The 52,500-nt window shown below is 34.9% G+C and carries 47 protein-coding genes and 2 tRNA genes; 24 read left to right on the forward strand and 25 right to left on the reverse strand.

The features are described from left to right. Positions 1-83 precede the first annotated feature (83 nt). From ACH2AZ_RS11550 to ACH2AZ_RS11560, 3 genes are all read left to right on the forward strand, one after another. On the forward strand, positions 84-794 hold the full coding sequence (locus ACH2AZ_RS11550) for a hypothetical protein (protein ID WP_394907966.1): 711 nt from the start codon (positions 84-86) through the stop codon (positions 792-794). Positions 795-1,654: 860 nt separating this feature from the next. Then, positions 1,655-2,284, forward strand: a complete 630-nt coding sequence (locus tag ACH2AZ_RS11555; RefSeq protein WP_394907967.1) for a hypothetical protein — start codon at positions 1,655-1,657, stop codon at positions 2,282-2,284. 1,050 nt (positions 2,285-3,334) lie between these two features. Continuing rightward, entirely contained in the window at positions 3,335-3,958 is a 624-nt protein-coding gene (locus ACH2AZ_RS11560; RefSeq protein WP_394907968.1) for a hypothetical protein, read from the forward strand. A 477-nt stretch (positions 3,959-4,435) separates the two neighbouring features. Here the strand turns inward: ACH2AZ_RS11560 and ACH2AZ_RS11565 are convergent, their stop codons facing one another. Then, the gene (locus ACH2AZ_RS11565; RefSeq protein WP_394907969.1) at positions 4,436-5,536 is read right to left on the reverse strand and encodes a transporter substrate-binding domain-containing protein; all 1,101 of its coding nucleotides are present in this window, start codon (positions 5,534-5,536) and stop codon (positions 4,436-4,438) included. 246 nt (positions 5,537-5,782) lie between these two features. Here ACH2AZ_RS11565 and ACH2AZ_RS11570 point away from each other — a divergent pair, with 246 nt between their 5' ends. The 3 genes from ACH2AZ_RS11570 to ACH2AZ_RS11580 all read left to right on the forward strand — a co-directional run bounded on the left by ACH2AZ_RS11570 (position 5,783) and on the right by ACH2AZ_RS11580 (position 11,965). After that, positions 5,783-6,535 (forward strand): NYN domain-containing protein, encoded by a 753-nt coding sequence (locus ACH2AZ_RS11570; RefSeq protein WP_394907970.1) that lies wholly within the window; start codon positions 5,783-5,785, stop codon positions 6,533-6,535. Positions 6,536-7,163: 628 nt separating this feature from the next. After that, the gene (locus tag ACH2AZ_RS11575) at positions 7,164-8,081 is read left to right on the forward strand and encodes a T9SS type A sorting domain-containing protein (RefSeq protein ID WP_394907971.1); all 918 of its coding nucleotides are present in this window, start codon (positions 7,164-7,166) and stop codon (positions 8,079-8,081) included. A 194-nt stretch (positions 8,082-8,275) separates the two neighbouring features. Beyond that, entirely contained in the window at positions 8,276-11,965 is a 3,690-nt protein-coding gene (locus ACH2AZ_RS11580) for a T9SS type A sorting domain-containing protein (protein WP_394907972.1), read from the forward strand. Between the two features lie 67 nt (positions 11,966-12,032). On the opposite strand, the gene ACH2AZ_RS11585 is transcribed toward ACH2AZ_RS11580, so the two are convergent. The 13 genes from ACH2AZ_RS11585 to purB all read right to left on the reverse strand — a co-directional run bounded on the left by ACH2AZ_RS11585 (position 12,033) and on the right by purB (position 28,018). After that, a complete protein-coding gene (locus ACH2AZ_RS11585; RefSeq protein WP_394907973.1) occupies positions 12,033-12,467 on the reverse strand; it encodes a YciI family protein in 435 nt (144 codons plus the stop codon). A 196-nt stretch (positions 12,468-12,663) separates the two neighbouring features. Then, complete coding sequence (scpA, locus tag ACH2AZ_RS11590; RefSeq protein WP_394907974.1) at positions 12,664-14,790, reverse strand: methylmalonyl-CoA mutase; 2,127 nt, start codon at positions 14,788-14,790, stop codon at positions 12,664-12,666. Positions 14,791-14,806: 16 nt separating this feature from the next. After that, positions 14,807-16,189, reverse strand: a complete 1,383-nt coding sequence (locus ACH2AZ_RS11595) for a methylmalonyl-CoA mutase subunit beta (RefSeq protein ID WP_394907975.1) — start codon at positions 16,187-16,189, stop codon at positions 14,807-14,809. Next, positions 16,176-16,499 carry a septum formation initiator family protein gene (locus tag ACH2AZ_RS11600; RefSeq protein WP_394907976.1) on the reverse strand — a complete coding sequence of 108 codons (324 nt, stop codon included), beginning with the start codon at positions 16,497-16,499 and terminating at the stop codon, positions 16,176-16,178. The genes ACH2AZ_RS11595 and ACH2AZ_RS11600 overlap by 14 nt, the downstream gene beginning before the upstream one ends. Before the next feature lie 91 nt (positions 16,500-16,590). Beyond that, positions 16,591-17,199 carry a uridine kinase gene (gene udk / locus ACH2AZ_RS11605; protein ID WP_147862768.1) on the reverse strand — a complete coding sequence of 203 codons (609 nt, stop codon included), beginning with the start codon at positions 17,197-17,199 and terminating at the stop codon, positions 16,591-16,593. A 53-nt stretch (positions 17,200-17,252) separates the two neighbouring features. Beyond that, entirely contained in the window at positions 17,253-17,393 is a 141-nt protein-coding gene (locus ACH2AZ_RS11610; protein ID WP_187240811.1) for a hypothetical protein, read from the reverse strand. An 11-nt stretch (positions 17,394-17,404) separates the two neighbouring features. Next, positions 17,405-18,565, reverse strand: coding sequence for an efflux RND transporter periplasmic adaptor subunit (locus tag ACH2AZ_RS11615; protein ID WP_394907977.1), 1,161 nt, complete (start codon positions 18,563-18,565; stop codon positions 17,405-17,407). 2 nt (positions 18,566-18,567) lie between these two features. Continuing rightward, the gene (locus ACH2AZ_RS11620; RefSeq protein ID WP_394907978.1) at positions 18,568-22,896 is read right to left on the reverse strand and encodes a CusA/CzcA family heavy metal efflux RND transporter; all 4,329 of its coding nucleotides are present in this window, start codon (positions 22,894-22,896) and stop codon (positions 18,568-18,570) included. Between the two features lie 73 nt (positions 22,897-22,969). Continuing rightward, positions 22,970-23,323 (reverse strand): DUF6660 family protein, encoded by a 354-nt coding sequence (locus ACH2AZ_RS11625; protein ID WP_394907979.1) that lies wholly within the window; start codon positions 23,321-23,323, stop codon positions 22,970-22,972. 39 nt (positions 23,324-23,362) lie between these two features. Then, on the reverse strand, positions 23,363-23,974 hold the full coding sequence (locus ACH2AZ_RS11630; protein WP_394907980.1) for an HD domain-containing protein: 612 nt from the start codon (positions 23,972-23,974) through the stop codon (positions 23,363-23,365). 74 nt (positions 23,975-24,048) lie between these two features. Next, on the reverse strand, positions 24,049-25,254 hold the full coding sequence (locus ACH2AZ_RS11635; protein ID WP_394907981.1) for a hypothetical protein: 1,206 nt from the start codon (positions 25,252-25,254) through the stop codon (positions 24,049-24,051). An 811-nt stretch (positions 25,255-26,065) separates the two neighbouring features. Further along, positions 26,066-26,596 (reverse strand): hypothetical protein, encoded by a 531-nt coding sequence (locus tag ACH2AZ_RS11640; RefSeq protein ID WP_394907982.1) that lies wholly within the window; start codon positions 26,594-26,596, stop codon positions 26,066-26,068. A gap of 87 nt (positions 26,597-26,683) precedes the next feature. After that, positions 26,684-28,018: an adenylosuccinate lyase gene (gene purB, locus ACH2AZ_RS11645; protein WP_379045303.1), complete on the reverse strand. Its 1,335-nt coding sequence runs from the start codon at positions 28,016-28,018 to the stop codon at positions 26,684-26,686. 248 nt (positions 28,019-28,266) lie between these two features. On the opposite strand from purB, the gene ACH2AZ_RS11650 reads away from it, so the two are divergent. Continuing rightward, positions 28,267-29,187 carry a DMT family transporter gene (locus ACH2AZ_RS11650; RefSeq protein WP_394907983.1) on the forward strand — a complete coding sequence of 307 codons (921 nt, stop codon included), beginning with the start codon at positions 28,267-28,269 and terminating at the stop codon, positions 29,185-29,187. Here ACH2AZ_RS11650 and ACH2AZ_RS11655 read toward each other — a convergent pair. After that, positions 29,184-29,870: an NAD-dependent deacylase gene (locus ACH2AZ_RS11655; protein ID WP_394907984.1), complete on the reverse strand. Its 687-nt coding sequence runs from the start codon at positions 29,868-29,870 to the stop codon at positions 29,184-29,186. The two genes, ACH2AZ_RS11650 and ACH2AZ_RS11655, sit on opposite strands and share 4 nt — an antisense overlap. Before the next feature lie 200 nt (positions 29,871-30,070). Here ACH2AZ_RS11655 and ACH2AZ_RS11660 point away from each other — a divergent pair, with 200 nt between their 5' ends. Next, complete coding sequence (locus ACH2AZ_RS11660) at positions 30,071-31,639, forward strand: hypothetical protein (RefSeq protein ID WP_394907985.1); 1,569 nt, start codon at positions 30,071-30,073, stop codon at positions 31,637-31,639. Between the two features lie 53 nt (positions 31,640-31,692). Here ACH2AZ_RS11660 and ACH2AZ_RS11665 read toward each other — a convergent pair whose 3' ends face one another. Further along, positions 31,693-32,472, reverse strand: coding sequence for an anti-sigma factor domain-containing protein (locus ACH2AZ_RS11665; protein ID WP_394907986.1), 780 nt, complete (start codon positions 32,470-32,472; stop codon positions 31,693-31,695). Further along, positions 32,469-33,002 (reverse strand): RNA polymerase sigma factor, encoded by a 534-nt coding sequence (locus ACH2AZ_RS11670; RefSeq protein ID WP_394907987.1) that lies wholly within the window; start codon positions 33,000-33,002, stop codon positions 32,469-32,471. The genes ACH2AZ_RS11665 and ACH2AZ_RS11670 overlap by 4 nt, the downstream gene beginning before the upstream one ends. A gap of 69 nt (positions 33,003-33,071) precedes the next feature. Between ACH2AZ_RS11670 and ACH2AZ_RS11675 the strand changes: the two genes are divergently transcribed. Then, positions 33,072-33,737, forward strand: coding sequence for a TrmH family RNA methyltransferase (locus ACH2AZ_RS11675; protein WP_394907988.1), 666 nt, complete (start codon positions 33,072-33,074; stop codon positions 33,735-33,737). On the opposite strand, the gene ACH2AZ_RS11680 is transcribed toward ACH2AZ_RS11675, so the two are convergent. Then, entirely contained in the window at positions 33,738-34,517 is a 780-nt protein-coding gene (locus ACH2AZ_RS11680) for a carboxypeptidase-like regulatory domain-containing protein (protein ID WP_394907989.1), read from the reverse strand. It abuts the gene before it with no gap. 27 nt (positions 34,518-34,544) lie between these two features. Continuing rightward, complete coding sequence (locus ACH2AZ_RS11685) at positions 34,545-36,317, reverse strand: DEAD/DEAH box helicase (RefSeq protein ID WP_394907990.1); 1,773 nt, start codon at positions 36,315-36,317, stop codon at positions 34,545-34,547. A gap of 238 nt (positions 36,318-36,555) precedes the next feature. Here ACH2AZ_RS11685 and ACH2AZ_RS11690 point away from each other — a divergent pair, with 238 nt between their 5' ends. From ACH2AZ_RS11690 to pgi, 5 genes are all read left to right on the forward strand, one after another. Then, positions 36,556-38,427, forward strand: a complete 1,872-nt coding sequence (locus ACH2AZ_RS11690; protein WP_394907991.1) for a CocE/NonD family hydrolase — start codon at positions 36,556-36,558, stop codon at positions 38,425-38,427. Positions 38,428-38,513: 86 nt separating this feature from the next. Then, on the forward strand, positions 38,514-39,500 hold the full coding sequence (gene pfkA, locus ACH2AZ_RS11695; protein WP_394907992.1) for a 6-phosphofructokinase: 987 nt from the start codon (positions 38,514-38,516) through the stop codon (positions 39,498-39,500). A gap of 24 nt (positions 39,501-39,524) precedes the next feature. Next, the gene (gene gap / locus ACH2AZ_RS11700) at positions 39,525-40,529 is read left to right on the forward strand and encodes a type I glyceraldehyde-3-phosphate dehydrogenase (RefSeq protein ID WP_394907993.1); all 1,005 of its coding nucleotides are present in this window, start codon (positions 39,525-39,527) and stop codon (positions 40,527-40,529) included. Next, entirely contained in the window at positions 40,526-41,377 is an 852-nt protein-coding gene (locus ACH2AZ_RS11705; protein ID WP_394907994.1) for an N-acetylglucosamine kinase, read from the forward strand. The genes gap and ACH2AZ_RS11705 overlap by 4 nt, the downstream gene beginning before the upstream one ends. Beyond that, on the forward strand, positions 41,377-42,981 hold the full coding sequence (gene pgi / locus ACH2AZ_RS11710; RefSeq protein WP_394907995.1) for a glucose-6-phosphate isomerase: 1,605 nt from the start codon (positions 41,377-41,379) through the stop codon (positions 42,979-42,981). The genes ACH2AZ_RS11705 and pgi overlap by 1 nt, the downstream gene beginning before the upstream one ends. A gap of 4 nt (positions 42,982-42,985) precedes the next feature. Here the strand turns inward: pgi and ACH2AZ_RS11715 are convergent, their stop codons facing one another. The 5 genes from ACH2AZ_RS11715 to ACH2AZ_RS11735 form a co-directional block, all read right to left on the reverse strand. Next, positions 42,986-43,213, reverse strand: a complete 228-nt coding sequence (locus ACH2AZ_RS11715) for a hypothetical protein (RefSeq protein WP_379045262.1) — start codon at positions 43,211-43,213, stop codon at positions 42,986-42,988. A 29-nt stretch (positions 43,214-43,242) separates the two neighbouring features. Continuing rightward, positions 43,243-43,698, reverse strand: coding sequence for a hemerythrin domain-containing protein (locus ACH2AZ_RS11720; RefSeq protein WP_394907996.1), 456 nt, complete (start codon positions 43,696-43,698; stop codon positions 43,243-43,245). Between the two features lie 2 nt (positions 43,699-43,700). After that, entirely contained in the window at positions 43,701-44,054 is a 354-nt protein-coding gene (locus ACH2AZ_RS11725) for a DUF488 domain-containing protein (protein ID WP_394907997.1), read from the reverse strand. Between the two features lie 223 nt (positions 44,055-44,277). Continuing rightward, positions 44,278-44,565 (reverse strand): hypothetical protein, encoded by a 288-nt coding sequence (locus ACH2AZ_RS11730; protein ID WP_379045253.1) that lies wholly within the window; start codon positions 44,563-44,565, stop codon positions 44,278-44,280. A gap of 68 nt (positions 44,566-44,633) precedes the next feature. After that, a complete protein-coding gene (locus tag ACH2AZ_RS11735) occupies positions 44,634-45,230 on the reverse strand; it encodes a Crp/Fnr family transcriptional regulator (protein ID WP_394907998.1) in 597 nt (198 codons plus the stop codon). Between the two features lie 305 nt (positions 45,231-45,535). On the opposite strand from ACH2AZ_RS11735, the gene ACH2AZ_RS11740 reads away from it, so the two are divergent. Beyond that, positions 45,536-45,618, forward strand: a tRNA-Ser gene (locus ACH2AZ_RS11740). A 61-nt stretch (positions 45,619-45,679) separates the two neighbouring features. After that, a tRNA-Pro gene (locus ACH2AZ_RS11745) sits at positions 45,680-45,754 on the forward strand. A gap of 95 nt (positions 45,755-45,849) precedes the next feature. Here ACH2AZ_RS11745 and ACH2AZ_RS11750 read toward each other — a convergent pair. After that, positions 45,850-46,182, reverse strand: coding sequence for a hypothetical protein (locus ACH2AZ_RS11750; RefSeq protein WP_394907999.1), 333 nt, complete (start codon positions 46,180-46,182; stop codon positions 45,850-45,852). Positions 46,183-46,298: 116 nt separating this feature from the next. Here ACH2AZ_RS11750 and ACH2AZ_RS11755 point away from each other — a divergent pair, with 116 nt between their 5' ends. The 8 genes from ACH2AZ_RS11755 to ACH2AZ_RS11790 all read left to right on the forward strand — a co-directional run bounded on the left by ACH2AZ_RS11755 (position 46,299) and on the right by ACH2AZ_RS11790 (position 52,226). Continuing rightward, positions 46,299-47,519 (forward strand): site-specific integrase, encoded by a 1,221-nt coding sequence (locus ACH2AZ_RS11755; protein ID WP_394908000.1) that lies wholly within the window; start codon positions 46,299-46,301, stop codon positions 47,517-47,519. Positions 47,520-47,595: 76 nt separating this feature from the next. Next, complete coding sequence (locus ACH2AZ_RS11760) at positions 47,596-48,408, forward strand: RteC domain-containing protein (protein ID WP_394908001.1); 813 nt, start codon at positions 47,596-47,598, stop codon at positions 48,406-48,408. Positions 48,409-48,529: 121 nt separating this feature from the next. Continuing rightward, positions 48,530-48,796, forward strand: a complete 267-nt coding sequence (locus tag ACH2AZ_RS11765; protein ID WP_394908002.1) for a helix-turn-helix domain-containing protein — start codon at positions 48,530-48,532, stop codon at positions 48,794-48,796. 4 nt (positions 48,797-48,800) lie between these two features. Further along, positions 48,801-49,466 carry a hypothetical protein gene (locus tag ACH2AZ_RS11770; RefSeq protein ID WP_394908003.1) on the forward strand — a complete coding sequence of 222 codons (666 nt, stop codon included), beginning with the start codon at positions 48,801-48,803 and terminating at the stop codon, positions 49,464-49,466. Beyond that, positions 49,453-50,145, forward strand: a complete 693-nt coding sequence (locus tag ACH2AZ_RS11775) for an ATPase (RefSeq protein WP_394908004.1) — start codon at positions 49,453-49,455, stop codon at positions 50,143-50,145. Before ACH2AZ_RS11770 ends, ACH2AZ_RS11775 begins: the two co-directional genes overlap by 14 nt. Before the next feature lie 29 nt (positions 50,146-50,174). Continuing rightward, positions 50,175-50,849 (forward strand): hypothetical protein, encoded by a 675-nt coding sequence (locus ACH2AZ_RS11780; protein ID WP_394908005.1) that lies wholly within the window; start codon positions 50,175-50,177, stop codon positions 50,847-50,849. Positions 50,850-51,100: 251 nt separating this feature from the next. Further along, complete coding sequence (locus tag ACH2AZ_RS11785) at positions 51,101-51,592, forward strand: hypothetical protein (RefSeq protein ID WP_394908006.1); 492 nt, start codon at positions 51,101-51,103, stop codon at positions 51,590-51,592. 187 nt (positions 51,593-51,779) lie between these two features. After that, positions 51,780-52,226 carry a hypothetical protein gene (locus ACH2AZ_RS11790; RefSeq protein WP_394908007.1) on the forward strand — a complete coding sequence of 149 codons (447 nt, stop codon included), beginning with the start codon at positions 51,780-51,782 and terminating at the stop codon, positions 52,224-52,226. Positions 52,227-52,500: the final 274 nt, after the last annotated feature.

Consider the following 52,500-nt stretch of genomic DNA (forward strand, 5'->3'; position numbering starts at 1 on the left):
ATAAATTTCATAAAAATCAGAAAAATAGTATTTTTAAGAGCATTAATTGGTAGTTTTGAGACTGACTGCCGTTGGCAAACATTATGAAAAAAATCCTGTTAATACTAATATTTCTTTACAGTAATTCAACAATTTGTCAAAATACAATTGAATTAATCGCATATAACTGCATTAAGGATAGAGAATCGGACAGAGATATTTCAGAAATTAAATTTGAAATACTGACTAATCACAAAGTTATTAGTCAGACTACAAAATCTAAATTTGATTTATTTAGGCTACAAACTTCTGCAAACGAAGTCAAAATTGAATATAATAATATTTATAATCAGAAAAAAGACACAACATTTTTGATTACCCCTAAAACTCGAAAACTATTTTTATGTGTCGAAAAAATGAAAGATTATGAAATTAAGACCTTTATTGAAAAAAGTCTTGAGGAAAATAAAAATTGGAAATTAAAATTGTCTGGAGGCAGCTGCTTTGTATATACAGATACAGAGATTAAAATTATTCCTAATAAAAATGATGCTATCCTAAAATATAAGTATACTGAAGAACGAAATGGAAAAAAAATCAAAGAAAAAAAAGTGATTAAACTTGATAAAAATGACCTTGATAATTTAATAATGTTCGAAAAGAAATTAAGATTACTAAATTCAGCAATGAGAAGATGTGCACCTGGAACTTACTACTATTTATCTCTAGGAAATGAAACAATTGAAATAAAAGATGAAACTTGTGTCGGAATTTTTGAAGGATATATATCCAAAATAATTGAAAGAAATAATTAATGGCAATAACTAAGCGTTCCCCAATGAAAAATCGGGGCAAGCTGTGTGGCCGGTACAGCCTGTCCCGACTTCTTTTTTCGGGAGCCTAACATGAACGCCGTGTTGACTAACCCGGCTGTTTGTCGGTTGGTATTATGGGGATTAATCTATTGCTGTGCTGCTCTTTTAGAGATGATTAGCCACATGTCTTTTCTTAGCGGTAGACTTAGGATACCCATAAAGCTTATAAATTGCACCTTTTTGCGTATTGATTGGTTTATTGCTATCACTTTATGCGGTTTTTCTTGATTTTGGGGTGTAGCATTCTATTACGTCTTGAAGGATCGTTTTTTATTATCATTTAATTTTGTTTTTTGAGGCGTTCAATCCAATATTCTGGTGGCCCACGTGCGGTAAAAACGTAGAGGGTCACTAGTTTCCCTTTTTTACATAAAGGGCTAAAGTACTCCAAGTGAAAGACTCATCCATCATTCCGATAGAGGTTTTCAATACTGTAACCCTAAATACACCCAATTTGCTGAAAAAAATAATATTGTTATGAGTATGACCGAACAGTATGATCCCTTTGAAACGCAGTTGCAATGCGAATTAACAAAACCCTTAAATATGAATATGGACTAAAACAAACGATTAAAAACACCGAATTAGCGCAGAATATGACTGCATAAGCAGTGTATATTTACAATAACCTAAGAACACATTTTAGCCTGGATTTAAGAAAGCCAGCTGAAGTCCACAAAAATCCAACGATCAAATACAGATCATATCGATAAAATAATGTAAATTTAACAGAACTTACTATCTAAAAGTAGTAGTTAATCAGCCAAAAAAAACTAAAAAAACTAAATTATTTCAGGAAAATGCAAAAAATTCTACTCCTTTTTCTTATTGGATTATTTTTTTATTCTTGTTCTTCCACCAAGAATAGAAAAGTTAAAACTAAATACTTTGACGAAAACTATACTGAAATTAGCAAGTCTGAGTTTGAACGAATACGGAAAACCAATAGGTTATTAGATATTCCAGGTGATTCTGCTCATCATAAGAAACTAACTTTGAGAGAAAGGCATGGGAAAATAAACAATAGAACATTGTTGGAATCAACACTTGAAAAAGCAATAAACAGAGAATTGGATTCCGAAAAACCATTGGTAATCATGTACTATCCCGGTAAAGATCCTTGCAATTCAAGTGGAAATAAATCAAAAAATGATAGCCGTATAAATTGGCGCAAAGTCTTTGAACATGCTATCTATGAAGTAGGTCAAACTAAACCCATATATATTTATAAGGATCATAGTGGTTTACAAAAAGGTTATGATTCAATTTATCATAAAGATCCAAACGGTATTATTGAAAGGTTATTTTTTAAACATCATTATCCTTGCAGTAGCTTTGTGGTGATTTCAAAGGATGGCGATTTTATTAGTTATTTTGGCGAACATTCGAGTGGTTATGTAATTACGGCAACCAAGCTTATGAATAAATAGGTTTTACAACAAGTATTGTGGTAAAAAACAATTAAAACTTATTAGTTTTAAACTATATTACTCCTGTTAGAATCTTCATATACTAGTTTTGATTTTACAATAGCAAAAACCTGTTTGAGGCACCTATAGCTCACAGCAGTCTAAGCTGGTTTTTTACACTTCCCTTTTGCTAGTATACGTTTATAAATGTTTAGGTAAGCCTTATTATATTAATATGCATTATAACTGCCATAAATAGTAATTTACAGAGTTTTTGATTTCTTACATAGCTTAATTTACTAGGTTTATTTTAATTGCTTTCACTCTTACGAATCACATTAGTTAATCTTGCATAATTATACAATTCACTTCCGCTTGTAAATTGCTCAAACCCATGCATTAGAAGTACTAAAATCAGGGCGATTTTCGATTTAATTCTTGGTGAGGTTTACCTAAGGGTCATCAATTCATGAGGTATTATTTAAATCAATATTAAAAGTTTATCTCTCAAGTCCTTTGTTTGTTTTATTCTACGTTTGACAGAACTTACGACTGCTTTACTGAGACGGTCTAAAACAGCTTCATCTTGCATTTTAATTTTTCACTTTTTGAAGCCTGAAAAAGTGTTTCTATACTAGTTGTATTTCCCATCTGATTTTGTAAGGTCAAAAACCAAATGACCGATGTCTATTCTAAAATATTTAATATTTTTATGCATAAGAAAATGTTTTTTGACGGTACAATTTACCCGAAGTTATGCGATTAAAAATAGAAGGCTAAAAGCCAAGTATAACTGTAATATGTCTGTGAAAAAAGAGGAGAGGGTACCGAAGTTTCACGATTGTCTTTCACAAAATAAACTTTTTCTTCTATTTGTTTTATCTTTTTATTTATCTTAATTTAATGATTTTATTAAAACCTTTACTTTAACGTGTATATCTCCCTGACTGATAGAGTTTATTAACTTATCTTGAAACGTCTAGACTCGCGGATTTTCTATCTGGTATTTTTCTGCTAAATTAGGTGCTAAACACGCAAATATTCATAAGCAAAACCCATAAAAAAAGAACTATGAAACTGTATTACTTAATCATCATATGCATACTATCTAGCCTTAAGCTTTTATCACAGGAGAAGAAAGTTGTTTATCTTAATGAATTTAATCAAGAAATAAGTGAAAATGAGTTTAAAGAGGGGAGATCCGCTAAGGGGATTCTCGATTTATATTTTGAAAATGATTCCTTAGTGAAAGGTTTATTAGTAAGAAAGAAATCAATAGGGAAACTGAACGAAAACAAATTTAATAAGCTAAAAAAGTCTTTATCTATAGAGAATAAAATAAATGATGGGTTAATTGTAATCATATATTACCCTGGGAAAGACAGATGCAATGATGTCAAAAATTATTCTACTTGGAATATTTTTGATAAAGATTATTTAAAAAGACTCAAAAGAATTAGCAATGTTAGTCATCATTGGATTTACAAAAATGACGAAAACTTAAACTTTTATTACCAAAACAAAATAGGATGGAAAAAAGATAAAAATCAACTCATCGAAAAAATGTTTTTTAAATATCATTATCCTTGTGCTAGTTGTGTGGTTTTAGATCCTGAAGGAAATTTTATTACTTATTACAGCGAATTCGGAAAACAAACCGTTTGGAAAATGGCTAAGGAACTCAAAAGAATTTAATGAATTTCTCCCTTTAAGGATTAAGCGTTTGCGGAGGGGTGCTATACAACAGGAATATGATAATAGCTCATTCAATTTTATGCTTGTTTTTTCTATAATGGGTCTAAAATGTTGCTGGGGGAGAGGCTTTTTGAAATGATGAATTAACAGACAATTATAATTTTAGCGCAACAAAAATTACCAGAATTTTATTGGTTTAAATTAGGGGCATTGCACACTTTATGCAATTTATCAACAAGTATGACTTCTAAAGCCTGCTGTCAGTTACAATTGCTTAGCGTTTAAGGTAGTTTCTCACAATATAGCTTTGAATAAAATTAATAAGCATCTTTAAATTAATATCGATAATGTAAAAAGGACTATAAACGCTTATAATTGAGTCTGAAAAACACGTCGTTTTCCAATTATATGAATCTCTAAATTTTAAGTTGTTTTTTTTAATAATTGTTCAAAATCCTATTTAAAAAAGACCAAAACTTAGTCGTCCTTACCAAGGTATCGGTCAACTATCTCTTGTATTTCCTGTTCTTCAGCTAGCTCGAGTAGCTTCAAGTTTATAGTACTTAGTCTATTGGTATATTCTGGGAAAGCAAAACCATATCCTTGTTTATAATATTCGGCTTTAGCTACATAAATCTCTTCCTCGGGGTGGTTGACTTGATAATAAAGTAGCTGTGGGCGGTCGTAAACTACGGCATCTACTTTTTTGTCTTTGAGCAGTTGCATAGCTTCAGGTAAACTACTTACTTGTGTAACTTTAGCCTTGTGTTCTTTTATAAATGCTATTGCGGGTGAACCGGTAATTGTGGCCGTATTTTTTCCTGAAATTTCTTCAATTTTATCGATTGTAGAGGTACCTAATCCACTTAAAGTTAATGTGCTTGCGATACCCGCAATCATTGATCCAGCAAAAATTAATGTAATGACCATCCATATACCAGCAATGACTCTCCCTTTTAAAGTAATAGGCGCCATATCGCCATAACCGGTAGTACTCATAGTTACAATAGCAAGCCACATACCGTTTCCGATTCCTTTTACAGGATCTTTAGGAAATTGATCTGGTGATTCGTGACGCTCTGCTAACCATAGTAACGTACCTACTACCGCTAATATGAGTAAAAATCCGCTTACAGCTAAAAGAAGCTCTATGCTAAAAAAAGGCTTGATTCGCTGCCAAAGCCCGTTTTCGTCTTTTCGAGAAGCAATACCTAAACTAGATTGATAAAAAGGTTGTGTAAATTTGTAACCCTTTACTCGTTTTGAGGTAATACTTACAGGGCCGATAAGCATATCTATTTGGTTGCTATTTAGCTGCTGGAGTCCTTTTTCTATAGACGAAAAACTCTTTAATTCGTAATCCCATTCTTGTTTGTTCGCAATTCGATCCCAAATTTCTAAAGCAATTCCATCTTGGTCTTCATTATTAAAAACAAAAGGCTGACTCCCCGCAATTCCTACGCGAAGAGAATTGGGGGTTTGATTGGTATCTATTTCCTTTATTTGTGCAGACACGCTAAGTGTTGCCAGTAATAAAAGTAAGATGCTTAAAAAGTAATTTTCAAGTATTTTTTTCATAAATAAAATTTACAATTAACAAAGTTAGAATAAATTTAAGATTTAAAGGTTAAATCCTAAGGCGCAGTATTTCTTGATTTTTTAGGAAGTATAATGCTAATTGCGAATAAAATTTTGTACAAATCATTGTTCCTTTAAAATTAACTAAAACGCAAAAGTTGGTTTTGGATTTACCTCCAAAAACTGTAACTTTCAGCTTGTAACGCCAGCGGTAGCGCATGACGTTTTATAAATGTAAAAAAACTTATGAGTCAAAATATAAACTTAGCCGTATTAATAGATGGTGATAATATTCCTTCTTCTCCCGTAAAAGAAATGATGGAAGAAATTGCTAAATACGGCAACCCTACAATCAAACGGATTTATGGTGATTGGACGCGCCCAGGGTTGAATCGTTGGAAAAGTTTGTTGCTAGAAAATGCCATTACCCCCATACAACAATATGGGTATACCACGGGTAAAAATGCAACCGACTCGGCTATGATAATCGATGCGATGGATATTTTATATAGTGAGAAGGTGGATGGGTTTTGTTTGGTTTCTAGCGATAGCGATTTTACCCGTTTGGCTACTCGTTTAAGGGAGGCAGGAATGCAAGTGATAGGAATAGGAGAAAAAAAGACGCCCAATCCGTTTATTGTGGCTTGTGATAAGTTCATTTATATCGAAATTCTTAAAAATCAAAGTCAAAATAAGTCGGCCGATAAGGGCGAATCGGAAGAAAATGTAGATAAAATAACCGAAAAGGAAATCAGTTTAATTAGATCTACTATAAACGATTTGTCTGACGATGATGGTTGGGCTTTTTTGGGTGACGTAGGCGGATTAATCCAGAAAAAAAGACCAAACTTTGATTCCCGAAATTATGGCTTTGAAAAACTGACTCCTTTAATAAAAGCCACTCAGCAATTTGAAATAGAACAACGTGAAACGTCAAAAAGCAGACACAAATTAATTTACGTTAAAAATAAAATACACAAAAGGAAAAACAGCCGGTAAATTACAATTATTTATTACAGATAATAGCGTGATTAAAGTGCAATAAGTTTTTAACTACTGCCTTCTCTTAAATGTTAATCGCTTGAAAAACCAACTTTACTTTCTGTTTGACCTATTCTTCGAAGGTTTTAGCTGAGGTTTTGATTCTCATCAAATCTAAAACCAGTTTTTGGACATAACAATTTTTGAAAATTTCTACACTTATCCAGAGTTTAACTTTTAAATTTGTGCGGCATATTTTAGTTAAAAGCACAAAAAGCGTGTTCAACACTTTCTAAATTGAAAGACATATTTGACCCATCGAATCTGCCCTGATGAGAATAAATCTATAAAATTTTATTGTTACCGTGTGTTTGTAATGAGATGCTACAAATCCAATTTACCTTAAAGAGGTATTTCAATTCCTTTTAAGTTCATATTTTAAATTTCCATTTTTTTACCCATAACCATGAAAAACCTCTTAAAAAAATAGGTTTCAGAATAAATTCTAAAAAAATATAATAAGAAACACAAAATTAAATTTTGGTTAGGCTAGTGTTTGTAGGGGTTTTCAGATGTTAATTAAACTTTTATTAACTTTTTAGTCCAATATTAAGTTCTATTTTCGTCGGTTCTTAAAATAATAGATATGAAAAAAAATTACTTAAGTGTGTTACTATTCGTAGCAACGTTAAACTTGTTTGCTCAGCAAACAAACATTTCTTTTGAAACCGCAGAAGGATTTCAATTGGGGAACTTACATGGTCAAAATGCCTGGGAAGTTTCTGAGGGCAGCAACGGGGTTTTGCAAAGCCAGATAATTTCTGACGAACAAGCAAGCCAAGGGAGTTATTCTTTTAAAAATGCCTATGATTCAGGTTTTAACTCGCAATGGCTACCTATTTTTGGTGCGGCGAAGACCTTTAATAGCCCTAAATCATTTCAAGATTTTACATTTTCTTATGATATCTTCATCACCGATACTTTAGGCTCAGATTTTGAATTCACCCTTTACGGAATTGATGCGAATGATACCTTTGTACCTGTGGCAGGAATAGGTATGGAAAATCGTGGAATGGTGTATATTATAATCGATGAAAATTATTCTTCAGATTATACTTCTGCTAGCTGGGTTCCTCAAAGCTGGGTAAATGTTCGTATAGAAGTAAGTGCTTCTGCAGTAAAGTACTATTTAGATAATACTTTAATTTACACCGCCAATAATTTTTCTCAATTAGATATTGAAGGTTTTAATATGTTGCATAATAATTATGGAGAGGATGCTTACTACGATAATATGACCTATTATAATGGAAGTCTTTCTGTAGATCAAATAGAGTTAGTCGAGGTAAAACTATATCCAAATCCTGCGGTGAACGAATTAAAAATTCAAACGCCCAAAGGTATAGCGATTAGAACGCTTGAAATTTTTGATTTATCAGGTAAACAAATCCTACATTCAAACGAATCAATAGAGGTAGATATTTCAAGCCTTTCTCAGGGAACTTATTTTGTAAAAATCAATACCAATAGAGGTTCTATCAGTAAAAAAATCATTAAAAAATAAACACTTAACACCAATACACCTCAAATTGTTTTTATGATTTGGGGTTTTTTATATCACTTAGTTAGTTTACTATTCGTTTAAATTTTTAGGTTTTATAATTGAATAGATTAATGTTTTGTAGCGTTTTGTTCAAATTGAATTAACATTTAAGCAAAATAATTTGTATATTTTTAGTTTCTTAAATATTTCATATTATGTTTGCTTCATTCAGTGGTTATCCGACCTATTTTTCTATTGTTTTCTTTTTTATTTTAACATTTTCGGTAAAAGCCCAAAATCAGATTTATCTGCAAGATTTTGAAACCAATGCGGGGTATAGCACCAGTATCCCCGAGTTTACAGATAATAGTGAAGATTATTTTATCCGCACTGACGGTACAAATATAAACCCGAGCTATTTAGGTAAGTTAGGTAATTTTTTTTTTGCCGCGCAAGATATTGATGGAGAGGGAGCTTCGGCTCAACAAAGCTTAATGCTTTCAAATATCAATATCGCCTACTATACCAATTTAGAATTTCGAGTTTACTTGGCAGAAGAGGATGCTACTGACGGCGATGAAGATTGGGACTCGTCTGATTATGTGCATATATCTTATGAGGTTGATAATAGCGGTAGCTATACTCCTTTACTGCATATAGAGTCTAGAGGGGGTAGTACAAATACAGAACCAGCCATAGATACCAATTTCGATGGGGTAGGAGATGGCATTGCGTTGAGTCCTAGTTTTCAACAATTTGTGGAAAGTATTCCTACCACAGGACAATCCTTAAACTTAAAAATTGAATTCAATTTAGACAGTGGAGATGAAGATATCGCTATAGATCATATAGAAATATACGGTACCCCCACTATTAATGGTGATGCCACTACAGAAATTTACTCCCCCATAAGTCAGGTAACAGGAACTAATATCGATGCTTTAGACGCTACACTTTCTGGTAATGCAGAGGAGGTTTTCGGATTTATTATAGAAGATCAAGGCAGTGGCGATAATTTACCTACTTATGTAAATCAATTGCGCTTTGTGCCCGCTGCTGGCAATACGGCTTTGTGGGAAGACCATCTAGCAGATTTTACTTTGATCGATGAGAATTTAAACTCCTATGCTATTAATCAAATCAATGTTAGCAATCAAGAAATCATTTTAGAATTTAATCCGCCTATTAGCATAGGTGATGGTGCGTCTTTAGAATTTTTGATGGGTGTTTACTTGAAAGAACATAACATAGTAGACGGAGCCGATCTTCAATTTAAGATTCCAGCGACAAATCACGGATTTGCAGCCGCAAACAATGGTTCTACTTTTTCAGATTCACTATTGCTGGGAGACATTACGAGTAATGTTTTTAGTATTGAGGTCCATGCCAGCGAATTACGCTTTATGCAACAGCCTAGTGATGTTTTTGTAAATCAAGTTATGAGTCCACCTGTGCAGGTCATTGCTACCGATGCCAACGGAAATATAGACACCGATTATAACCTCAGTGTTAACCTCACCTCAACAGGTAGTTTAGCAGGTAGTCCTGTTACCGAAACCGCGGTAAATGGGATGGTATCATTTGCCAATATATCGCATACTCAAAGTGGTACAGGATTACAATTAAGCGTTGACGATGGTATGTTTCCCGTGCAAAATAGCTTGAGCTTTTTTGTATTTACTGCTGCGGTTGCTCCTACTCCTGGAACGGTCTACATAACCGAAATAAGCGATGCGAATAATTATCAAAATGAATTTATCGAGATTTTTAATGCCTCAGACCAAATTGTTGAAATGAAGGATGTAAAATTGGTAATGGACAATAACGACGTTTGGCGAATTGGCGACTTGGTGGCAGGATCTAATGCTGATACGTACATTCATCCAAATGGTTTTTTGCTAATTTCACGCGGAGCCACACAAGGAGCCTTTGAACTGGAATTTGGGGTAATCAATACCAATACTCAGTTTATTGCTGGTAGTCAAATTATGTATTTTGGAACAGGTACAGCAAGAAGGTGGCGAATGTTTATTGGCGGTACAGTGAATACCGCAGATGGCACCTTATTAGATGATACGCAAAACAACGTTGCAGTAGAAGATAGGCGAAATTACCAAAATATACTTACCAACGAATTTATTGACACCGATAGTGCACAAGCAAATCCTGGCGAGTTAGACTACTTGTTGTTCATGAACGATGAGTGGGTAAATCAATTGAGGCCAGATGTTACCACTACTAAAGATATACTTATTGGTGATGATTGGATGAGTAAAAATGATTTTAGTGGTAAGAACCTATTTATTGCTCCAAATAAAAAACTAATCAATCACCATTATTTACAATTGAGCGGTAACAAAATGCAAATAGACGGTGAATTAATTTTTGGAAGCAAAAGCCCCGCCCAAATGGGTACTTTAGGACCCATTCCAAATACTATGAATATACAGGGAGAAGTTGAGGTAGAAAGAATTATCCCTCCAAAGAGAGCGTACAGATTGTTAAGTAGTTCGGTAACCAGCGCTAGAACTATTCACGAACAATGGCAAGAAGGGGCAAACAACACAGATTATTCCAATTTTTTAAATCCTAATCCAGGTTACGGCACACATATTACGGGTTCAACTACTGGTCAAAACGGTTTTGATGCCACGCCTTCGGGTAACCCTTCTTTATGGCGCTTTGATAATGCGAACCAACAGTGGTTTGCTGTTAGCAGCACTTTGAATACTTCTTTGCAAGCAGGAACTCCTTATCGTTTAATGGTACGTGGTAGTCGAGACATAAATGTGACCCAAAACGCAAGTCAGCCAGACACCACGCGCCTGCGTATGCGTGGTAATTTGACTCAAGCTGGCAATTTTGAAGTGCCTAGCAGTGAGTTAAACGCAACACCGGGGGCGTTTAATTTTGTCGGTAATCCTTATCAAGCACAAGTTGACTTAAATCAGGTTCTTTCGCGATCTGTAGACATTAATCCGAACCAATATTATATTTGGGATCCTAATAAAAATGTACGGGGTGGTTTTGTTGTGGTAGATTTACCTTCGGGTACCAATTCAGACGGCTCAGAAGCAAATGCTATTATTCAGGTAAATCAAGCATTTTTTGTGCGTACCGGAGGAGCAAATCCTAAAATAATTTTTAATCAAACAGATAAAGTAAAGCAAAGTTTCACACAGGTTTTTAGATCGAATAAGCCGCAAGATTTGGCTTTAATCGGTCAATTGTATGCCAATGAGGCTTCTAATATGCACTTAACCGATAGTTTTATTATACGCTTTGATGCTGCTTACACCAACCAAGTGAATGATGCAGATGCTGCTAAAATGGGGAATCTAGATGAGAATATTGCAATAATCAATCAAAACGATTACTTAAGTATAGAACGAAGGGAAATGCCAGTAATAGGTGACACTTTAGACCTCTTTGTAAATAATTACCGATTTAATAATTACCGACTTAATTTTGATCTACCAGCATTTGCTGGTGTTAGTGTATTTTTATTAGATCGATACCTAAACCAAGAGACTCCTCTTACGAAAGGGGCAAATCAAGTAGATTTCACGATCGATGAGAATATACCGCAGAGTATTGCTGCCAATCGGTTTGCTTTGTTGTTCAAGCAAAAAAACTTAGCTAACCCGATATTGAAAAAGTCTAGTTGGCTTGTTTACCCTAATCCCTTTACGGATTATTTTCAGGTCAAGGCCGAATCTCTTATCGGTAAAAACCTAAGGATTTCGATTTATAATCAATTGGGTATGCGAATTAAGGAATTAAAACATGATTCTTTTAGCGGAGAAGAATCAATTCATGCTTTGAAAGGTTTACCAAACGGATTTTATTATATTCAGCTTCAAGCTGATGATATTATATTTACTCAGAAACTTATAAAGAAATGATGAGCGAACAATAAAGCAAAAAACAATCCCGAATATGCTGAGTGTATTTGGGATTGTTTTTTAAATACTAAGGCTTCTTCTTCCAAATTTTATCAGATACGGGTAAGTAAGCTGGCAAGGCGGCAGAACCGTACCACGGATAAACCTCATAAGCCAAAAAATTATTTTTAATTGCTTGATCAGTAGCTAAGATGGCTTCTAGTTTTTCTTGACTTTCTACCCCTTGAAAAATGAAAATACCGCGATAATTCTTTTGATTGGTTCCTAATGGGCCAGCTACCACCAACTTGCCGTTTTCAACTAATCGTTTAATATTATCTAAATGACCGCGCATACTTTTGGCCAATAATTCTTGGTTTTGACTTTTATTTTTACCGGTTTTTAAAATTACCAAGAAGTATGACCTCATTCCATAATCATCGGCTTCATACTTTTGGGCTAAAGAATCATCAAAATTGGGATTGGCAATTTTTTCTTGTGCAATAGAGTGGAGGCAGCACATTAAAAATACAGTTAAAACAAGCGTCTTAGTAGTTTTTATAGGCGTTGATTTGAAAAAAATAATTAAAATTAGAAATGCTATGGCCTTGCGTTAGGGATTGTCGTGAAAATACTTTGAGGTGTCTTTACACCTCAAAGATTGTAACAAAAGCCCGACCCTTTAGGGTAACGCCCTAAAAAGGATGACCAAACTAATTTTACTCTTCATCGATAAGAATTTCTAGTATCTGAATAGCTGCATCGCTAATTTTTGTTCCAGGTCCAAAAACGGCAACGGCACCAGCATTGAATAAATATTCATAATCGGCAGAAGGGATCACCCCACCAACAATAACCATAATATCTTCTCGTCCCAAGACCTTTAACTCTTCGATAACTTGAGGAACCAGAGTTTTATGTCCGGCCGCCAAAGACGACACACCCAAAACGTGCACATCATTTTCTACGGCTTGCTTTGCTGCTTCTTGCGGGGTTTGAAAAAGAGGACCGATGTCTACATCAAATCCTACATCGGCGTATCCTGTGGCTACTACTTTTGCGCCTCGGTCATGCCCATCTTGCCCCATTTTGGCGATCATAATTCTAGGTCTTCTACCTTCAAGTGTAGCGAATTGATTGGCCATTTCTCTCGCTTTCTTAAAGCTCTCGTCGTCTTTTATTTCTTTGCTGTACACGCCGCTAAATGATTTTATTTGTGCTTTATGTCTTCCGTAAATTTTTTCGAGTGCTAGACTAATTTCGCCAATGCTAGCTCTGTTTCTTGCTGCATCTACCGCTAGGGCCAGTAAATTTTCTTTGCCCGTTTTTGCGGCTTGAGTTAATTTTTCTAAACTCTCTTGTACTTTATTTTCATTACGATTTTCGCGTAATGATTCTAGGCGTTTGATTTGTTGTTTACGCACACTTTGGTTGTCTACCTCGAGGGTTACAATTGGGTCTTCTTGTTCTAGTCGGTATTGATTGGTGCCTACAATAATATCTTGCCCGCTATCAATTCTAGCCTGTTTACGTGCAGCAGCCTCTTCAATACGCATTTTAGGAATACCTTTTTCAATGGCTTTGGTCATTCCTCCCAATTCTTCTACTTCTTGAATGAGTTCCCAAGCTTTATGGGCGATGTCATTTGTTAGGCTTTCTACATAATAGCTTCCTGCCCAAGGATCTACTGTTTTGGTGATTTGAGTTTCTTCTTGTAGATATAATTGTGTGTTACGGGCGATGCGTGCCGAAAAATCGGTTGGTAGCGCAATGGCTTCGTCTAGTGCATTGGTATGCAAACTTTGAGTACCGCCAAAGGCTGCTGCGGCAGCTTCAATACAGGTTCTCGCCACATTATTAAAGGGGTCTTGCTCAGTAAGCGACCATCCGCTAGTTTGGCAGTGTGTACGTAGAGACAGCGATTTTGGATTTTTAGGGTTAAATTGTTTTACAAGTTTTGCCCATAGCATTCTAGCTGCTCTCATTTTGGCTATTTCCATAAAATGGTTCATACCTATCGCCCAGAAAAAGGATAAACGCGGAGCAAAACTATCAATATCCATTCCTGCTTCTAATCCTTTACGGATATATTCAAGACCATCGGCTAGGGTATAAGCCAACTCGATATCACAAGTAGCACCTGCTTCTTGCATGTGGTAACCAGATATACTAATACTGTTAAAACGAGGCATATTTTGCGAGGTGTATTCGAAAATATCGGCAATGATTTTCATTGAAGGACTAGGTGGATATATATAGGTATTACGCACCATAAATTCTTTTAAAATATCATTTTGAATGGTACCTGCTAATTGCTCAGGTGCTACGCCTTGTTCTTCTGCAGCGACAATATAGAAAGCCATGATAGGCAGTACGGCACCATTCATGGTCATTGAAACCGACATTTTATCTAATGGAATCTGGTCGAAGAGTATTTTCATGTCTTCGACCGAATCAATGGCAACACCAGCTTTTCCTACATCTCCAACCACGCGGTCGTGATCGGAGTCATAGCCTCGGTGAGTGGGTAAATCGAAGGCAACCGATAGTCCTTTTTGACCAGCCGCTAGGTTACGTCTATAAAAGGCGTTACTTTCTTCGGCAGTTGAAAATCCTGCGTATTGTCTAATGGTCCACGGCCTTTTTACATACATCGTACTGTAAGGACCTCTTAGATAAGGCGGTATTCCTGCTGCATAGTTGAGGTGCTTAAAACTGGCAATATCTTGTGGACTGTATACTTTTTTAATTTTTATTTTTTCGGCTGTGAGAAAAGTTTCGGTTGTATTTGGGGTTTTTACCGATTGCTTTTTAATTTGAATATGTTGTAAATCTTTTCTTTTCATAATCTTGATGGCTGCTTTATTCGTTAGTTAAACGCTCATTTTCTATTCCTTCGGCAAGGCGTTTTTGAATAATCGGTTTGATTAAGGTTTTGCGAGGAAATTTCTCTAGAAAAGGTGTTTTTTCAAGTTCATTCTTCATTTTATCATCAAGATTCAAATACTTGTTTGTTCCCACTAGTATTTTTTCTTTTTGTTCAAAAGATTTTAATTCTTCTTGTGCAACCTCTTCTATTTTACGTTGTATAGTTCCATCCGTTAAAGCAGTTATAAAACCACCAGCTTGTTCTATAGATTTAAAAATACTTAACGCTTTTTCGGATATTTGCTGGGTTAGGCTTTCTAAGTAATAACTTCCATCTGCAGGATTACTCACTTTATCAAAATAACTTTCATTTTTTAAAACCAGCAACTGGTTACGAGCAATACGTCGGCCAAAATTGTTATCGTGGTGAAAAACGGAGTCATAGGCCGTATTTGCTACCCAATTTGCACCACCTAAGATAGCACTCATGCCTTCTGTTGTGGTGCGCAACATATTTACATTATAATCATATAAAGTTTTATTTCTTAAACTAGGGAATGCTAAGATTTCTATGTCTTGCGGTATTTCGTAGGCTTCGGCAATCTCGCTGTATATGATTCGTAAAGCCTTTAATTTGGCGATTTCTGCAAAATAATTTCCACCTATGCTTACATGGAATAGGGGTTTAAAATTTTTCGATTTTTCTGGAAAATGAACACTTAAATGATTTAAGTATTCATTTACGTGAGCCATCGCATAAGCAACCTGTTGTATATGATTGGCCCCGGCATTTTCATAGATTTCTGTACGAATACTTAAGAATATGGGGAAAGTACCTTGCGCCTTAATCAACCAGTTAAAATCTTCAAAATCTTTTCTTAGGTTTTGATGCCAATTTCCTGTGCTAGCTAAATGACCGATACAGTCTATCCCTATAGAAAACTGGTGATTCTTGCCGGATAGGAACTCTATTAAAGTATTAATTTCTTCTTCCTTTTGATATTCAAAATCTAGATAAACCGGAATGTTTTTAGAGTAAAGAGCCTCGACAAAAGCGATAGGGTTAGGGCTATTTTGTTTAAACTTGAGCCAAAGTGCTTGTGTTCCCTTTTCTAGAACTTCAAGAACATCATCTATATTTGTATTTGCACTAATTTCGAAAGACTCTGTAATTAACCAATTTTTTGGAGATTTTGGCATATAGCCAATTTCAGTCTCTTCTTGGTGATAAAATGGTTTTATATCAATTCCGTTTCTATCTTGAAAAATTAAGTTGTTATAATCTTCCCCTTTAAGATCGGCTTGTATTTTTGTTTTCCACTCTTTTGCAGAAACCGAGTTAAAATCCGCTAAAAGCGTTGTATTATTCTTGCTCATTTTTTGTTTTATATTCTATGATATACACCTCTTCATTTTCTTTTTTCATAAAATAAGTTTCGCGTGCGAAACGCTCTAACTCCTCTGGCTTAGCGAGTTTCCTTAAAATGCTGGTGTCTTTTTTAATTTCTTCTACATAAAAAGCCTTGTTCTCTTCTAATTCGTGAATTTCTTGATTTAGTTCCTGATGAACCAACCAAGAATTGCTGTCTAAAAAAAGCATCCAGATCCCGAATAGCAAAAGCAGGAGCACATATTTATTACTCAAGAATTTAAACCAAGGATTTTGAAATAAGGCTTTTAATCGCATAGTACGAAGATACAAAATATTCGATTGCTGAGTTAGGGTAATGATTTTGAAAAAAAATCCTTACCAACAGAATTGAGTAAGGGTTTTGAGACTAAGCTAATTTTTCTTTTATAATAGTTTGCACTATATCTACCGCCACTGTATTGTAGCGGTTGTAGGGTATAATTATATCGGCAAATTCTTTTGTAGGTTCAATGAATTGTTGGTGCATGGGTTTTAAGGTGGTTTGGTACCTGTTTAAAACCTCGTCAAGATCCCTGCCTCTTTCATTCATGTCTCGCTTCAAACGTCTTATGAGTCGCTCATCGCTATCAGCGTGCACATAAATTTTAATATCACACATTTTGCGTAACTTCGGGTTGGTTAGAATTAAGATTCCTTCTACAATCATCACCTTTTTAGGGTGGGTTAAAATGGTTTCTCCTGTGCGGTTATGCTCTTTGAAACTGTAAATAGGTTGATTTATTGCTTCTCCCTTTTTTAAAGCTTTTAGGTGGTTAACCAATAAATCAAAATCGATTGATTGTGGATGGTCAAAATTGATTTGTGTACGTTCTTCATAACTGAGTTCACTGGTGTCTCTATAGTAAGAGTCTTGTGAGATTACAGCCACCTCTTCGTGTTTCAATTCATCTACAATGGTGTTTACTACTGTCGTTTTACCACCGCCAGTACCACCAGCAATTCCAATTATTAGCATTTAATTAATTTTTAGGCAAAATTAAGAAATAATTATGCTTTTTATAAAGCCGCTTACTCATTATCTTGGTCTAATTCTCTTTTTTTATCTGATTTTTTAGGTGACATTTTGATAATAAGCCAAATAAAGCCAACGATAAAATGTAAAACTATAATGGCTGCTACCCAAAATGTAAAAGTGTCTGAATTTCTCATGTGAATGGATATTAATGACTGTGATCGGCTTCTCCTTTTTTAGATTCAGCCAAAATATAATAAGCGTTGTTCATAGCATAAAGCGTTTTTTCTGGCTGCTCATCTAAAAATTTTACAGCCGTATGGCTGCCATCGTTAGTTTGAGGAATTACCGATATAGGCTCAAAGCTATAATTTTCTTTATTAGGGTTTACCGCAAAAACAAAAGCATTTGTACCCTCTTTTACAATGGCTTCATTGGGAAAAGCCCACTGCATTGTTTCTTCTAAGTAAATACGGCCTTCTAAATACATTCCCGGAATGAATTTAAAGTCATCTTCTTTAATTTCGGCATGAACGTGAATAGCATTGGCTTCTTTTTCAAGAGATTTTGAGGTGGCAAAGATAATCGCTTCGAATTCTTTTTCACTTGACCCGATTCTAAATTTGATTTTCTGGTTTTCTTCTACCAAATGAGCTTGGTCTTCATAAACCAAAAAATCGGCGTGAACGTGATGGTCATTAAGAATAGTAATTAGAGTAGTTTGAGGAGCTACAAACTGCCCTATATTGACTTTTACCTTTTGTATATATCCATCAAGTGGACTTTTAATGGCTACTTTATTTTGAATTGTTCCTTGTTGCAAGCTGGTCACCGAAATATTTAGCAGTTTTAATTTTTCTTCCAAGCCTTTTATTAGACCGTTTTTAGCTCTAAAATCGGCTTCAGCTTTTTGAAAGTTCATTCCCGATCCTACACCGGCTTCGTATAATTTTTTTTGCCGTTCATACTCTTTTTTCAAGTAAATCAGGTCGTTAAAGTTTTCTAAATAGGTAGTTTGCAATTCGATAATGTCGGGATGTTGCAGATAGGCTATGATTTCATTGGCTTTTACTTGTTGCCCTTCAATGACCAAAATATTTTGAACATTTGCTCCTATGGGGCTGTTTACCCTTGCTTCATTTTGTGGTGGAACTTCTAAAGTGCCGTTTACCGTGATGGTTTGCCCCATATTGCGCTTTTGCAAGCGCTCTAATTTAAGATCTAATACTTCTGCCTGTTTTTTACTAAGTAAAATATCATCGTGGTGCTCGGCACCGGTTGCAATTTCGTTTTTTTCTTGATTAGGTTTATCTTGTTTCTGGCAAGCGGTAAAGCCAAACAACAATAAAGATAATAGTATATATTTCATGATTAATTAGGATTGTAATAATTAAGATTGTGAACTGCCATTAAATAAGCTTGTAAGCTTTGCAATGCATCTAGTTCGGTTTCAACTGCTTGATTAACCAATTGTGTGAATTCAATATAGTTAATGGCACCTTCTTTAAACGCAAAGAGCGCTCCTTTTTTCTGTTTTTTAATTAAGTTTAAACCGGTGTTTTGATAACTTTCCCAGTTGCTTTTTGCTTGCAGATAGTTGCTATAAGCCATTTTAAACTTAAGGTCTAGTTCTCGTTTTTTAAAGTCGAGGTTGTTTTTTTGTTTTTGATAGGCAAGTTTAGCCTGGTTTATTCGGCTTTTTAAGGTCCCATCTACAATAGGAATATTTAGACCAATTTGATAGGCTGCAAAACCTTTTTGATTATTTACTTCTTGAAAAACATATTCTAGGTTAAAGCTAGGCAGGCGTTTACTTTTTTCTTTTTGCCAAACTGCTTGGGCCAAGGCTTCGTTTTTTTGACTGAGAATAAATTCTGGATGTTCTTTTTCCTCAAAGTTTTTAGTTGACCAGTTATCTATAGTGTTTAGATGATCGGCTACATCATAAATTGTATTGGTAAATAAAAATAGATTTAAGCCTAAAAGCTTAGTCTCTGCATCACTTTTCGCTTGGCGTAAGGCTATATTTTTTTGCAAGATTAGGTTTTTTGCTGCATCCCTTTGCATGGTGGATATTGCTTCAACTTCATATTGCATATTTATAGCACGTTCAAATTCTTGGTAGATACTGTCAAGAGCTAAATATACTTCAAGCGTTTTTTTGGCAATTAAAGCTTCTGTCCATTTAATGCTTACGGTCTTTTTTAGATTTTCATAAGAAAGCTTTTTTAAACCTTCTGCCTGTTCTAGTTTTGCCCTAGCCCAAGCTGTTTTACTGCCTATACCTAAAAGTTCAATGTTGTTTTGACTAATACCAATAAGATTATACACTCCGCGACCATCTTTAAGTTCTTCGGCACCGGTGAAAATTTGCGTATTCCCCCAATTATAAGCTTCTGATTTTGCTTGTAAACTCTGTTCTACCGTAAGTAAATCATTTTTAATTTGTGGGAAATTGGTTGTTGCCGTATCAATTGCGGCTTTTAGGCTTAACGCTGGTAGATTTTCAATGCTTTGCGCTTGTGTATGGATGCTTACCAATAGCAATGTAATGGTAGCCAATGCCCATTTTTTATTGGTATTCTTATGTTTTCTTGTTTCAATCCATTGATACAAAATAGGTAAAATAAATAGGGTTAGTAAAGTTGCTGTTACAAGACCACCTATGACCACAGTGGCTAGTGGTTGCTGCACTTCAGCACCTGCCGAGGTTGATAGCGCCATAGGTAAAAAACCTAGAATATCGGTTAACGCGGTAAGCATAATAGGACGCAAACGCTGCTTGGTTCCGGTTAATATGCGCTCACGTAAGGATAACTCTTTATTTTGCTTGAGCGCGTTAAAACTACTAATTAAAACAAGTCCGTTTAAAACGGCCACCCCAAAAAGTACAATAAAACCAATACCCGCCGATATACTAAAGGGCATTCCACGAAGAACTAGAGCAAACACACCACCGATGGCTGCCAAAGGAATAGCCATATAAATTATCAAGGTTTGCTTTACGGATTTTAGGGCGAAGTAAATGAGTATAAAAATAAGTAACAAAGCGAGTGGTACTACGGTTTTAAGTTTCTTTGTTGCTCGTTCTAAGTTTTCAAAAGCTCCTCCATATTCTAAATAATACCCAGGTGGGAGTACTAGGTTTTTGTCTAAAATTTGTTGTATGTCCTGTACTACCGAAGCCACATCTCGATCTCTTATATTTATACCCACATAGGTGCGCCGGTTGGTATTGTCTCTACTTATTTGCATAGGGCCAGTTTCAAACTTAACCGCTGCAACTTCTCTTAAGGGTATTTGATTACCTGTAGGTAGTTTTATAAATAAATTCTCAAGGCTTTCGGCATTAGCGCGTTGATTTTCAGGAAGCCGCACTACTAAATCAAATTTTTTAATGCCTTCAAAAATTACCCCGGCTTTTTTTCCTGAGAAACTGGTAGTAATGAGGTCATTTACTTGTTCAATACTTAAGCCGTATTGTGCCAATTTATGCCGTTTGTAATCGATAGTTATTTGAGGTAATCCAGTGGTGGCTTCAACTTTAGCCTCAGCTATTCCTGGCACATTTTTAATCAGTTCATTTATTTCTTCCGCTTTAAGCGCTAAAAGATTTAAATCTTCACCAAAAATCTTAATCGCCACATCTTCTCGGACTCCTGTAAGTAACTCATTGAATCTCATTTCTATAGGCTGGGTAAACTCGTAGGAAATACCGGGTATTTGATTAAGGTCATCTTTTACAGCGGCTATAAAAGCCTCCTTGTCAGGCACAGTAGTCCATTCAAGATCATTATGAAATATGATAAAAGTATCGGCGATATCCATAGGCATAGGATCTGTAGCTACCTCGGCTACACCAATACGACTAATTACAGATTTGACTTCTGGATATTTATCTAAGATTATTTTCTCTACCTGTGTGGTAGTGGCAACTGTTTCGTTAAGCGAACTTCCAGGTTTAAGTATGGTGTGAAAAGCAATATCACCTTCATCGAGTTGCGGAATAAATTCTGCTCCAATCTGCATAAAAGTATAGGTGGCAAGCACTAACAAAATTACGGCACTACCCACAAACCAGCGCCCCCAGTTTAAACTTTTACTCAGAGCGTTAGTGTAAGCCGATTCTAACTTTTTAATGCCGTGATTTATTTTTTTAAATCGTTTTACTTTTGCTGGCTTTGCTTTAAGAAACAGGGCCGTCATCATAGGTACGTATGTGAGGCAGAGAATCATAGCGCCGAGCATGGCAAAGATAAATGTTAGGGCCATGGGTTTAAACATCTTACCCTCAACACCCTCTAAACTCAAAATAGGAATAAAGACAATGATAATAATGAGCTGACCAAAAAAAGCGGCATTCATCATTTTCTTTGAGGAGTTTGAAACCAGCTTCTCTTTATTAGATTGCGTTATTTTTTTATGCTTTAATAAATAGGCACTCAGGTAAAAAACACTACTTTCTACAATAATTACAGCGCCATCTACAATAATACCAAAATCAATTGCTCCTAAGCTCATTAGATTAGCCCATACCCCAAAGTAATGCATTAAAATAAATGCAAAAAGTAAAGATAATGGAATAGTAGAGGCTACAATGAGCCCTCCTCGCCAGTTTCCTAAAACCAAGACTAAGATAAAAATAACGATTAAGCCTCCTTCTAGTAAATTATTTTTTACGGTACTGGTAGTGCGTTCAATTAAATTGCTTCTATCTAAATAAGGCTCAATTTTAATGCCTTCTGGTAGGCTTTTCTCTATTTGTACCATTCTTTCTTTTACGTTTTGAATGACTTCATTAGAGTTAGCTCCTTTTAGCATCAAGATCATACCGCCAACCGTTTCGCCTTTACCATTTTTCGTAAGTGCTCCATAACGTAAATTGTGTCCTATTTTTACTTTAGCTACATCTTTAACGCGTACCGGTACACCTGATTTGGTGGTAATGAGTATTTGTTCTATATCTTTGACATTTTTAGCTAAGCCTTTGGCTCTAATAAAATTAGCTTGATGATTTTTTTCGATATAAGCACCTCCTGCATTTTGATTGTTTGATTTTAAACTGCGAAAAACATCAGCGATGGTCAAATCAAGAGCTTTTAATCGGCGCGGATCAACGGCTACTTCAAATTGCTTTTCTTTGCCACCAAATGCATTTACCTCTACAACACCAGGTACCAAGGCTAATTGCCTGCTTATTATCCAATCTTGAACAACTCTTAAATCGGTTAGGGTGTATTCATCTTTAAAGCTTTCGTCTACGGCTAAGGTGTATTGATAAATTTCTCCTAAACCTGTGGAAATTGGACTTAAATTAGGGTTGCCAAAGCCTTCTGGTATTTCTTCTCGTACCAATTCTAATTTTTCACTTACCAACTGCCTGGGGAGATAGGTTCCTAATTCATCTTTAAAAACAATGGTTACTACCGATAAGCCGAAACGAGAAATAGAGCGTACTTCCTCGACATCTGGAAGGTTACTCATGGCCAATTCTATAGGGTAGGTGACAAATTGCTCAACGTCTTCAGTGCTTAGATTTGGCGATTCGGTAATTACTTGAACTTGGTTATTGGTTATATCTGGAGTGGCGTCTATGGGTACTTGGTTAACGCTATAAAACCCCAGTACTACCCAAATTAGTATGAATATTCCAATAAGCATTTTATGCTTGATTGAAAAATCAATAATGCGGTTAATCATATAATTAGGTATAAAAAATTAAACTTTAAGGCTTAGTTTGAAAGTAGCTAAACTTTTCTTTACGGATTAATTTTTAGACCTGCGGAGGTTGTAATAGGTTTAGTTGATAGTTTTCTAAGAATTGTTGGGTGAGTCTATGCTTTTGCTGTTTATTTTGCCTCACACTTAACTCATAATTAAAATTTTGCGTTTGAATGATGTGAATATGACAACAATGACATTGACAAAAAGGAGAGCAAAGATCAAGCTCGTGGTGATGCTCTGACTCATTGTGCTCTTGAGTAGCTTCAAGGACCAATAAATCAGTAGTCGTTTGTTCTTTTAAATTTGAATTACTAAAGTTATCTTTGCTTTGTAGATTGTCACCACAAGGGACAAAATTGAGCCCCAATAGGTATACAGAAAAGATAAAAACGACTAACCTCATAAAACAAAATTACTTAAATTTTATGGGAATCTATATTACTTAAGCAATTTTCTGATTGTTGTTTTGGTCTAATAATTTTTTTATTTGTATCATATTTTTTTGTTTCTGAGGTTCTAAAAACTTTTTTCCGAAATTTGTAAAATAAGTATGATTTTCTAGAAAAGAGCAATTTAGCTCTAGCCATTCTTTGGTTGTGAAAGATAAATTGAGCTGGTTGTGCCACTCTAAACGCAAGCATTTATTCTTTTCTTGGAAAGCCGTTGATCCTAAATGTGCTAAATCTGCATCGCAAAGCACTTTTTCTAATTGGGTTTTTGGTAGTTGCGGCATTTTGGTTCCTAAGATGCAATTGGTTACTTTTTCAATTCTATCTTTAGGATAATTATTCCGATTCAAAAAACAGCAAGCTTTATGGGCGCTAAGCAACTCGTGGCCTTGGAAAACTTGGGTGTTTCCTGTATCATGAAAAAGCGCCGCCAGTAAGACGATTTCCAAATCATCTTGATTAAGTTTTTCATAGCTTCCAATTGCTTTTACATTGTTGTAGACATCTTGCGTGTGTTGGCAATTATGAAATGCTAGGAAATTACATCTACTTTCCCTTAAGATACGTAAACAATGATTTAAAGCTTTTTGTATAATAGCCGACATAAATTTAATTTTACTATGCTATATTTAGAACTATTATAAAGCTTATTTATTGTATTTTAAAACTAGGTATAATTTTAAGGTTGGTAATTTGATTGGTAGATACTTTCCAATGCACTTAAGGTTTCTACGTTTTGAGTTACAATATACTCACCTGGTTTAAGACCTTGTAAAACTTCATAATAAAGTTCGGAGTGTTTTTTTACTTTCACTTTACGCGATTCAAAAATAAGTTGTTTGGGGTAGGTTTTTACATAAAGAATTTGTTCTCCTTTTGTATTTGTTGTTAAAGCTTCTTGAGGAATTAAAATTTTATTTTTTTGCTTTTCGAATTCTTGCTTTGGTAGAAAAACGTTGAGTAATAAATCGTCTTCTACAGGAATATTCTTAAAATCAACCAGTATTTTAATAAATATTCCTTGTTGTTTCTTTACGATTGAAGCATGATACTCAAGGTAGGTTAGAGGAATATTATCATTAGTTATGGAAACGTAAATATTGTCCGTGAAGTTTTTTGCTAATTGCCAATTAGCTGGCAACTTAAACGTTATTTCTTTCAGCTTTTTATTACTAAATTCAAATAGTGGTAAATCCAGTTTCGATTCTCTCCTAATACTAGAGTCAACTAAGTTTATTTTACCGTAATCTGGCGCTTTAAATTCAATATGCGGTAAAAGTTTACCCGTTTTTTCAATTTTTTTAAGATCTTCTGTTTTTAATCCTACACGGTATAAATTATTTTTTAAAGAGATGAGATTATTAATCTCACTTGGAGATTTTAACGCTTTTAAATAAGCCAGTTGGTAGCCAATAAAGTTTTCAGGATAAAATTTTCCAATTACCTCTCCTGGTTGTACAATTGTTGAGGTATCTAATGCTGGGCTCAATTTAAAAAAACCTTTAGAAGGTCTAGGTTGACGATAATAAGTAGGTTTAAACGATTTTGGTTTTATCTTAAGCTGATAATGATTAGATAAATCGGGTTGAATGCTTCTTATTTTTATCTCTGCACTAGAAAATAAACTAGTAGAAACAAGGAATTGTTCCGGTTTTATTTGAATTGAATTCCCTTGGTCTTTTATTATATCTTGCTTGCAAACCAAGCATTTATTTTGATTTCTTAAGTTTACGTGACTATGATTGATAATTTTCTTATCTAGAGAAATTTGTGTTGTGTTTCCAGTATAATAACTTCTGGGTTTAGGCATTTCTTTGTTGAAAACGATGTAGGCTAAATAACCTCCTGCTACCAATAAAATGACAAATAATATGGTGTTTTTCATAAAAGAATATTTCGATAGTTCAAAGGGCACACGAGTACTCCTTTGCTATTTTCTGTATATGTACTGAAACTTCTCACTATTATAACTAGCATACATTTTAATTAACTCCTGAAACTAGAAAATTAATTTACTGTTGCTAAGCTAGTGGTTATATTATACAAAATATTGCTGAGAGCTATCGTATTTTCAATCTCCAACGGCCTACTTAATTTTAACTAGTTTAATCCTATTCCGAGCTGATAGTTGTAATATTACCTATTAATTACGATCTTCAGCCAACTTAGTCTAGTTGCTTTTGTAAAAGTACAATTTCTTTTCGAATGTTGAAGAATAACAAATTAGCGAAATTCTACTTAAGGTACATTTATTTATTTAAATACCTATTTAAAGCTGAGGGTTTGTTAGTAGAGACACGAAATGTTGACTTCAGTTTTTACTTTTATGATAGTGCATTTTAATCATCATTTTAAACTCCTTTTAATAATTAATAGGGTAGTAGGGTTTATTTACAAAGCACTAATTTTTAGGATTTAAGTAATTAAGAACCTTTAAATCTTATGAGTGTTAAAAATTTTGTAGATATACTCTTTTTAGTCCACTTATTCACCTTGCGTATTAAGTGCTCTATAGTCGGTGTTTAATTAGGTGCAGCATTAGAATACAAGCAATAAATGCGAATTTTCTTGATGATAGGCGAGAAAAAATAAGAATGTTGGATTTAAATCAAAAATACGGTTTACCCAATTATAACAACAAGGTAAACCATATTTTTCTATAAGTGCAACTAGGGCTAAACTCGATTTATTTTGTCTTATTTTTTGAGAGTAGCCATCACGCTTCCACAACGAAGCATCTTATCGCCAAAATATGGATTAAGCACTTCTTCAGATTTAGAAAACCAAAAACCACCTCCATTATTAAATGCCATAGGGCAGTTGATTTTATAAATAGTACCAGAATTTAATTGTTTATCGATTTCTTGTTCTAAAACAATAGATAATTTTAAAAAATTCTCGCGTATAGACTCTATATCGTTAGCTTTAGTGATAGACTGGTATATTTCAAAAACTTCAGTGTCTTTGTTGATGGCATTTTGAATATATTCTTTTGCTATCGCATTAGATTTTTCTGCTTGGCCCGCCACCAATTGTTCTTGTAGTGCTAAATAGTACTTAAAATCGGTTTCGGTTTGATTGTCTTTAAAGCCAACTGTACTGGTTTCCTTATTCTTAGTGTTTATTTCAGTTTTTTCTGAACTTGTTCCTGTCTTTTTTGCATTTTCTTGGCAAGCTATTAAGCTCAATATGCAAACTAGATTAAGTAAAATATAGATTTTTCTCATGGTAAATGGATTGTTAAACATTTCAAAGCCTTTTTATTAGCTTTGAAACTGGGTTGTAAAAATAAAACGAAGTAGGTGTTTGACTCCTTAAATACCCGTGTAATTTTGTGGTGTTATTTGTTTGAGTTCATTTTTAACCTCATCTGTCACTTCTAAGGTCTCTATAAAAGCAGCAATACTCTCTGCATTTATTTTTTCATTGGTTCGAGTAAGTCCTTTTAAAGCCTCATAAGGAGAAGGATAAGCCTCTCTTCTTAATATGGTTTGAATAGCTTCGGCAACTACCGCCCAATTGCTCTCTAAATCTGCTTGTAGTTTTTCTTCATTTAAAAGTAACTTATTTAATCCTTTCAAGGTAGCTTTAAATGCGATTAAACTATGCCCCAAAGGCATACCAATTGCACGCAGTACAGTACTATCGGTAAGATCACGTTGCAATCTGCTTATGGGTAGTTTTGCCGCCAAGTGCTCATATAAAGCATTTGCAATCCCCAAATTACCTTCACTATTTTCAAAGTCAATAGGGTTTACTTTATGTGGCATTGCCGATGATCCAACTTCTCCTTTTTTTATTTTTTGTTTAAAATAATCCATAGAAACGTAGGTCCATATATCTCTATCTAAATCAATTAAAATTGTATTGATTCGTTTGAGAGCATCAAAACAAGCGGCTAGATAGTCGTAATGTTCAATTTGAGTTGTAGGAAAAGAATGTTTCATCCCTAAACCTTCGACAAAACTCTCCGCGAAATTTTTCCAGTCTACATTAGGGTAAGCAACGTGATGTGCATTAAAATTTCCGGTAGCCCCTCCAAATTTTGCTGCGGTTGGTAACGCTAATAAAAGCTTGCGCTGTTGATCAAGACGCTCTACAAATACAGCGATTTCCTTACCTAATCGAGTAGGAGAAGCAGGTTGACCGTGAGTTCTCGCCAACAGTGGAATCGCTTCCCATTCTTGTGCTAGTTGGTTTAATTTTTCAATAACCGCGTCTATTTCTGGAATATAGACTTGATCTAATGCATCTTTTAAACTTAGGGGCACAGCCGTATTGTTAATATCTTGAGAGGTAAGCCCAAAATGGATAAACTCTTTAGCTTCACTTAGTTTTAATTGATCAAATTTTTCTTTAATAAAATACTCAACGGCCTTAACATCGTGATTGGTAACTTTTTCTATATCTTTAACTGCCTGTGCATCATCACTGGTAAAGTTTTCATAAATTGTGCGTAATTTTGGAAACAAGTCAGCTTCAATATGACTCAGTTGAGGTAGGGGTATTTCGCATAAAGCGATAAAATATTCAATTTCAATTTTAACGCGATACTTAATCAAAGCCTCTTCGCTAAAAAAAGGTATCAATTCTTTTGTCTTTGAAGCGTACCTTCCGTCAATCGGACTTATGGCTTGTAGTGCATTCATAAAAATAGTTGTGTTGTTTTCAATAAACAAACAAAGATAATTTCTTTTTTGTTAGCTTAAAATATATTAAGCCTAAATTGCCTTGGCTTTTTAGGAATTAAATCCGAAAAGGATAGCACTACAGTTATAACAATTTAAATTTAACGAACAGGCTTTTTAATTTGCTTAAAAAGAGTCGATTATAATTTTGTTAAAAAAATAATCGTATTGAAATTTGAACTAATTTTGGCCTTTTAAAATTTGATGCTATGCAACGGGAGAAGTTAGCTTTAGTAACCGGTATTTTAGGTATATCGGTTTTCCCTATATTGGTTAAAATGGGATATACGTCTGGATTGGTTTCGGCCTTTTATCGCATGTTTTTTGCTTTTATTATTTTGCTTCCTATTGTTTTGTTTACTAAAGCCTTTAGATGGCCATCTTTAAAATTTATATTTTTAGCATTACTTTGTGGTGCCTTATTTGGCGCCGATGTCGCCGTATGGAATATTGCAATCGAGGAGTCAACCGCTACCCAAGCCACCTTACTCACCAATTTGTCGCCAATTTGGGTAGGTATAGGCGCTTTCTTGTTTTTAGCTGATAAACCAAGAACAAATTTTTGGGTAGGAACAGTAGTAGCACTTTTGGGTATGGTAACCATTGTAGGGTTCAAGTTTATTTTGAATCTTGAATTTGATCGAGCCTTTTTATTCGGAATTTTATCGGGTGTCTTTTACTCTATTTATTTTTTAGTGTCTAAACGTGTGTTAGACCATATGAATATTACCAGTTTCATGCTGATTAACCTAGCCGCTTCTTCGGTTTTTTTAGGAATACTAAATTTAATCGCACAAGAAAATTTAATCAATCACTCTGCACAAGCTTGGTTTGTTTTGCTTACCCAGGCCGTGGTCTGCCAATTAATAGCTTGGCTAGCGCTAAATTATGCCGTTAGTAAAATGCGGGCTACACGCGTTAGTTTGGCTTTACTAGGTCAGGCGGTTTTAACAGCTTTTTTAGCCTGGTTGCTTTTAAATGAACCCATAAGCTTTCAAATGCTTGTAGGTAGTTTAATATTGTTGAGTGGTATTGCAATTACATTTATTCCCTTTAATAAATCTAGTTGGAGTTTGTCAAGAAAAATCAGAGTAAAAAATATAAAACCTAAATTGCCTAAAATGGGTTAAGCTTGTTTTATGAGTACCTTAGCCAGTTTGGGTAAAGCTAGGCTCGCCTTTTCTGGATAGACAAAAATATTTCCTTTTGGTTTAGTGTGCGGATTTAAATCAATTACATGAGTAGGAGTTTTTGGGGCGGCATAATCAACTAAACCTGCTGCGGGATAGACTTGCATAGAAGTGCCTACAATCATTATGATATCGGCTTGAGTAACTTTTGAAATGGCCAATTCCAGCTTAGGTAAAGCCTCGCCAAACCAAACAATGTGTGGTCTTAGTTGTTTTCCCTGCGAACAAAAATCGCCAATATTTAAATCATTTGGCCAATGCAGTATTTCTTTCTCATTTACACAACTTCTGGCTTTTAAGAGTTCACCGTGAAGATGAATAACAGAGGTGCTTCCGGCGCGTTCATGAAGATCGTCTACATTTTGGGTGATGATGCAAACCTCATAAAATTTTTCTAAATCTTTTAGAGCCAAATGAGCTGCATTAGGTTGTACCTTTTTCAATTGTCGGCGTCTTTGATTATAAAATGAAAGGACCAAATCGGGGTTTTCTTCCCATCCTTCGGGAGAGGCTACTTGCATAATATCATGGTTTTCCCATAAACCATTCGCATCGCGAAAAGTTTGAATACCGCTTTCTGCAGATATTCCAGCACCACTTAAAACTACTAGCTTTTTTTTCATATTATTTGGATAAATTTATAGCAATTTAAAAAAAATAAAGAATAATAAAATTTTTATGGATTTATTTAGGTGTTTATAATCAATGACTTAGCAGTTGTTGTCAATTTTTTTTAAAAATAAATCAGTTTTTTAAAAACCGAAGTACATTTTTGCTCGTAAGTAAGGTAGAATCAAAAATGTTTAATCAAATAAAAGAAATTATGAAAACAAAAATTTTGACAACCTTAGTACTGGCCTTTTTATGTTTAACTAGCTGTAGCGATGACGACGACGCTGGAGGGACACCTATAATGCCTGAAAGTAAAACTTATCCGCTTATGTCAGTATCAGACCCAAGCATTATGGGTACGGTAACCTTTGAAAAAACGAATAATAATATGACACGAGTAATGGTAGAATTAGAAGGTACAGAACCAGGAGATATGCATCCTGCTCATATTCATATGAACACCGCAGCAGAAGGAGGCGACATCGCCGTAAGTTTAGAACCTATCGATGGTTCTACTGGTATGAGTACAACCACTTTTAGTCAATTGAACAACGGTATGGCTATTACCTATGAAGATTTACTCAATTTTGATGGTTATGTAAATGTGCATAAAAGTGCCGACGATTTGGCTACTTTAGTTGCTCAAGGCGATATAGGCCAAAACGAGTTGACAATGACTTCAAAAACCTATGCTTTAGGGAGTGTAGATGTACCAGGAATTATGGGTGAAGCTAAATTTACAAAACGTGTAAACGGAACCGCTCTTATCGAGGTTATGCTAGAAAATACTCCAGCAAATGGAATGCATCCTGGTCATATTCATATGAATACTGCGGCAGAAGGCGGAGCTATTGCTTTAAGCTTAACTCCAGTAAATGGAGCTACCGGAATGAGTAAGACACAAGCAGGAATGCTAGACAACGGGGATATGATTACTTATGATGAATTAATGAATTTTGATGGGTACATTAATATCCATAAAAGCGCAGACGATTTGGCTACTTTAGTTGCTCAAGGCGATATAGGCCAGAACGAGTTGACAATGACTTCAAAAACCTATGCTTTAGGGAGTGTAGATGTACCAGGAATTATGGGTGAAGCTAAATTTACAAAACGTGTAAACGGAACCGCTCTTATCGAGGTTATGCTAGAAAATACTCCAGCAAACGGAATGCATCCTGGTCATATTCATATGAATACTGCGGCAGAAGGCGGAGCTATTGCTTTAAGCTTAACTCCAGTAAATGGAGCTACCGGAATGAGTAAGACGCAAGCAGGAATGCTAGACAACGGGGATATGATTACTTATGATGAATTAATGAATTTTGATGGGTACATTAATATCCATAAAAGTGCCGACGATTTGGCTACTTTAGTTGCTCAAGGCGATATAGGCCAGAATGAGTTGACTGGTGAGATGATGAGTTATAATCTTAATGCGGTTTCTGGATCGGGTGTTATGGGTGATGCTACTTTTTATGAAAGAATGAATGGCGAAGCACTTTTAGTAATTGAACTAATGGGTACGATGGCAGGAGATATGCACCCAGCTCATATTCATATGGGAGATGTCAACAACCCAGGAGGTATCGCAGTTAGCTTAACTCAAGTAATGGGAGATACAGGAATTTCAAAAACAAATATTGCTATGAAAGATGACAACACTGTTTTTGGTTATGATGACGCACTTGCTTTTGGAGGATATATCAATATTCACAAAAGTATGGCAGATTTAGCCACTATTGTTGCTCAAGGAGATATTGGTTCAAATAGTAACTAATATGTGATTTGTTTTGTTTGATGAGAGCTGCCCATTTGGGCAGCTTTTCTTTTTTATACCTTTCCTAAAGTATATAAGCGTTCTAGAGTTGGTGTAGCACTGCCGCCAGCTGGCTCTAAGGTAATTCCGAAGGCTTCAGTGGTTAAATTTGGATTTATGTTAATAGACACAAAACCATTATCTGTAGAAGGTTCTAGTAGTCCAAGATTTGTAGGGGTTAGAGGGTTTAATTCTAAAGACCATAGTTGGTATACCATACCTTTTGGAGCCTCGGGTAAACCTTTTAAATCTATTACTACTTTATTATCCGAAGTATTTAGGAAGGCTTGCGCAAAGCTTTCTTGATAGTTCCCTTGTCCAGGCAGGAAGATTGCTTTAGTGTTTTTATCGGTTAAAAAGTCTATTTTAGACTGATACTCTTGTTCAAGACTAACTAGGCGTTCGTTTTCTAATTCAATGCGTTCCTTAGAATTAACAATTTGCTTTAACTCTTGCTTTACGGATTGATTTTTAACATAAAAAATGCCACTCAAAGTAACAAAAAGGCTTAGCCCAGCGGCATAACCTATGATTGGTATTAGCCGTATTATTTTGCTTTTAGGCTGCTTGTTTTTAAATAATTGAGCTTTAATTTTAGCATAATTAGTAGCCGGTAAATAAGATGCGGTTCCCGAAGCTAACCTATGTAGGGCAAGCTCAATGGCTTCAACCTCAGCTTGAAGTTCAGGATGTAAATCAATTTTCTTTTTTACTTCTTTGCTTTCAGCCTCTTCCAAAGCGCCATAAACATATAACTCTAGTATTCCTGACTCTATGTATTCTTTTATCTTCATTTTACTTGCAATAAATTTCTTAGTTCATGAATACATGCTCTATTCCTAGTTTTTAAGGTACCCAAAGGAATTTTTAAATTTTCTGAGGCCTCTTTGTGTGTAAATCCTTTAAAAAATAGCAAATCAATAATTTTGTTACAAGCGGGCTTTAATTTCTTAATAAATTTTTCAATCCCAATACTATTTACTTGATTATTTAAAGAAGCATGTGTTTCTATACTATGTACGAAATTATTAGCATCTAGGTTTTGTCTTTCTTTTTTATATGCTTTAGATCTATACTTATCTATAGCTGAATTACGTGCTATATTCACAATCCAAGTAAAAAACCTACCTTTTTCGGGATCGTATTGGGGTAAATTTCTCCAAATTTTCACCATCACTTCTTGCAAGACATCTTCAGATTGTGCTTTATTTTTAATTATGTTTTCTATGACACCAAACAAGCTTTGAGCATACATATCGTATAAATAGTCAAAAGCCTGCTCATCTTTTTTGTTGATTAACGTAACCAGTTCATCTTGTGTCATAAAATTCAGAATAAACTACGAGTATACAAAAATTACACTAATTTTGCCTTTTTCTTTATAGATAAATTCATGATAGATAAGAATCTCCTTGCCCATTTAGAAAGTTTTTTAACGCCAGAAAGGTTACAACGATTTCAAGAAGTATTGGCACAGCGTACCAATTATTTCACAGTGGCTACAGAAGATGTTTACCAATTACATAATACCAGTGCTGTTATAAGAAGTTGCGATGTTTTTGGTTTACAAAACATTCATATTGTTGAAGAAAGAAATAAAAAGAGAATTGATAGAGAGATTGCAATGGGTGCTCAAAAATGGGTTAAAGTAAATCGATACAATCAAGTAACTGATTGTATTACTCGTTTAAAGCAAGATGGATATCAAATTATAGCTACTACACCACATAACGACGCTTGTTTATTACCCGATTTTAACATAGATAAACCTGCTGCATTTTTCTTTGGTACCGAGAAAGCTGGCCTAAGTGATGAAGTAATGCAAAAAGCCGATGGATTCTTAAAAATTCCTATGGCTGGTTTTACAGAGAGTTTAAATATTTCGGTTTCGGCGGCTATCATTTTGCAGAGTGTAACCAGTGCGATTAAACGCAAGGAAATTGACTGGAGGCTCACTCCAGAGGAACAATTAGAAACGCGTATGCTATGGGCTAGCAATAGTATAAAAAGCAGCGAAAAAATTATAGAAAAATACCTACGTCAAATAAAAACAGAATAACTAATTTCTGTTTAAAACCTTGTATTCTTCATAGCAGCTACTAATGGCTTCAAGAATTTGAAGGTCATTAGCGGTTTTGATAAACTGCTTAGAGTAATTGCATTTTTGTAAAATTTCATCAATATCTACTCGCCTTACTTGCAACAGAGCACTTAAAGTTTCGCGATTAAATTTATCTTGCAGCAAGTTTCTGATTTCATCATCTTGCTTCATTTTGCGTAATTTACGCATTTGCTTAGGTTTTTTTCCAAAGACATTATAAAGCAAATCAGCCGGATTGGTAATGGCTTGTAGGGTCTTAGCAAAGGCACCCGGAGTGTTATTTCCTGCTTCATACCCATAATCAAGTCCAGATATACTATACCTGGAATCTTCGTATATAGGTATATTTTTGGCATCTATTTCTAGAAACCCCGTAAGTTTTAATGGAGAGAGTGTAACCTCTTCTAAAGCAATAGCTATTTCAGTCATTTTAACCTTTACATCGCCAAAACGAGTCCAGTCATTGGTTACCTTTACTTGAATAGATTTAAAGCCCAAGAAACTAAAATACAGGGTATCGTTTACTCGAGCTTTTATTTCAAAATATCCTTCCTTGTTGGTAGTAGTGCCCTTTACCTCATTAAGGTTGATGATATTTACATTGTCAAGCGGTACATCATTAGCTGCGTTTAGCACCTTTCCTTTTATGGTTTGTAAAGAATCTTTTTGCGCTCGCACCGTATAAAAAGAGGTAGCCAGCAGTAAAAAGAGTATATAACGTACAGCTTGGGGCTTCATTTTACTACTTTTTGTAAAGTAAATAAATTATTTTTTATTACGTCTTCTATTTACAGAACTTTTAATATTTGCAGAACGTTTACCGCCAGCGTTTCTAGGTTTTGATCGTCTTGAAGACCTTTTTTGATCATCTCCTCGATCGTCAAACTTTTTTCTTCCTCCTTTGCGTTCACCGCGTTTACGCTTAAATTTATCGGGTCTTCCTTCGTTAGCTTTTGTTACTTCGGCGTTAATTGCTCTGCCTTGATAGCTAAATTCTTTAAAGATACTCAATACCTTTTCAACTTCGGCAGTATCGGTATTAAAGAAAGAAAAGTTATTTTTCACATCTACACGTGAAACAGCATCTCTACCTAAATCGAGTTGTTCTTTCAAGAAATCCTTCAAGGACATCCAGTCAAAACCATCTTTTTCACCTACGTTTATAAAGAAGCGAGTGCTAAATCCATTATCTTCGGCAGCGTGATCTCCAGGCTTAGGCGAATTTATGGTATTTGCATTTTTATAGTAATTATGGAAACGTGTAAATTCTACACTAAAAACCTTTTTTATAATCTCTTCTTTAGAGAAATCCGCTAAAAGCGCCTCAATTTGAGGTAGGTACTCTTCAATCTCGTGATTAATAGTGGTGTTTTTGATGTCTTTTGCTAAATGCAATAACTGTACTTGGCAAATCTCCTCTCCGCTAGGTACTTCTTTTCGCTCAAAAGATTGTTTTATTATGCGCTCAATACTTTTAATTTTACGCATTTCACTTTTGGTGATAATTACCATGGACGTCCCTTTTTTACCCGCTCTACCTGTTCGCCCACTTCGGTGTGTGTACGTTTCTACTTCATCAGGAAGTTGGTAATTAATTACATGGGTAATGTCGTCTACATCTATCCCTCGTGCGGCCACATCGGTAGCTACAAGCATTTGTATTTGTCTACTTCTAAAGCTGCGCATAACCAAATCTCTTTGATTCTGACTTAAATCTCCGTGTAAAGCGGCGGCGTTATAACCGTCTTCTATCAGTTTTTCGGCAACTTTTTGTGTATCTCTTTTGGTTCGGCAAAAGATTACCGAGAATATATCTGGGTGTGCATCTGCCAATCTTTTTAGGGCAGCATAACGATCTCTTGCCCCTACTAAAAAGTACTCATGGTTTACATTTTTAGAACCTTCATTTTTGGTTCCTACGGTAATTTCTACCGGTTTGTGCATAAATTTAGATGCAATGGTAGCAACTTCTTTTGGCATAGTTGCACTAAACAACCAGGTTTTCTTCTCTTTAGGCGTGTGCGATAAAATGTCGGTTATATCTTCGTAAAAACCCATGTTTAGCATTTCATCAGCCTCATCTAGTATACAGTAGTCTATGGTAGAAATATCAATCATTCTTCTGCCTACCATATCCTTCATTCGACCCGGAGTGGCAACAATGATTTGCGCACCACGTTTAATCTGGTTAGCTTGTTCGCTTATGCTGGCTCCTCCATAAATAGCTACGGTAGATAAACCTTTAACATATTTAGAGTAGTTTTTTAATTCGTTGGTAATTTGCAAACAAAGTTCGCGTGTTGGCGATAAAATTAAGCCTTGTGTTTTTTTTGAGTTTGCGTTTATACGCTGGATAAGTGGAAAACCAAAGGCGGCGGTTTTTCCAGTTCCTGTTTGAGCAAGTGCCACTAAATCGGTATCTTGTTCTAATAAAATAGGTATAGCTTTCTCTTGTACTTCACTTGGGCTTTCAAAACCCATATCATTTACAGCATTCACTATTTGGACATCAAGCCCTAATTCTTCAAATTTGTTCATATAGTATAAATAAGCTGCAAAGGTACGTAAAGTTTTTTTAGCAAATCTATTTTTATTATATTAAGGAGCTAAAGTTAGATTTTAATCTCAAGTAATTGATAGTCAAATTGTTTGGCTCTATTTTCATTGTTAATTAAATTTTAGTTTTTTAATTAGCTTTTAGCTTAGCCTTAATCCATAAGCTAAATACTAGGATGCACTTGTGCTTTTTTATATTTTTAAGGTCAAATTTAGATCTATGATACACCAAAAAGTTATTCAACTACTTCTAGTTTTATTGTTTTTCAACGGATTTGCTTTCGGTCAAACCGATAACTTTTCAGTAAAAGAAAATTATAATAAACAAGAAGTGCAAATTACCATGCGCGATGGTATAAAATTGCATACGAGCATTTACATGCCCAAAGATACTTCTAGAAAATACCCCATTCTTTTACAGCGAACTCCTTATAGCTGTAGGCCTTACGGGGAAGAGAATTTTCCTAGAAAAATAGGACCCAATAAAAAAATGATGCAAGCGGGTTATATAGTGGTTTATCAAGATGTGAGGGGTAGATGGATGAGCGAAGGTAGCTATGATAATATGCGTCCTTTTATTCCGAAAAAAAAGAAAAACCAAATTGATGAAGCATCAGATACTTATGATACCATTGAATGGTTGGTAAATAATGTGCCTAATAATAACGGGCGCGTGGGTACTTGGGGCATATCCTACCCTGGATTTTACGCCACTTATTCTTTATTAGCGAATCACCCTGCTCTTAAAGCTGTTTCACCTCAGGCTTGTATAGGCGATTTCTTCTTTGATGATTTTCATCACAACGGAGCTTATATGCTTAGTTATTGGATGGCCACAGCCTTGTTTGGTGAGCAGCACGATGGTCCTACTCAAAAGGCTTGGTACAATTTTCCTAAACCCGATACTCCAGATGCGTATCAATTTTATTTAGATCATACACCGTTAAGTAAGCTAGATCCTTATTACAAAGATAATTTCTTTTGGCAGCAACTTAAAGAACACCCTAATTATGATTCTTTTTGGCAAAAAAGAGGCATCATTCAGCATTTAAAAAGTCAAAAAATAAAACCCGCAGTAATGACTGTCGGCGGACTTTTTGATGCAGAAGATTTGTATGGCCCTTTTAATACTTATAAAACTATTGAGGCTCATCAAAAAAATAAGAATACCTTGGTTTTTGGTCCTTGGAGTCACGGTGGTTGGGCGAGTACTAAAAAACGTCAAGCTGTGGGGGAAGTTTTTTTCGGTGAAAACATTAGTCAGTTTTTTCAAGAAGAGGTTGAGACGCAATTTTTTGAGCAACATTTAAAAACCGATAACAAAAAAAGAAATTCCTTACCAGAAGCTTTAGTTTATGACACCGGATTAAAAAAATGGGATAGTTTAAGCGCTTGGCCGCCAAAACAAACTAAAAAAATGCAATTTTATCTTGCCGATAAAAATCAGTTGAGCACAAACCCAAAAGCCGAAAAAAAGCATCGCTTTATAAGCGATCCCATGAAACCTGTGCCGTATACAGAAAATTTGAACTTTAGATTTACACCTCGTCCTTATATGACAGGTGACCAGCGTTTTGCCGCCAAAAGACCAGATGTATTGGTCTTTGAAACCGATGTATTACAAGAAGAATTAAAATTAAGCGGTGAAATTATGGCTAAACTAAAAGTGGCGACAACAGGTAGCGCTGCCGATTGGGTGGTTAAAATAATTGATGTTCACCCTCCAGAGGCCAAGAATCATAAAGAGAACAATAAGGCCAGACCCATGGGCAATTACCATATGATGGTGAGAAGTGAAGTTCTGAGAGGTCGTTTTAGAAATAGTTTCGCCAAGCCAGAACCCTTTGTGCCTCATAAAAAAACAGATGTAAATTTTGTAATTCAAGACATTAACCACACTTTTAAACCTGGTCATAAGTTACAAATACAAGTTCAGAGCACTTGGTTTCCACTGATAGATATCAACCCGCAAAACTATGTAGAGAATATTTTCAAGGCCAAAGAAAGCGATTTCGAAGCTCAAGAGCATACGGTTTTTGGAGATTCTTATATTGAATTTGATTATATACCTCAAACAAATAAGGCCGAGTAAGCCTAAAGATTGAGAAATATCAGAATTCTATAGGCAATTTTTTTAAAAGATAGGATTTCAAGTATAAATCAAATAACTTTGATCTTATGACAAACAAAATAAAACATATCGCTGTGCTCACTTCTGGTGGTGATTCGCCCGGAATGAATGCCGCTATAAGGGCGGTTTCTCGGGCTTGTGCCTTTCATGAAATTAAATGTACAGGAGTCTATCGTGGCTATCAAGGTCTTATCGAAGGAGACTTTAAGGAGCTAGGTCCGCGAACGGTAAAAAATCTTATAAATAGGGGAGGAACCTTCTTAAAGTCGGCTCGATCTAAAGCATTTATGACTAGAGAAGGTAGAAATCAAGCTTTTGAGCATTTAAAGAATAATTCTATTGATGCGCTGGTGGTAATAGGTGGAGATGGAACCTTTAAAGGAGCCGAAGTTTTTGGCAATGAATTTCAATTTCCTATTGTGGGCGTACCTGGAACTATAGATAACGATATTCGCGGTACAGACCATACCATAGGCTACGATACAGCTTTGAATACCGTAGTAGAGGCAATAGATAAAATAAGAGATACTGCCAATTCGCACAATCGTTTGTTCCTTGTTGAAGTAATGGGGCGCAATGCGGGTGATATTGCTTTAAACGCTGGGATAGGAGCAGGGGCAGAAGAAATTTTAATACCCGAAGAGAATTTAGGAAAAGAGCGCCTACTAGAATCGTTGAAACGCAGTAGAAAATCTGGTAAAACCTCTAGTATTATCGTCGTAGCGGAAGGAGATCAAATTGGAAAAAACATTTTTGAATTAGCCGATTATATCGATACTAATTTAGATTCTTATGAAGTAAAAGTGACCGTTTTAGGGCATATTCAGCGTGGAGGTTCACCTAGTTGTTATGATCGGGTATTGGCCAGCAGGTTAGGAATCGGCGCGGTTGATGCTTTAATCAATCAGCATAAAGCGGTAATGGTAGGAATTGCTCATAAGAAAATTGTGAATGTTCCTTTTGAGCAGGCGCTAGCAGGAAGTAATGAAATTGATACCGATTTGTTACGAGTAGCCGATATAACATCCATATAATAACATCAATCTAATAATAAAAATATGAAGAAAATTAAAATAGCTATAAATGGCTTTGGTAGAATAGGAAGATTGGCTTTTAGAATTGCCAGTAAAAATGATGCCTTTGAGGTAGTGGCAATAAATGATTTGGTTGATGTAAATCATTTAGCTTATTTATTAAAATACGATTCTGTACACGGCAGATTTGACGCTGAAGTTTCTACCAAAAATGGAGATTTGGTGGTAGACGGTAAACAAATCCGGGTAACCGCAGAAAAAAATCCTGAAAATTTAAAATGGAATGAGGTCAATGCTCAATTGGTTTTAGATTGTACCGGTTTATTTAAAACAGTAGAAAGTGCTAGTGCGCACCTAAGCGCTGGTGCTCAAAAAGTACTTATCTCGGCACCATCTAAAGATGCTCCTATGTTTGTTATGGGCGTTAATCACAAGGATATGCATGCAGATCAAAAAGTAATTAGTAATGCCTCGTGTACAACAAATTGCTTGGCGCCATTAGCAAAAATTGTGAATGATCATTTTGGTTTGGAAGAAGGGCTAATGACTACCGTGCATGCTTCGACCACCTCACAGTCTGTAGTTGATTCTCCATCTCGTAAAAACTATAGAATAGGGCGCAGTGCCTTAAATAATATTATTCCTACTACAACAGGAGCGGCCATAGCGGTTACAAAAGTAGTACCCGAATTAAAAGGTAAATTAACGGGTATGGCTTTTAGAGTACCTACACCCAACGTATCGGTAGTAGATTTAACCCTTAAAACAAAAAAATCAACTAGTTTAGAAGAAATTAGAAAAGTATTTAAACACCAGGCCGAAAATGATTTGAAAGGCATTTTGGGCTATACCGAAGAAGAATTGGTGTCACAAGATTTTGTGTCTGAACCAAACATCTGCGTTTTTGATGCCAATGCTAGTATGGAATTAAATGATAACTTTTTTAAGTTAATTGCCTGGTATGATAATGAGTATGGCTATGCCAGTAAGTTAGTCGATTTGGCCGAATATAGCGCAAGTTTAAAATGATTTTAATAGCTGATAGCGGATCGACCAAATGCGATTGGGCATTATTAGATTACCATAAGAATACAGTACTAAAAACCAATACGGCAGGATTAAACCCTGCCGTATTAAGTGTGTCGCAACTTCAAACTATAATATTAGAAAATGAGAAAGTGTTGGCTCATGCTTCACAAATTCAAGACGTATATTTTTATGGTACTGGGTGCAGCACAAAAGAACCAAAAGCTATTGTTGAGCACTGTTTGCAAACCGCATTTAAACAGGCTAAAATACACGTAAGGGAAGATATGTTTGGCGCTTGTTTGGCGGTGACTAATGCCCCAGGAGTAGTTTGTATTTTGGGGACCGGATCTAATTCTTGTTTTTTTGATGGTAATAAAGTGGATTTACCTTTTTTGGCACTTGGTTATACTTTGATGGATGAAGCCGGTGGTAGTTATTTTGGTAAGCAACTTTTGCGGGATTATTTTTACAAGAGAATGCCCGAAAAACTAAAAATATATTTTGAAAATAGGTTTGAGCTAAATCCAGATATCCTTAAAAACAAATTGTATAAAGAAGAAGCACCTAATGTTTATTTAGCTCAGTTTTCTAAGTTTATTTATGAATACTACAGCCAAGAAAAACCTTATTTTAAATCGCTATTAGAAAACGGTTTTAATCTTTTTATCGACAATCGCTTATTACCCGATGAACGCACGCGCAGTTACCCCGTGCATTTTATTGGTTCAATAGCTTATTTTTTTAAAGAAATCCTTGTAGATTGCTTAAAAAATAAGAATTTAGCCCCTGGAAAAATTATTAGGCATCCTATTGATGGTCTTATTGATTTTCATAAACAAAATATGTGATGGCATTAATTGCAAAAAATCCTACAGAAACAAAAGCTTGGGCGCAACTACAAGCCCACTTCGAGAAAATTGAGACAGCCGAAATGTTGACTTGGTTTAAGCAGGATCCTAAACGAGTAGAGCAGCTCAGTTTAGAATGGGAGGATTTTTATCTGGATTTTTCAAAAAATAGAATTGATGAAAAAACAGTTGAGCTGTTGCTTGATTTAGCGCATGAGATGCAATTAGAGCAAGCTATTCAAGCGCAATTTAATGGAGAAAAAATCAATCAAACAGAGAATAGAGCGGTATGGCATACTGCCTTGCGTGCAGCAGAAAAACCTAAAGAAGTGCAGCAAAATCTGGAGCAAATAAAAATTTTTTCAGAAAAACTAATTACGGGAGAAAAAAAAGGGTACTCCGGAAAGGCTTTTACAGATATTGTAAATATTGGAATTGGAGGAAGTGATTTAGGTCCAAAAATGGTAGTGGAAGCATTGCAATATTATAAAAATCATTTACAAACACATTTTATTTCAAATATTGATAGCGATCATACAGCAGAGCTTTTTAAAAAAATAAATCCAGAAACAACCCTTTTTATCGTGGTAAGCAAAAGCTTTGGCACTCAAGAAACCCTTGTAAATGCTTCTACTATAAGATCATGGTTTGTAGAACAAGCGAGCCAAGAAGCAGTTGAGCATCATTTTGTAGCAGTATCCAGTAATCTTAAAGCTGTTCAAGATTTTGGAATTTTACCAGAAAACACTTTTCCTATGTGGGATTGGGTGGGAGGTCGTTTTTCGTTATGGAGTTCCGTTGGACTTTCTATTGCCTGTGCGCTAGGATATAAAAACTTTACTGATTTGTTGGCTGGAGCTCAAAAAATGGACTCGCATTTTTCGCAAGCACCTTTTAGGCAAAATATTCCAGTTTTAATGGGCTTGATAAGTGTATGGTATAATAATTTTTTTAAAACCGAAACTGAAGCCGTAGTGCCTTATTCTACTTATTTAGAGAAATTGATTCCCTACTTGCAACAGGCCGTTATGGAAAGCAACGGAAAACAAACCGATCGATTTGGAGAACCAGTGAATTATCAAACTGGTACCATTGTTTGGGGAGCAGTAGGAAGCAATGCACAGCACGCTTTTTTTCAGTTACTACATCAGGGAACCAAGTTAATTCCTTTAGATTTGATTGGTTTTAAGAAACCTTTACATCCCAATAAAGAGCATCACGGTATTTTAATGGCAAATTTCTTTGCTCAAAGTCAGGCCTTATTAACTGGGAAAAGCGCCGAAGAGGTTGAAAAAGAAATAGCCGGATTCACACCAGATCTTAAAAAACGTCAAGCAGCTTACAAGCTTTTTAAGGGGAATAAACCTAGTACGAGTATTTTAATAAATAAGCTCACCCCAAGTTCAATGGGTAAGCTCTTAGCGATGTATGAACATAAAATATTTGTTCAGGGAGTAATTTGGAATATTTTTAGTTATGATCAATGGGGTGTTGAGCTGGGAAAACAATTGGCAAAAAAAATTATACCACAACTTAAAGAGAAAGAAATAAATCAGCAACTAGATGCTTCAACGCAAAAGCTATTAAAAGAATTTTTAAGCTAAACCATTATTCTTGATAAACTTTTTTTCCCAACCAAAAAACTTGAGTTATATATCCCATTTGAGTTTTATGTTTGCGCAATCTTGGTGAGATAAAGTAACCAATGCACAAAGCAATTATTAAGTTGTAGGTCGGTTCTAATTCAGAATAGTAATCTAATAGAAAATAAATTCCCCCAAAAAGCAATCCGAAGATGATATTTTTTACTAAACTGATTTTGATAAAGCTAGACATGCTATATTTTTAAGCAAATGTAATAAAAATTATTTCCAGAACATATCTTCGGTATTTTCAACAAAATCGGTTGATTGATGTAGTTCTGCGACTTGGTTGAGTTGTTTGGGGGTGGCTCTGTTTTGAATTTCCATAAATAGCTCCCTTTCTTCGAAGCGTATATGAGCGTCTAAAAGGTCTTTAAAGGCTAGTAAACTTGAAGCTTCTGCCTGTAGATTTATGACTTTCGTGTAAATTTCTTCATGTTGTTCTAATGCCTTTTTTCTTAGCGGATTGCTTTCGGGTAATAAAGGAAATAATAAACGTTCTTCTTCTTCAAAATGAGGAATGAGATGGTTTTTCCAGAACCAGTTCACATACGTTAGTATACGATTAGGGTCTATATTTTTATTTAAACCTGTTTTAATTTTCCATCCTAATAACAACCCAAAATGATGTTCTCTACTAAAATCTCGTATTTGTTCTACTCTTTTTAAAGGTGGCATAATTAATTGTTTTCTAGATATTCCTTAAGAACTTTCGCGTGGTTCGATTGGGTGTTTTTAGCTCCGTAAAGCAAACAAATTTGATGCTTTTCTCGTTTTTTATTAAGTTCTATTATGACCTCCTCATGATTCTCACTCAGCTCTTTTTGGTATTTTTTACTGAATTCTTCGAAACGATCATCTCTGTGGTCAAACCATTTTCTTAAATCTGGAGATGGAGCAATTTCCTTGAGCCATTCGTCAAGCTCAGCATCTTCCTTACTTATGCCTCTGGGCCAAATTTTATCAATTAAAACCCTATAGCCATCTTGTTGGTTGGGCGATTCATAAATGCGTTTGACAATTATACGTTTCATACCTTAAATATAGACAACGAATTTTAGAGTAGCTATCTTTTTATCGATATTTCCTGGTATTATAAAGAAAGGCTCTTATAGTTGTCTTATCGAATTGGTTTTAAAAACAGATTTATTAGTATAACTTAATAAGCTATTAGGTGTCACTATAAATTTTTACAACCTTCATTTGCTAAAATTGAATTAGAAATTCGTGCTAACTTATACCTCTTTGTTTTTAAATTTATAATACGGCCAAATGATAAAAAGTTAAGAGAATGCTGCTTAAAACACTTATGATGAGAAGATTAAACACCCAGCTTTTGTTGAGATTAGATAGTACCGCCGCGTTATAGCCCATACAAACACTTGTGATCCAGAAAAGTTCTACCATTTCAATTGCTCGGCTGCCACTATTAAGTATAAGCAATGCTGCGACAGAACCCAAACAGCTAGAAGCAATAATGCCTAAAGTGGCGTGCATATAATAACCTCCTTTAAACTCTTCATAAAATTTTTTATAAACACTCATAGTATTAAATTTTATACAAAAATAAGAAGGGGAGTCGCCACTAATTTATGACTGTAATCATAAGTGTTTTATCGATATACTTTTCGATTAATTATTTTAACCTCGTTTTTTTGTTCTAGCTCTTTAAGCGTTCTTATGACCGTCTCAACTCTGAGTCCGGTTAAATCGGCAATGTTTTGCCTGGTAAGATCTGTTTTATAACCAAATGGGGTGGTTATATTATTAACTTCTTGCTTTAAATAATCAAGAATTTTTAAAATTCTATTTTCAGGACTTTGCTGTGCCAATTCCGCTGCCATTAAGGCTTTGTAGTGTAAACGTTTGGCAATAGCCTGACTTACCCTAAGATGCGTATCAGGTTTTTGACGAAGTAATTCATAAAAAGCTGATTTAGGAAGCCGCCAGATAAGCGAATTTTTTATTGCTATTGCATTGGCAGGATATACAATATCGGCAAATAAAGGGGGCTCACCAAAACTTCTAGGCGCCGAAAAAATAGCTTGAATAAACTCCTTACCATCTGGCTGGTAATTATTCATTTTAACCTCTCCAGAAGCAATTTGAAAATAAAATAAAGCTGGTTGGTCTTGTTTAAAAATATATTCCTCCTTGGCATAAAATCTTTTTTCAGCTCCAAAATCAATTAAACTTGACTCTTCAATCATAACTTTTTATTTACTTTTTAAAAGTACAACACTTTTTCGTTAAAGCAAGCTTGACTTTTTGGCTTTAGATTTATCCGTTTTAGCATTGGAAAGGTTTGTTTTGAAATGGAAATCTTTCAATAAAAGAATGTTTTCCTATTAAATTGACCTTAATAATTTTTTATTTTAAGTATAAATACCTAGTTTATAGTACGCTAGCTTTTTGTCTTGAAATTACTAAGAAAAAGCCTGGTAAAAGTTTGGTAAGAACATATTAAGACTCTATATTTGCAATCGCAATTTAGGTTGCAACGTTCATACATATTGGAGAGGTGGCAGAGTGGTAATGCAGCAGCCTGCTAAGCTGTCATCCTTTTTGGATGCCCGGGTTCGAATCCCGGTCTCTCCGCAAAAAAAATGTTTGTGAGTTTAAAAAATAGTTTTATATTTGCAAACCCAAATACACCACTCGGGGTGTAGCGTAGCCCGGTCATCGCGCCTGCTTTGGGAGCAGGAGGTCGCAGGTTCGAATCCTGCCACCCCGACTTTTCATATTTATAAATAATTATAAATAGCACTAAAAAGACCTGTAAGTCATTGATTTACAGGTCTTTTCTGTTTTGGTGAAGTTAAGAACTTTCTATTTAGTAATAAATAGAAAGTGACCTATTCGGTTACCTATTCGGTTACCTATTCGGTTACCTATTCGGTTACCTATTCGGTTACCTATTCGGTTACCTATTCGGTTACCCATTCGGTTACCTATTCGGTTACCTATTCGGTTACCTATTCGGTTACCCATTCGGTTACCCATTCGGTTACCCATTCGGTTACCCATTCGGTTACCTATTCGGTTACCTATTCGGTTACCCATTCGGTTACCTATTCGGTTACCTCTTTTTGATTTATTTTTAAAGATGCCATTTGTGCCAAACAACTTAAAATCAAAAAACAACAACTTTCTATTTATCAAAAAATCTATATATTTACAATTGAATTAAAAATAGGCCGACTTTCCATTCAACCTATTTCTATAAATTCTTTTGCTTGTTTTGAGACTTTTCGATTAATCCTCTAATCGAAAAAGTTATGTTACCAAAAGTCACCACCTTAGCCTGGGTTAAAAAGGCAAAACCAGACTCTTTAAATCAAGTTCCGATTTATTTAAGAATCACCAAAAATCGAAAAAGAGTAGAGATCAGCTTAGGGATTAAAATTAAGCTAGAACAATGGAACGCCAAAGCTCAAAAAGCGAAAGGCAATTCTATAGATTCGCGAAAAATCAATAATGCAATCGATAAAGCCAAATCTAAAATTGCAACAATCTGTGAGGAAATTGAGCGCCAAGGCGAATTTCTCACACCAATACTGGTTAAGAATATATACCTTGGTCTTGATGTAAAATATGAAACACTCAATCAGCTTATAAACTACCATCAGCAAAAAATGAAAGCGACTTTGAAGAAAGGAACGCTTAAAAACTATTACACTACCCAAAGGTATCTAAACGAGTTTGTGAGGCTAAAACACAAATCTACAGATGTCTATATCAAACAAGTCAATTATAAGTTTATGATTGATTTTGAAGATTTCCTGAGAGAGCAGGATGGCCTAAACAACAATGGCTTGATGAAGCATCTTGAAAGGCTAAAGAAGCTCATTAATTTTGCAGAGGATTTAGAGTGGATTGAAAAGAATACGGTCAAACGCTTCAAGCTAAGGTTCGATCAAGTTGATAAAGGTTACCTTACTAAAGCCGATCTTGCCAAGCTCATTAATGCAGAATTTGAAAATGACACTTTAGAAGTTGTTAAAGATGTTTTTCTTTTTGCTTGTCATACGGGTCTTGCTTATTCCGATTTAAAGAAACTTTCTAAAAATGAAATAACTTTAGGAATTGATGGTAAGAAATGGATTTATACACGCCGACAGAAAACAAATACTTCCTTAAGAATTCCGCTTTTAGAATTGCCTCTGCAAATTATTCAGAAGTATAAAGATCATCCGCGCGTTTGTAAAACCGATAATTTACTACCGGTCTTTACCAACCAACGAATGAATAAATACCTCAAGCAAATTGCTGAAGAGCTCAACATTAAACAAGCCTTAACTTCACATATCGCTAGACATACTTTTGCGACAACGGTCACTTTGTCTAATGGTGTTCCCATTGAAACAGTCTCTAAACTTTTAGGTCATACCAAGCTTTCTACTACTCAAATCTATGCTAGAATCGTTGATACAAAGGTCGCTGATGATTTGAGATGCCTAGATTCAACCCATAAATCAAGAAAAACCATAAGTCGTTAGGGGGTGTATTTATTTAGTGCAAATGTTATTTAATAATATATATTTACAAATATTTATGTTAATTATACATTTTGCAATGGATTATCAGTTAATAATCGATTCTTTTCACGAGGAATTAAGTCAGATCCAGAAAAATTCGAAAGAAATTGAGAGTGAAGCAATCAAGGTTTTATCCATGTCTAAGGAATATCTTGTCAAGCTTAAGAAAAACTATTATTTAGATAAAGACAAATCTGTTCTAAAACGAACAAGATTCTTTAGGTATTTAAAACCGAATATAACGCAGCATATTTATTTTTATAAGAAAGTAAGAAACTTCGAACTGGAGCTTTTAGGTAAATCAGCTGCAAAAGCAAATAAAATCTATGCTAAACAATTAAAGAAAATAGATAAGTTTTATGATAAACACAAAGAGTTTGTTTTCGACCTAAGATACAATCCCGATAAAGTGGATGAGCTATATTTTACCGGCAAAAGATTGATGGCTACAAAAAATGAAAAGTATGTAAAGTCTATTTCATATGACTTTTATGAATGCTCCTATAGCGGTATTTATGCGGAGAGCCTGGCAATAGAAAAATTTAAATCTTATCTACATAAAAGGCAACATCAAAAACAATTTGAAAAAATACAAATAGCAAACCTCGAAGTGAAACATCCTTGGACCGCTAGTACAACCGATATTGTCGAACTCGCTTACGCGCTTTATTATTCAAAAGCAATTAATAACGGCGATACCACCATTAAGGAAATTATCCAAGCCCTGTCCGCGGCTTTTCACGTCAAACTTCCTAAAAATTACTACCAAACCATTGATGATATTAAAAACCGAAAAGACCTTACAAAATTCATCAATAAGCTTGAATTCGCGCTGAAAAACAATTTATAAGCCTACTTAAATGTTAAATTTTCACCCGATATACACCTGATATCGGGTGATTTGTTGCTGCTTCCTGCTGATTTTTACTCTTGGAAAGTCTCAAAACAAGTATTAATCAAAATCAAACACTATGAACGCAGAAATTGTAACAACAAAACACTTAACAGATCTGAAAAATGATCTTCTCAAGAAGTTAAACGAAATTGAGCTCAATCAGAAAAAAGGGATTAAAAAACGCTGGCTAAGAACCGAAGAAGCAGCGGAGTACCTCAACATTTCTAAACCTACTTTGCTGAATTACAGAGTGAATAATGTCATTCCTTCTAGTAAGATTGGTGGCTCGTATTATTATGATGTTGAGCAAATTGATAAACTTTTAACCGATAATAAAATTTAGTCTCATGAACTACATCGAACACCTCAACCAGGCGTTCCGGAAGATTCATGAGGATACCAGGCTCAGGCCCACGCATATTTCACTTTACATGGCCCTGTTTCAGTTTGCCAATGCAAGCAGATTCAAAACCGAATTCCAAGCAGGGCGAGAGGAGCTTATGCAGTATTCAAAAATAGGTTCTACAAAAACCTATTACAAATGCCTGAACGAACTTCAGAAGTGGAATTACATCCGCTATTATCCGTCCAAGAACGTCTATCAAAGCAGTCGCTTTAGCTTAGGTAATTTTTACCCAAAAGCTAAACAAGCGGTAAACAAGCAGGAAACAAGTGGTAAACATGTACTACCACCATTTATAAACATATATAAACTATATAAAGATTATAAATCTTATAAACAGCTTAAGCTGAATTTTAAAAATGAAGTCATCCACTTTTTTAAAAAAGAAGATCAATCAAGCAAGCTTGATTTAATAATGGAGGCAGAAAAGTTTATCGCGTATTATGAGAAGCTTAATTGGAACATAGCAGGGGTAAAACCAATCACAAATTGGCAACCCCTGGCTAAGAAGTGGCTGACCTCGGCCAAAGGTTTTCAGCAGTTTAATCAAAAAGGTATCGATAATAATCATCAACTCAACCAAAACAAAATGTACAATGAACCACTCTAATCCTATAGGTAAACTTATTAAGGCGGCCAATAACCAAGAGTTTTGCCTTGCCATAAAACACGATAATCATTTTCATTATAGCCTAAAACAAGTGGTTGCTTTCTTAACCGCGAAAGGCAAAGAACGCTTTGGGAGCCATTTTAAAATTCATTCATCCGATTACGAACTGATTTACAAACTCTGCGTACTTATGATCCAAGATAAGCGCAACGCCAAAAGGTTACACCTCAACCTCAACAAAGGTGTTTTGCTATCTGGCCCCGTTGGGGTGGGTAAAACTTCGCTTATGCAGCTTATGCCAGAAATATGCTACCAAAAACCCGAATACCAAATGGTAACGGCGCGCGAAATTACCTTCGCTTATAATGAACATGGGAGTAAGATCATCTCTCAATACGGCAATCAAAAGACCTATTGCTTTGATGATCTCGGCCTAGAGCCAACGGGTCGTTTCTATGGTAAAGATACAAACGTAATGGCTGAGGTGCTGCTTAGCAGACACGAGTTTTATTCCAACCACAGAACTAAACCTAAGTTTTTTACAAAGAGAATGACGCATATTACCACCAACCTAAACGCTAGTGAAATAGAAGAGCGCTACGGCAAACGCGTGCGATCAAAGCTCAGAGAAATGCTCAACCTCATCGCATTTCATCCCCATACCCAAGACAAAAGATAATTATTAGCCAACTACTAAAATCAAATAAAATGATACAGATTTCAATCAAAACCGAATTAAAAAAACAAGTCATTTATAACAATCCACAACATTTTTGGAGCTGGTTCCGCCAGCATATATACATGGTTCAAAACTACCCCTCTCAAAGTGCAATAAAGGAATTTATGAACGCTTTTAATTTACATCTTAACTATTACTGCAAAGATTTGTCCTTTACCGTTAGTTTTGTAAATGAGCAAATTTTTATAAATTTTTATGCCAGAGGAAACCCAATTTTTATAGAAGCTATTGTAGCTTTAGTTCAAAAAGCACCAAAGTTAGAAGGACTTGAAATTACTGCCTTTGAAGAAGCCGATATTTCAGCAGATGATATCAAAAACGACTCCATTAGCATCAAAACAAATAATATAAAATTCCAGTTCGCTGAGCTTACTTATTTTATAAATGAATTTTGTGAAGAATCAAGAAGTTATGCCGTAATGATATACTGCCCAGAATATGTCTTTATCCAAGATACAGCAAGCCTTATCAATCAAATTTATGAACACTTAGTTCGTTTTTTAGGAGAGCAATTCATTTACCAGAAAATACTTGATTTCAGTTTTGTGAAATCACCATTTCCAGGGGTAGGGGAGCCAATAGCATATTTAAAACAAGACCTTGAAAACGGTATCACCTGCTTCTTAAATACGCACAAAACCTAGCGATATTTGATAAATACCACGGTATATATTAAAATATATAGAAAAAGTTATATATTTTTGGGAATACAAACAAATTGCTCTTACTGGTGCTCGATTTTAAAGTGTTCTCCTTGACTTAAAATTTAAGTCAATCTCGACAGGCTACTCGTGAACCTAATGGATTTCCCCTCTAATAACCTTATTGGGCATTTTCCAATAAAAAGTTTTATTAAAAGTGTATATTTGAGTTGATATAACGAGTTGGCAGTAATTTGAAAAATAAAATACACACATATTTATCATTGTTATTTCTGCTCATTTTGATAAGTTGTGGTGGACTGAAAAATAATTCAAATTCTGAAAATAACAATTTAGAAATAATCAGTCAAAAAATTGAAAGCATCGATTCTTTAAACATTCAAATTGTTTACAAAGAATTAAACGGCTGCATAGATTTAAGAATTGGCAGAATAAATATAAAAACAAATGATGAAAAGTTTGTTTTTAGTCATATACCCACTGGAGAAAAAGCAAACATTGAGTATTTCTATGGAAAAAACAATGGATTAATTGATTTCATTATTGATTTTGAAAAAAAAGGTAAAGACTCAAAATTAATATGTGGTGGAATTTCTGGTGGAACAATGTATGAAGTTAATTTAAAAATAAATGATGAAAAAACAAAATTTGGATTTTGTAGAGTAGAATTCGACGGAATAAACAAATTGATAAACCAAATTGAAACACTGAAACAAAAAAACTAATGCCAACCCCCGCTGCTGCGCGATTGCATCGCGTTGCGTGCCTCATAAACTAAGTCTGCCTAGATAGGTTAATGCTAAACCTAGTAGATTTTTCTCCCAAAACCTTGTTACACTTTATCCAATAAAAAATTGTATTAAAAGTGTATATTTGAGATGATATAACGAGTTGGCAAACAGTTAAAAAAAAATGACTTTTGAAAAAATAATCATAATCCTCGGACTTTTAATCGGAATTTTTCTTTTTAAAAAAACCAAACCTGATTATTTAAAAGCAATTTTAATCGGACTGATTTTAGTTTTCGTCCTGACTTTTTTCCCGCAAAAACTTCCGACAAACATTTCATTCTACAGCTTTGGATTGCTGACTTTCATTTTCACAATTCTCAGCGGATTAAAAAAGAAATGGTTTAATTTGATAATCGGATTTTTTGCATTCATTTCTTTTGTTTCCGCAGCACTTGAATTTCCATACGCAAACGAATTAAAATTACTAATGATAATCCCGATAATAAGCTATTTTTGGACTTTAAAAAAATTGATTATTTATAAAAACGCTCTTTCGATTTCTACAATTTTAGTTGCTTATGAACTGACGGAATTTTTAAAAATGACAATAAAATGGTTTAGCGGATAAAAAAACCGATTTGCCAACATCGGCTATAAAAAATAGCTGCTGAGTTTCTAAACCGAAAGTTTTTGTACATTTAAAAAATCTTTGGCTACTCCGACAAGTTTGCGCTGGTTTTTCCGCTACTTTCCATAGCCAGAACCGTCAGACTGTCTCAAAACCATGCCATCATTGCAGTCTTTTTTTAAGGGTATATTTTTAAATTTTTTTATCTTTAAAAATGGAATATCAACAAGGAGAAGACCGGGAGCAATTAACTTTATACAGCACTTGTTTAGAC

It is taken from the genome of uncultured Mesonia sp. (assembly GCA_947499595.1).
Classification (GTDB): domain Bacteria; phylum Bacteroidota; class Bacteroidia; order Flavobacteriales; family Flavobacteriaceae; genus Mesonia; species Mesonia sediminis.

Bases quoted from the DNA above. Each gene is read 5' to 3' on its own strand.
- ACH2AZ_RS11550 (WP_394907966.1), top strand. From the start codon at position 84: ATGAAAAAAATCCTGTTAATACTAATATTTCTTTACAGTAATTCAACA.
- ACH2AZ_RS11555 (WP_394907967.1), top strand. From the start codon at position 1,655: ATGCAAAAAATTCTACTCCTTTTTCTTATTGGATTATTTTTTTATTCT.
- ACH2AZ_RS11560 (WP_394907968.1), top strand. From the start codon at position 3,335: ATGAAACTGTATTACTTAATCATCATATGCATACTATCTAGCCTTAAG.
- ACH2AZ_RS11565 (WP_394907969.1), bottom strand. From the start codon at position 5,536: ATGAAAAAAATACTTGAAAATTACTTTTTAAGCATCTTACTTTTATTA.
- ACH2AZ_RS11570 (WP_394907970.1), top strand. From the start codon at position 5,783: ATGAGTCAAAATATAAACTTAGCCGTATTAATAGATGGTGATAATATT.
- ACH2AZ_RS11575 (WP_394907971.1), top strand. From the start codon at position 7,164: ATGAAAAAAAATTACTTAAGTGTGTTACTATTCGTAGCAACGTTAAAC.
- ACH2AZ_RS11580 (WP_394907972.1), top strand. From the start codon at position 8,276: ATGTTTGCTTCATTCAGTGGTTATCCGACCTATTTTTCTATTGTTTTC.
- ACH2AZ_RS11585 (WP_394907973.1), bottom strand. From the start codon at position 12,467: ATGTGCTGCCTCCACTCTATTGCACAAGAAAAAATTGCCAATCCCAAT.
- scpA (WP_394907974.1), bottom strand. From the start codon at position 14,790: ATGAAAAGAAAAGATTTACAACATATTCAAATTAAAAAGCAATCGGTA.
- ACH2AZ_RS11595 (WP_394907975.1), bottom strand. From the start codon at position 16,189: ATGAGCAAGAATAATACAACGCTTTTAGCGGATTTTAACTCGGTTTCT.
- ACH2AZ_RS11600 (WP_394907976.1), bottom strand. From the start codon at position 16,499: ATGCGATTAAAAGCCTTATTTCAAAATCCTTGGTTTAAATTCTTGAGT.
- udk (WP_147862768.1), bottom strand. From the start codon at position 17,199: ATGCTAATAATTGGAATTGCTGGTGGTACTGGCGGTGGTAAAACGACA.
- ACH2AZ_RS11610 (WP_187240811.1), bottom strand. From the start codon at position 17,393: ATGAGAAATTCAGACACTTTTACATTTTGGGTAGCAGCCATTATAGTT.
- ACH2AZ_RS11615 (WP_394907977.1), bottom strand. From the start codon at position 18,565: ATGAAATATATACTATTATCTTTATTGTTGTTTGGCTTTACCGCTTGC.
- ACH2AZ_RS11620 (WP_394907978.1), bottom strand. From the start codon at position 22,896: ATGATTAACCGCATTATTGATTTTTCAATCAAGCATAAAATGCTTATT.
- ACH2AZ_RS11625 (WP_394907979.1), bottom strand. From the start codon at position 23,323: ATGAGGTTAGTCGTTTTTATCTTTTCTGTATACCTATTGGGGCTCAAT.
- ACH2AZ_RS11630 (WP_394907980.1), bottom strand. From the start codon at position 23,974: ATGTCGGCTATTATACAAAAAGCTTTAAATCATTGTTTACGTATCTTA.
- ACH2AZ_RS11635 (WP_394907981.1), bottom strand. From the start codon at position 25,254: ATGAAAAACACCATATTATTTGTCATTTTATTGGTAGCAGGAGGTTAT.
- ACH2AZ_RS11640 (WP_394907982.1), bottom strand. From the start codon at position 26,596: ATGAGAAAAATCTATATTTTACTTAATCTAGTTTGCATATTGAGCTTA.
- purB (WP_379045303.1), bottom strand. From the start codon at position 28,018: ATGAATGCACTACAAGCCATAAGTCCGATTGACGGAAGGTACGCTTCA.
- ACH2AZ_RS11650 (WP_394907983.1), top strand. From the start codon at position 28,267: ATGCAACGGGAGAAGTTAGCTTTAGTAACCGGTATTTTAGGTATATCG.
- ACH2AZ_RS11655 (WP_394907984.1), bottom strand. From the start codon at position 29,870: ATGAAAAAAAAGCTAGTAGTTTTAAGTGGTGCTGGAATATCTGCAGAA.
- ACH2AZ_RS11660 (WP_394907985.1), top strand. From the start codon at position 30,071: ATGAAAACAAAAATTTTGACAACCTTAGTACTGGCCTTTTTATGTTTA.
- ACH2AZ_RS11665 (WP_394907986.1), bottom strand. From the start codon at position 32,472: ATGAAGATAAAAGAATACATAGAGTCAGGAATACTAGAGTTATATGTT.
- ACH2AZ_RS11670 (WP_394907987.1), bottom strand. From the start codon at position 33,002: ATGACACAAGATGAACTGGTTACGTTAATCAACAAAAAAGATGAGCAG.
- ACH2AZ_RS11675 (WP_394907988.1), top strand. From the start codon at position 33,072: ATGATAGATAAGAATCTCCTTGCCCATTTAGAAAGTTTTTTAACGCCA.
- ACH2AZ_RS11680 (WP_394907989.1), bottom strand. From the start codon at position 34,517: ATGAAGCCCCAAGCTGTACGTTATATACTCTTTTTACTGCTGGCTACC.
- ACH2AZ_RS11685 (WP_394907990.1), bottom strand. From the start codon at position 36,317: ATGAACAAATTTGAAGAATTAGGGCTTGATGTCCAAATAGTGAATGCT.
- ACH2AZ_RS11690 (WP_394907991.1), top strand. From the start codon at position 36,556: ATGATACACCAAAAAGTTATTCAACTACTTCTAGTTTTATTGTTTTTC.
- pfkA (WP_394907992.1), top strand. From the start codon at position 38,514: ATGACAAACAAAATAAAACATATCGCTGTGCTCACTTCTGGTGGTGAT.
- gap (WP_394907993.1), top strand. From the start codon at position 39,525: ATGAAGAAAATTAAAATAGCTATAAATGGCTTTGGTAGAATAGGAAGA.
- ACH2AZ_RS11705 (WP_394907994.1), top strand. From the start codon at position 40,526: ATGATTTTAATAGCTGATAGCGGATCGACCAAATGCGATTGGGCATTA.
- pgi (WP_394907995.1), top strand. From the start codon at position 41,377: ATGGCATTAATTGCAAAAAATCCTACAGAAACAAAAGCTTGGGCGCAA.
- ACH2AZ_RS11715 (WP_379045262.1), bottom strand. From the start codon at position 43,213: ATGTCTAGCTTTATCAAAATCAGTTTAGTAAAAAATATCATCTTCGGA.
- ACH2AZ_RS11720 (WP_394907996.1), bottom strand. From the start codon at position 43,698: ATGCCACCTTTAAAAAGAGTAGAACAAATACGAGATTTTAGTAGAGAA.
- ACH2AZ_RS11725 (WP_394907997.1), bottom strand. From the start codon at position 44,054: ATGAAACGTATAATTGTCAAACGCATTTATGAATCGCCCAACCAACAA.
- ACH2AZ_RS11730 (WP_379045253.1), bottom strand. From the start codon at position 44,565: ATGAGTGTTTATAAAAAATTTTATGAAGAGTTTAAAGGAGGTTATTAT.
- ACH2AZ_RS11735 (WP_394907998.1), bottom strand. From the start codon at position 45,230: ATGATTGAAGAGTCAAGTTTAATTGATTTTGGAGCTGAAAAAAGATTT.
- ACH2AZ_RS11755 (WP_394908000.1), top strand. From the start codon at position 46,299: ATGTTACCAAAAGTCACCACCTTAGCCTGGGTTAAAAAGGCAAAACCA.
- ACH2AZ_RS11760 (WP_394908001.1), top strand. From the start codon at position 47,596: ATGGATTATCAGTTAATAATCGATTCTTTTCACGAGGAATTAAGTCAG.
- ACH2AZ_RS11765 (WP_394908002.1), top strand. From the start codon at position 48,530: ATGAACGCAGAAATTGTAACAACAAAACACTTAACAGATCTGAAAAAT.
- ACH2AZ_RS11770 (WP_394908003.1), top strand. From the start codon at position 48,801: ATGAACTACATCGAACACCTCAACCAGGCGTTCCGGAAGATTCATGAG.
- ACH2AZ_RS11775 (WP_394908004.1), top strand. From the start codon at position 49,453: ATGAACCACTCTAATCCTATAGGTAAACTTATTAAGGCGGCCAATAAC.
- ACH2AZ_RS11780 (WP_394908005.1), top strand. From the start codon at position 50,175: ATGATACAGATTTCAATCAAAACCGAATTAAAAAAACAAGTCATTTAT.
- ACH2AZ_RS11790 (WP_394908007.1), top strand. From the start codon at position 51,780: ATGACTTTTGAAAAAATAATCATAATCCTCGGACTTTTAATCGGAATT.